Source organism: unidentified bacterial endosymbiont (genome assembly GCF_918797525.1).
In the GTDB taxonomy this organism is placed as follows: domain Bacteria; phylum Pseudomonadota; class Gammaproteobacteria; order Enterobacterales; family Enterobacteriaceae; genus Enterobacter.
Window position 1 is genome coordinate 743,325 of record NZ_OU963893.1, and the last position, 56,427, is coordinate 799,751.

At 54.7% G+C, this 56,427-nt stretch carries 56 protein-coding genes and 2 pseudogenes (2 of these 58 running past the window's edge); 31 read left to right on the forward strand and 27 right to left on the reverse strand.

Features of this window, described 5'->3' with window-relative positions; translation table 11 throughout:
- From NL510_RS03540 to NL510_RS03570, 7 genes are all read left to right on the forward strand, one after another.
- A protein-coding gene (locus NL510_RS03540) for an SLC13 family permease (protein WP_253381626.1) crosses the window boundary here: on the forward strand, positions 1–594 show its end. It extends 675 nt beyond the left edge of the window; only the last 594 of its 1,269 coding nucleotides appear in the window; its start codon lies off the left edge, out of view; its stop codon occupies positions 592–594.
- Between the two features lie 32 nt (positions 595–626).
- On the forward strand, positions 627–1,526 hold the full coding sequence (gene ttdA, locus NL510_RS03545; RefSeq protein ID WP_253381628.1) for a L(+)-tartrate dehydratase subunit alpha: 900 nt from the start codon (positions 627–629) through the stop codon (positions 1,524–1,526).
- Positions 1,526–2,143, forward strand: a complete 618-nt coding sequence (ttdB, locus tag NL510_RS03550) for a L(+)-tartrate dehydratase subunit beta (RefSeq protein WP_253381630.1) — start codon at positions 1,526–1,528, stop codon at positions 2,141–2,143. The genes ttdA and ttdB overlap by 1 nt, the downstream gene beginning before the upstream one ends.
- A 156-nt stretch (positions 2,144–2,299) precedes the next feature.
- Positions 2,300–2,551 (forward strand): oxaloacetate decarboxylase subunit gamma, encoded by a 252-nt coding sequence (locus NL510_RS03555; RefSeq protein ID WP_253381632.1) that lies wholly within the window; start codon positions 2,300–2,302, stop codon positions 2,549–2,551.
- Between the two features lie 15 nt (positions 2,552–2,566).
- On the forward strand, positions 2,567–4,336 hold the full coding sequence (gene oadA, locus NL510_RS03560; RefSeq protein WP_253381634.1) for a sodium-extruding oxaloacetate decarboxylase subunit alpha: 1,770 nt from the start codon (positions 2,567–2,569) through the stop codon (positions 4,334–4,336).
- Between the two features lie 12 nt (positions 4,337–4,348).
- Entirely contained in the window at positions 4,349–5,650 is a 1,302-nt protein-coding gene (locus NL510_RS03565; protein WP_253381636.1) for an oxaloacetate decarboxylase subunit beta, read from the forward strand.
- A gap of 39 nt (positions 5,651–5,689) precedes the next feature.
- Positions 5,690–6,388 carry a triphosphoribosyl-dephospho-CoA synthase gene (locus tag NL510_RS03570; protein ID WP_253381638.1) on the forward strand — a complete coding sequence of 233 codons (699 nt, stop codon included), beginning with the start codon at positions 5,690–5,692 and terminating at the stop codon, positions 6,386–6,388.
- Positions 6,389–6,414: 26 nt separating this feature from the next.
- Here NL510_RS03570 and degS read toward each other — a convergent pair whose 3' ends face one another.
- The 3 genes from degS to zapG form a co-directional block, all read right to left on the reverse strand.
- On the reverse strand, positions 6,415–7,482 hold the full coding sequence (degS, locus tag NL510_RS03575; protein ID WP_253381640.1) for an outer membrane-stress sensor serine endopeptidase DegS: 1,068 nt from the start codon (positions 7,480–7,482) through the stop codon (positions 6,415–6,417).
- Positions 7,483–7,573: 91 nt separating this feature from the next.
- A complete protein-coding gene (gene degQ, locus NL510_RS03580; RefSeq protein WP_253381643.1) occupies positions 7,574–8,941 on the reverse strand; it encodes a serine endoprotease DegQ in 1,368 nt (455 codons plus the stop codon).
- 171 nt (positions 8,942–9,112) lie between these two features.
- Complete coding sequence (gene zapG / locus NL510_RS03585) at positions 9,113–9,511, reverse strand: Z-ring associated protein ZapG (protein WP_008502832.1); 399 nt, start codon at positions 9,509–9,511, stop codon at positions 9,113–9,115.
- Positions 9,512–9,700: 189 nt separating this feature from the next.
- On the opposite strand from zapG, the gene zapE reads away from it, so the two are divergent.
- The 5 genes and pseudogenes from zapE (at position 9,701) to sspB (ending at position 13,404) form a co-directional block, all read left to right on the forward strand.
- Complete coding sequence (gene zapE, locus NL510_RS03590) at positions 9,701–10,825, forward strand: cell division protein ZapE (RefSeq protein ID WP_253381645.1); 1,125 nt, start codon at positions 9,701–9,703, stop codon at positions 10,823–10,825.
- Positions 10,826–11,118: 293 nt separating this feature from the next.
- Positions 11,119–11,547, forward strand: coding sequence for a 50S ribosomal protein L13 (rplM, locus tag NL510_RS03595; protein WP_131635278.1), 429 nt, complete (start codon positions 11,119–11,121; stop codon positions 11,545–11,547).
- Between the two features lie 15 nt (positions 11,548–11,562).
- Entirely contained in the window at positions 11,563–11,955 is a 393-nt protein-coding gene (gene rpsI / locus NL510_RS03600) for a 30S ribosomal protein S9 (protein ID WP_003860436.1), read from the forward strand.
- Between the two features lie 306 nt (positions 11,956–12,261).
- Positions 12,262–12,901: pseudogene (gene sspA / locus NL510_RS03605) on the forward strand (stringent starvation protein SspA).
- Between the two features lie 5 nt (positions 12,902–12,906).
- On the forward strand, positions 12,907–13,404 hold the full coding sequence (sspB, locus tag NL510_RS03610) for a ClpXP protease specificity-enhancing factor (protein WP_253381647.1): 498 nt from the start codon (positions 12,907–12,909) through the stop codon (positions 13,402–13,404).
- A 119-nt stretch (positions 13,405–13,523) separates the two neighbouring features.
- Here sspB and NL510_RS03615 read toward each other — a convergent pair whose 3' ends face one another.
- Together NL510_RS03615 and gltB are read right to left on the reverse strand one after the other, a co-directional pair.
- Positions 13,524–14,942: a glutamate synthase small subunit gene (locus tag NL510_RS03615; protein ID WP_253381649.1), complete on the reverse strand. Its 1,419-nt coding sequence runs from the start codon at positions 14,940–14,942 to the stop codon at positions 13,524–13,526.
- 9 nt (positions 14,943–14,951) lie between these two features.
- Complete coding sequence (gene gltB / locus NL510_RS03620; protein ID WP_253381651.1) at positions 14,952–19,412, reverse strand: glutamate synthase large subunit; 4,461 nt, start codon at positions 19,410–19,412, stop codon at positions 14,952–14,954.
- Positions 19,413–20,097: 685 nt separating this feature from the next.
- Between gltB and mnmL the strand changes: the two genes are divergently transcribed.
- Both mnmL and NL510_RS03630 read left to right on the forward strand, forming a co-directional pair.
- Entirely contained in the window at positions 20,098–21,039 is a 942-nt protein-coding gene (gene mnmL, locus NL510_RS03625; protein ID WP_253384736.1) for a tRNA modification radical SAM protein MnmL/YtqA, read from the forward strand.
- 26 nt (positions 21,040–21,065) lie between these two features.
- A pseudogene (locus tag NL510_RS03630) lies at positions 21,066–21,323 on the forward strand (dihydroxyacetone kinase subunit DhaK); the annotation flags it as partial.
- A 152-nt stretch (positions 21,324–21,475) separates the two neighbouring features.
- Here the strand turns inward: NL510_RS03630 and ahr are convergent.
- From ahr to pepA, 5 genes are all read right to left on the reverse strand, one after another.
- The gene (ahr, locus tag NL510_RS03635) at positions 21,476–22,495 is read right to left on the reverse strand and encodes an NADPH-dependent aldehyde reductase Ahr (protein ID WP_253381653.1); all 1,020 of its coding nucleotides are present in this window, start codon (positions 22,493–22,495) and stop codon (positions 21,476–21,478) included.
- An 82-nt stretch (positions 22,496–22,577) separates the two neighbouring features.
- Positions 22,578–23,081 (reverse strand): GNAT family N-acetyltransferase, encoded by a 504-nt coding sequence (locus tag NL510_RS03640; RefSeq protein ID WP_253381655.1) that lies wholly within the window; start codon positions 23,079–23,081, stop codon positions 22,578–22,580.
- Between the two features lie 122 nt (positions 23,082–23,203).
- The gene (locus tag NL510_RS03645; protein ID WP_253381657.1) at positions 23,204–26,059 is read right to left on the reverse strand and encodes a valine--tRNA ligase; all 2,856 of its coding nucleotides are present in this window, start codon (positions 26,057–26,059) and stop codon (positions 23,204–23,206) included.
- A complete protein-coding gene (gene holC, locus NL510_RS03650) occupies positions 26,059–26,502 on the reverse strand; it encodes a DNA polymerase III subunit chi (RefSeq protein ID WP_253381659.1) in 444 nt (147 codons plus the stop codon). Before holC ends, NL510_RS03645 begins: the two co-directional genes overlap by 1 nt.
- Positions 26,503–26,575: 73 nt before the next feature.
- Entirely contained in the window at positions 26,576–28,087 is a 1,512-nt protein-coding gene (gene pepA / locus NL510_RS03655; protein WP_253381661.1) for a leucyl aminopeptidase, read from the reverse strand.
- A 266-nt stretch (positions 28,088–28,353) separates the two neighbouring features.
- Here pepA and lptF point away from each other — a divergent pair, with 266 nt between their 5' ends.
- The 5 genes from lptF to mtgA all read left to right on the forward strand — a co-directional run bounded on the left by lptF (position 28,354) and on the right by mtgA (position 34,613).
- A complete protein-coding gene (gene lptF / locus NL510_RS03660; protein WP_253381662.1) occupies positions 28,354–29,454 on the forward strand; it encodes an LPS export ABC transporter permease LptF in 1,101 nt (366 codons plus the stop codon).
- A complete protein-coding gene (lptG, locus tag NL510_RS03665) occupies positions 29,454–30,536 on the forward strand; it encodes an LPS export ABC transporter permease LptG (protein ID WP_253381664.1) in 1,083 nt (360 codons plus the stop codon). The genes lptF and lptG overlap by 1 nt, the downstream gene beginning before the upstream one ends.
- Positions 30,537–30,671: 135 nt before the next feature.
- Positions 30,672–33,005 (forward strand): aerobic respiration two-component sensor histidine kinase ArcB, encoded by a 2,334-nt coding sequence (gene arcB / locus NL510_RS03670; RefSeq protein ID WP_253381666.1) that lies wholly within the window; start codon positions 30,672–30,674, stop codon positions 33,003–33,005.
- Positions 33,006–33,237: 232 nt separating this feature from the next.
- A complete protein-coding gene (gene elbB / locus NL510_RS03675) occupies positions 33,238–33,891 on the forward strand; it encodes an isoprenoid biosynthesis glyoxalase ElbB (protein WP_253384738.1) in 654 nt (217 codons plus the stop codon).
- Positions 33,888–34,613, forward strand: coding sequence for a monofunctional biosynthetic peptidoglycan transglycosylase (gene mtgA / locus NL510_RS03680; protein WP_253381668.1), 726 nt, complete (start codon positions 33,888–33,890; stop codon positions 34,611–34,613). The genes elbB and mtgA overlap by 4 nt, the downstream gene beginning before the upstream one ends.
- A gap of 38 nt (positions 34,614–34,651) precedes the next feature.
- Here the strand turns inward: mtgA and npr are convergent, their stop codons facing one another.
- The 11 genes from npr to NL510_RS03735 form a co-directional block, all read right to left on the reverse strand.
- Positions 34,652–34,924, reverse strand: a complete 273-nt coding sequence (npr, locus tag NL510_RS03685) for a PTS phosphocarrier protein NPr (protein WP_253381670.1) — start codon at positions 34,922–34,924, stop codon at positions 34,652–34,654.
- Positions 34,921–35,775, reverse strand: a complete 855-nt coding sequence (gene rapZ / locus NL510_RS03690; RefSeq protein WP_253381672.1) for an RNase adapter RapZ — start codon at positions 35,773–35,775, stop codon at positions 34,921–34,923. Before rapZ ends, npr begins: the two co-directional genes overlap by 4 nt.
- Positions 35,776–35,820: 45 nt before the next feature.
- Positions 35,821–36,312, reverse strand: coding sequence for a PTS IIA-like nitrogen regulatory protein PtsN (gene ptsN, locus NL510_RS03695; protein WP_253381674.1), 492 nt, complete (start codon positions 36,310–36,312; stop codon positions 35,821–35,823).
- Positions 36,313–36,394: 82 nt separating this feature from the next.
- Positions 36,395–36,682 carry a ribosome hibernation promoting factor gene (gene hpf / locus NL510_RS03700; RefSeq protein WP_119936816.1) on the reverse strand — a complete coding sequence of 96 codons (288 nt, stop codon included), beginning with the start codon at positions 36,680–36,682 and terminating at the stop codon, positions 36,395–36,397.
- Positions 36,683–36,704: 22 nt separating this feature from the next.
- Complete coding sequence (gene rpoN, locus NL510_RS03705) at positions 36,705–38,138, reverse strand: RNA polymerase factor sigma-54 (protein ID WP_253381676.1); 1,434 nt, start codon at positions 38,136–38,138, stop codon at positions 36,705–36,707.
- A gap of 47 nt (positions 38,139–38,185) precedes the next feature.
- The gene (lptB, locus tag NL510_RS03710) at positions 38,186–38,911 is read right to left on the reverse strand and encodes an LPS export ABC transporter ATP-binding protein (protein WP_253381678.1); all 726 of its coding nucleotides are present in this window, start codon (positions 38,909–38,911) and stop codon (positions 38,186–38,188) included.
- A 6-nt stretch (positions 38,912–38,917) separates the two neighbouring features.
- Entirely contained in the window at positions 38,918–39,466 is a 549-nt protein-coding gene (lptA, locus tag NL510_RS03715) for a lipopolysaccharide ABC transporter substrate-binding protein LptA (RefSeq protein WP_253381680.1), read from the reverse strand.
- Positions 39,435–40,010 (reverse strand): LPS export ABC transporter periplasmic protein LptC, encoded by a 576-nt coding sequence (lptC, locus tag NL510_RS03720; RefSeq protein ID WP_253381682.1) that lies wholly within the window; start codon positions 40,008–40,010, stop codon positions 39,435–39,437. The genes lptA and lptC overlap by 32 nt, the downstream gene beginning before the upstream one ends.
- Positions 40,007–40,573, reverse strand: coding sequence for a 3-deoxy-manno-octulosonate-8-phosphatase KdsC (gene kdsC, locus NL510_RS03725; protein ID WP_253384741.1), 567 nt, complete (start codon positions 40,571–40,573; stop codon positions 40,007–40,009). The genes lptC and kdsC overlap by 4 nt, the downstream gene beginning before the upstream one ends.
- Positions 40,574–40,587: 14 nt before the next feature.
- A complete protein-coding gene (kdsD, locus tag NL510_RS03730; RefSeq protein ID WP_253381684.1) occupies positions 40,588–41,574 on the reverse strand; it encodes an arabinose-5-phosphate isomerase KdsD in 987 nt (328 codons plus the stop codon).
- 13 nt (positions 41,575–41,587) lie between these two features.
- Positions 41,588–42,565, reverse strand: a complete 978-nt coding sequence (locus tag NL510_RS03735; RefSeq protein WP_253381686.1) for a calcium/sodium antiporter — start codon at positions 42,563–42,565, stop codon at positions 41,588–41,590.
- A 228-nt stretch (positions 42,566–42,793) separates the two neighbouring features.
- Between NL510_RS03735 and mlaF the strand changes: the two genes are divergently transcribed.
- The 7 genes from mlaF (at position 42,794) to murA (ending at position 47,588) form a co-directional block, all read left to right on the forward strand.
- A complete protein-coding gene (gene mlaF, locus NL510_RS03740; RefSeq protein ID WP_253381688.1) occupies positions 42,794–43,606 on the forward strand; it encodes a phospholipid ABC transporter ATP-binding protein MlaF in 813 nt (270 codons plus the stop codon).
- Between the two features lie 7 nt (positions 43,607–43,613).
- Complete coding sequence (gene mlaE / locus NL510_RS03745; RefSeq protein ID WP_253381690.1) at positions 43,614–44,396, forward strand: lipid asymmetry maintenance ABC transporter permease subunit MlaE; 783 nt, start codon at positions 43,614–43,616, stop codon at positions 44,394–44,396.
- A 4-nt stretch (positions 44,397–44,400) separates the two neighbouring features.
- Positions 44,401–44,949 (forward strand): outer membrane lipid asymmetry maintenance protein MlaD, encoded by a 549-nt coding sequence (mlaD, locus tag NL510_RS03750; RefSeq protein WP_253381692.1) that lies wholly within the window; start codon positions 44,401–44,403, stop codon positions 44,947–44,949.
- 18 nt (positions 44,950–44,967) lie between these two features.
- Positions 44,968–45,603, forward strand: a complete 636-nt coding sequence (gene mlaC, locus NL510_RS03755) for a phospholipid-binding protein MlaC (RefSeq protein WP_253381693.1) — start codon at positions 44,968–44,970, stop codon at positions 45,601–45,603.
- Entirely contained in the window at positions 45,603–45,896 is a 294-nt protein-coding gene (gene mlaB / locus NL510_RS03760; RefSeq protein WP_253381696.1) for a lipid asymmetry maintenance protein MlaB, read from the forward strand. Before mlaC ends, mlaB begins: the two co-directional genes overlap by 1 nt.
- A gap of 126 nt (positions 45,897–46,022) precedes the next feature.
- Entirely contained in the window at positions 46,023–46,277 is a 255-nt protein-coding gene (gene ibaG, locus NL510_RS03765) for a BolA family iron metabolism protein IbaG (RefSeq protein ID WP_253381698.1), read from the forward strand.
- A gap of 51 nt (positions 46,278–46,328) precedes the next feature.
- The gene (gene murA, locus NL510_RS03770) at positions 46,329–47,588 is read left to right on the forward strand and encodes a UDP-N-acetylglucosamine 1-carboxyvinyltransferase (protein ID WP_253381700.1); all 1,260 of its coding nucleotides are present in this window, start codon (positions 46,329–46,331) and stop codon (positions 47,586–47,588) included.
- Positions 47,589–47,651: 63 nt separating this feature from the next.
- Here murA and sfsB read toward each other — a convergent pair whose 3' ends face one another.
- Together sfsB and ispB are read right to left on the reverse strand one after the other, a co-directional pair.
- Positions 47,652–47,939 carry a DNA-binding transcriptional regulator SfsB gene (gene sfsB / locus NL510_RS03775; RefSeq protein ID WP_253381702.1) on the reverse strand — a complete coding sequence of 96 codons (288 nt, stop codon included), beginning with the start codon at positions 47,937–47,939 and terminating at the stop codon, positions 47,652–47,654.
- 228 nt (positions 47,940–48,167) lie between these two features.
- A complete protein-coding gene (gene ispB / locus NL510_RS03780; protein ID WP_253381704.1) occupies positions 48,168–49,139 on the reverse strand; it encodes an octaprenyl diphosphate synthase in 972 nt (323 codons plus the stop codon).
- 257 nt (positions 49,140–49,396) lie between these two features.
- On the opposite strand from ispB, the gene rplU reads away from it, so the two are divergent.
- The 4 genes from rplU (at position 49,397) to cgtA (ending at position 52,237) form a co-directional block, all read left to right on the forward strand.
- Positions 49,397–49,708: a 50S ribosomal protein L21 gene (rplU, locus tag NL510_RS03785; protein WP_095284390.1), complete on the forward strand. Its 312-nt coding sequence runs from the start codon at positions 49,397–49,399 to the stop codon at positions 49,706–49,708.
- 19 nt (positions 49,709–49,727) lie between these two features.
- On the forward strand, positions 49,728–49,985 hold the full coding sequence (rpmA, locus tag NL510_RS03790) for a 50S ribosomal protein L27 (RefSeq protein ID WP_004385076.1): 258 nt from the start codon (positions 49,728–49,730) through the stop codon (positions 49,983–49,985).
- 95 nt (positions 49,986–50,080) lie between these two features.
- Positions 50,081–51,049 carry a DMT family transporter gene (locus NL510_RS03795; protein ID WP_253381706.1) on the forward strand — a complete coding sequence of 323 codons (969 nt, stop codon included), beginning with the start codon at positions 50,081–50,083 and terminating at the stop codon, positions 51,047–51,049.
- Between the two features lie 15 nt (positions 51,050–51,064).
- Positions 51,065–52,237: an Obg family GTPase CgtA gene (gene cgtA, locus NL510_RS03800; RefSeq protein WP_253381708.1), complete on the forward strand. Its 1,173-nt coding sequence runs from the start codon at positions 51,065–51,067 to the stop codon at positions 52,235–52,237.
- Positions 52,238–52,271: 34 nt separating this feature from the next.
- Here cgtA and pmrB read toward each other — a convergent pair whose 3' ends face one another.
- From pmrB to dacB, 3 genes are read right to left on the reverse strand one after another with little or no spacing between them, the layout of a single operon-like run.
- Complete coding sequence (pmrB, locus tag NL510_RS03805) at positions 52,272–53,315, reverse strand: two-component system sensor histidine kinase PmrB (RefSeq protein ID WP_253381710.1); 1,044 nt, start codon at positions 53,313–53,315, stop codon at positions 52,272–52,274.
- Entirely contained in the window at positions 53,312–53,974 is a 663-nt protein-coding gene (pmrA, locus tag NL510_RS03810) for a two-component system response regulator PmrA (RefSeq protein WP_253381712.1), read from the reverse strand. The genes pmrB and pmrA overlap by 4 nt, the downstream gene beginning before the upstream one ends.
- 2 nt (positions 53,975–53,976) lie before the next feature.
- Positions 53,977–55,410: a serine-type D-Ala-D-Ala carboxypeptidase gene (gene dacB, locus NL510_RS03815; protein ID WP_253381714.1), complete on the reverse strand. Its 1,434-nt coding sequence runs from the start codon at positions 55,408–55,410 to the stop codon at positions 53,977–53,979.
- 246 nt (positions 55,411–55,656) lie between these two features.
- Between dacB and greA the strand changes: the two genes are divergently transcribed.
- Positions 55,657–56,133 carry a transcription elongation factor GreA gene (greA, locus tag NL510_RS03820; protein WP_253381716.1) on the forward strand — a complete coding sequence of 159 codons (477 nt, stop codon included), beginning with the start codon at positions 55,657–55,659 and terminating at the stop codon, positions 56,131–56,133.
- Positions 56,134–56,284: 151 nt separating this feature from the next.
- Here greA and yhbY read toward each other — a convergent pair whose 3' ends face one another.
- Positions 56,285–56,427 carry the final stretch of a ribosome assembly RNA-binding protein YhbY gene (gene yhbY, locus NL510_RS03825; protein ID WP_003861814.1) on the reverse strand. The gene runs 151 nt beyond the window's last position, so the window shows 143 of its 294 coding nt (coding positions 152–294); its start codon lies off the right edge, out of view; its stop codon occupies positions 56,285–56,287.

Here is a 56,427-nt window from a genome sequence, read left to right on the forward strand (position 1 = left end):
CTGTCACTGGTTGTCCTGATCGCCACAATCCTCGGCATGATTTTCGAAAAACAGACCGGTATTAACATTGCGGTAGCGGGTTGTATTGGCGCGCTGGTGCTGATTGTGACCTCAGTGCTGACTGAAAAACAGGCTTACAAGGCAATTGATTCACAGACTATTTTTATCTTCGGCGGCACCCTGGCGCTGGCGAAGGCGCTGGAAATGACCGGCGCGGGGAAACGGGTAGCCGATCAGGTTATCGGTCTGCTGGGGCAGAACTCTTCGCCATTCATGCTGTTGATTGTGGTCTTCGCGCTGTCCGTCATTATGACCAACTTTATGTCTAACACCGCGACCGTTGCGCTACTGGTGCCGGTGAGCCTGTCTATCGCTGCAGGAATGGGCGCCGATCCTCAGGCGGTACTGATGGCGACGGTTATCGGCAGCTCCTGCGCTTACGCGACGCCAATTGGTATGCCAGCCAACATGATGGTGCTATCGGCTGGCGGCTATAAGTTTGTTGACTACGCCAAAGCCGGTATCCCACTGATTCTAGTTTCAACCCTTGTCAGCCTGATTCTGCTGCCAATCCTTTTCCCTTTTCATCCGTAATTAACGGACGCTGTTCTGACTAAGGAGCATTTATGAGTACACGTGAACAGATATGCCATATGAGCAACATTATGGCCAAATTCGTGGGATATACCGGCAAAGTCTTACCTGATGATGTCATCGCAAAACTGGAAGATTTACATAAGCAGGAGACCAGTAAACTGGCTGATGTCATCTTTACTACCATGATTGAGAACCAGCGTCTGGCAAAAGAGTTGGATCGTCCTTCTTGCCAGGATACGGGAGTGATTCAGTTTCTGGTGGAGTGCGGGACGAACTTCCCGTTGATCGGCGAGCTGGAAGCGCTGCTGCGTGAAGCGGTGATCAAAGCAACCGTGGACACTCCGCTGCGCCACAACAGCGTTGAGACCTTTGATGAATACAATACTGGAAAAAACGTGGGTAAAGGTACGCCGACGGTGTTCTGGGAGATCGTTCCCCATTCTGACCAGTGCAGCATTTACACCTATATGGCGGGTGGCGGCTGTTCTCTGCCGGGGAAAGCGATGGTGCTGATGCCGGGCGCAGGTTATGAAGGCGTAACCCGCTTTGTACTGGATGTGATGACCAGCTACGGCCTTAACGCCTGTCCTCCGTTGCTGGTTGGCGTGGGCGTGGCGACCTCTGTTGAAACGGCGGCGCTGCTATCGAAAAAAGCGCTGATGCGTCCGATCGGTTCACATAATGAGAATGAGCGTGCGGCTTCGCTGGAAAAAATGCTTGAAGACGGCATTAACAAAATTGGCCTTGGGCCGCAGGGAATGTCCGGTAACACGTCCGTAATGGGCGTGAATATTGAAAACACCGCGCGTCATCCTTCCACTATTGGGGTGGCGGTGAACGTAGGCTGCTGGTCGCACCGTAAAGGACATATCGTTTTCGATAAAGATTTGAACTACACCATTACGTCTCACAGCGGAGTGAATTTCTGATGAGTAAAAAAATTCTTACCACGCCCATTAAAGATGAAGATTTAGCGGATATTAAGGCTGGCGATATTATTTACCTCAATGGTCATATTGTTACCTGTCGTGATGTGGCCCATCGTCGGTTAATTGAAGGCGGGCGAAAATTACCCGTAGATGTTCGCGGCGGCGCTATTTTACACGCTGGCCCAATCGTCCGTCCAATTAAAGGTGAGGATGATAAGTTTGAAATGGTCTCCGTTGGCCCAACCACCAGTATGCGCATGGAAAAATTCGAAAAAGAATTTATTGCACAGACCGGCGTGAAATTAATTGTTGGTAAAGGCGGTATGGGTAAAGGCACCGAAGAGGGCTGCGCGGAGCATAAAGCGCTGCACTGCGTATTCCCGGCAGGCTGTGCGGTAGTGGCTGCGGTGTGCGTCGAAGAAATTGAAGATGCCCAATGGCGCGATCTGGGGATGCCGGAAACGCTGTGGGTTTGTCGGGTAAAAGAATTTGGCCCGTTAATTGTTTCTATCGATATCCATGGCAATAACCTGTTTGAGCAGAACAAAGTTATTTTCAATCAGCGTAAAGAGCTCGTCGCTGATGAAATATGCCAGAACGTAAGTTTTATCAAATAATCCTGATTAGGTAAATTGCACGGTAATGAAGGAAATACGTTTTGACGATAATAATATACAGGGGTTCTGGCCGGGGGCGGCTCAGGGAGATCCCTCCTGATTATTGTTACGTCATCAATAACATCATTATCGTGCCTCCTGTTCGAAGGCTATTTTATGACTGATGCAGCATTGCTATTAGATGAAGGCTTCACCCTGATGTTCCTCGGCATGGGATTTGTGCTGGCGTTTCTGTTTGTGCTGATTTACGCCATTCAGGGCATGTCCACCGCCATCAACAGCATCTTCCCTGAACCGGCTCTGGCGCCGAAAGCCGTACCCGTTGCCGCCGCGCCCGCTGACAACTTCGCCCGCTTAAAGCCGGTGATTGCCGCCGCCATCCACCACCATCGCCGCCTTAACCCTTAATTCACGGAGGAATCCATGACCGTTGCTATTACCGATGTCGTCCTGCGCGACGCCCACCAGTCCCTTTTCGCCACCCGTCTGCGCCTTGACGATATGCTTCCCGTCGCCGCGCAGCTCGACGATGTGGGCTACGGATCCCTCGAATGCTGGGGCGGCGCCACCTTCGACGCCTGCATCCGCTTCCTCGGCGAAGATCCGTGGGTCCGCCTGCGCGAACTGAAAAAGGCCATGCCGAAGACCCCGTTACAGATGTTGCTCCGCGGCCAGAACCTCCTCGGCTACCGCCACTACGCCGATGACGTGGTGGAACGCTTCGTCGAGCGCGCCGTCAAAAACGGCATGGACGTCTTCCGCGTGTTCGACGCCATGAACGACCCGCGCAACATGAAGGCCGCCCTGCGGGCAGTGCGCAGTCACGGGGCTCACGCCCAGGGCACGCTCTCGTACGCCACTAGCCCGGCCCACACTCTGCAGACCTGGCTCGATTTAACCGAACAGCTGCTGGAAACCGGCGTCGACTCCATCGCCATCAAGGACATGTCCGGTATCCTCACCCCGAAGGCGGCGTATGAGCTGGTCAGCGAAATCAAAAAGCGCCATGACGTGCGCCTGCACCTGCACTGCCACGCCACCACCGGGATGGCGGAGATGGCCCTGCTGAATGCCATTGAGGCGGGCGTGGACGGTGTGGACACGGCGATTTCTTCCATGAGCGCCACCTACGGCCACCCGGCCACCGAGGCGCTGGTCGCTACCCTCGCAGGCACCCAATACGACACCGGGCTGGATATCCTGAAGCTGGAGAGCATCGCGGCGTACTTCCGCGAGGTGCGCAAAAAATACCATGCCTTTGAAGGCCAACTGAAGGGCACCGACAGCCGCATTCTGGTGGCCCAGGTGCCGGGCGGGATGCTCACCAATCTCGAGGGCCAGTTAAAGCAGCAGAACGCCGCCCACCGTCTGGATGAGGTGCTGGCGGAAATCCCCCGCGTGCGCGAGGACCTCGGCTTTATTCCGCTGGTCACCCCGACCTCGCAGATTGTCGGCACCCAGGCGGTGCTTAACGTCCTGACCGGGGAGCGCTACAGAACCATTGCCAAAGAAACCGCCGGGATTCTGAAAGGGGAATACGGCCACACCCCGATGCCGGTCAATGCCGCCCTGCAGGCGCGCGTGCTGGAGGGGACCGCCCCGGTGACCTGCCGTCCGGCGGATTTACTCAAATCGGAAATGGCGCAGCTGGAAGCGGACGTGAAGCGCCAGGCGCAGGAGAAGGGCATTCAGCTTGCCGATAACGCCATCGACGATGTGCTGACCGTGGCCCTGTTCCCGCAAATCGGTCTGAAGTTCCTTGAGAACCGCAATAACCCGACGGCCTTTGAACCGGTCCCGCAGGCGGAAGAAGCAAAACCTGCCGCTGCCCCGGTAAAACCCGCTGCCTCCGGCGTCTACACCGTGGAATTGGAAGGCAAAGCTTTTGTGGTGAAGGTCAGCGACGGCGGCGATATCAGCCAGCTCACTTCGGCGGCGCCCGTTCAGGCCTCTGCTCCGTCAACTACCCCAGCAGGCGTCGGCACTCCGGTGACCGCCCCGCTGGCGGGTAATATCTGGAAGGTGACTGCCACCGAGGGCCAGACGGTCGCCGAAGGCGACGTACTCCTCATTCTCGAAGCCATGAAGATGGAAACCGAAATCCGCGCCGCCCAGGCCGGGACCGTGCGCGGTATCGCGGTGAAATCCGGCGACGCGGTCTCCGTGGGCGACACCCTGATGCAACTGGCGTAAGGAACAGGAACCATGGAAAGTCTTAACGCCCTGATTCAGGGCATGGGCCTGATGCACCTCGGCGTCGGCCAGGCCATCATGCTGCTGGTGAGCCTGCTGCTGCTGTGGCTGGCGATTGCGAAGAAGTTCGAGCCGTTACTGCTGCTGCCGATTGGCTTCGGCGGCCTGCTGTCGAATATCCCGGAGGCCGGGCTGGCGCTGACCGCCCTGGAGAGCCTGCTGGCGCACCACGACGCCGGACAACTGGCGGTGATTGCCGCGAAGCTGAACTGCCTGCCGGATGTGCATGCCATCACGGAAGCGCTGGCCCTGGCCCTGCCGTCGGTGCAGAGCCAGATGGAGCAGCAGGCGGTGGAAATGGGCTACTCCGCCGGGGTGCTGGCGCTGTTCTATAAGGTCGCCATCGGGTCAGGTATTGCCCCGCTGGTGATTTTTATGGGCGTGGGGGCGATGACCGACTTCGGCCCGCTGTTGGCCAACCCGCGCACCCTGTTGCTGGGGGCGGCGGCGCAATTCGGCATCTTCGCCACGGTGCTCGGGGCGCTGGCGCTGAACTACTTCAGCATCATCAGCTTCACCCTGCCGCAGGCGGCGGCGATAGGCATCATCGGCGGGGCGGACGGCCCGACGGCGATTTATCTGTCGGGCAAGCTGGCACCGGAGCTGCTGGGGGCCATCGCGGTGGCGGCGTACTCGTATATGGCGCTGGTGCCGTTAATCCAGCCGCCGATTATGAAGGCGCTGACCACGGATAAGGAGCGGAAAATCCGCATGGTGCAGCTGCGCACGGTGAGCAAGCGGGAGAAGATCTTGTTCCCGGCGGTGCTGTTGCTACTGGTGGCGCTGCTGCTGCCGGACGCGGCCCCGCTGCTGGGGATGTTCTGCTTCGGCAACCTGATGCGCGAAAGCGGGGTGGTGGAACGCCTGAGCGACACGGTGCAGAACGCGCTGATAAACATCGTGACCATCTTCCTGGGGCTGTCGGTGGGCGCGAAGCTGGTGGCGGACAAGTTCCTGCAGCCGCAGACGCTGGGGATTCTGGTGCTGGGGGTGATGGCGTTCTGTATCGGGACGGCGGCGGGGGTGCTGATGGCGAAGCTGCTGAACCTGTTCAGTAAGAACAAAATCAACCCGCTGATTGGCTCGGCCGGGGTATCGGCGGTGCCGATGGCGGCGCGGGTGTCGAACAAGGTGGGTCTGGCGTCGGATGCGCAGAACTTCCTGCTGATGCACGCGATGGGCCCGAACGTGGCGGGAGTGATTGGCTCGGCGATTGCCGCCGGGGTGATGCTCAGGTACGTGCTGGCGATGTAGTGCCGTATCTTCCCGGAGAGTTTCGATAAGGAGACTTTGATGAATGAAACCATAGCATCACGCTCATGCTGCAGGGCGTCGACACATGACATGGTCGTGGATTACGCGCTGGCGTCGCTAAACGAGCTTGAGCACCTGCATCCTGCGCTGAATCTGCTGTCGTACCCGTTAATCGCGCCGGGCAGCCATAATTTCTTTGTCCGTTGTTATGATGCAGGCGTACAGCATGCGCAGGCTAAGGCGGCTGAAACGGTACCGGCTCTGCCTGATTCGCGCTCACCGTGGCTGCAAAGAAGCGGGCTGCTGTGTGCCGCTGCCGGTCGCCTGGATGCTCTGGGTCTGCCGCTGACGCACAATCGTTTATGCGATCAGGCCGATCACTATTGTGCCGGCATGGCGGATGCCGATGCCGAAGTCCGCAGCGGTTTTTATACCGTGCGCAGCATATCGCTGCCGGTTTACCGGCGGCTGTTGCGGGATAAGCATCCTCATGGCGTCTGCCTGCAGCAGGCGCTGCTGCATCTGCTGGCGTGGAAAAGCGATTCATCCTGGGCGCGACAGCAGGCCCAGCGGTTGCTCTGGCTGGGCGGCGTTCTGGGTGACAAAGGCGTGTTTGCGCTTATGGGGCTGGATGACGAACTACGGGAACGGCAGTTTGCGTGGCCGGGGCTGTGGCCGCTGCTGGCGGTGACCGGATTTCTGGCGAAATGTCCGGCCGGGCCGATATTTGCGGATTAAATAACGCTCCCCATCCGGGGAGCCTGTTAATTCGTCGCCGGATATTCCTGAATGGTCACCTGAATCGTTAGCTTCTTATCATTGCGCATAACTTCGACAGGGATAATGGAGCCGGGACGGATCTCCGCCACCTGGTCCATGGTCTCCAGTGCCGAAATTGCCGGCGTGTTGTTGACGGACACAATGACATCATTAACCTTAATTCCCGCATTGGCCGCCGGGCCGCCAGGAGCCACTTCGTTGACCACGATGCCCTGAATTTGATCGAACCCCCCACCCTGGGAATGCATTGGCGCATTTTCACGTCCGCCAATGCCGATATAACCACGGATCACCCGGCCGTCTCGGATCAGCTTATCCATGATTTTAGTGGCTAACTGGAATGGAATAGCAAAGCCAATCCCTTCTGGCGTCTCGCCATCGTTGCTTTTATCAAATGAGAGAGTGTTGATGCCCATCAGCTCGCCCACCGAGTTGACCAGCGCGCCGCCGGAGTTGCCGTGGTTGATAGATGCATCGGTTTGCAGAAAGTTTTGCCGACCCGATGGATTCAGACCGATTCTACCGGTCGCGCTGATAATCCCCTGCGTAATGGTCTGCCCCAGGTTATACGGGTTGCCGATAGCCAGTACCACATCGCCGATATGGGGCGTACGTTTGCTGTTAATCGGGATGGTAGGCAGGCCGCCGGTGGCGTTAATTTTCAGTACCGCCAGGTCGGTTAGGGTGTCTGAACCGACCAGTAAGGCCTCAAATACGCGACCATCCTGCAGCGCCACGATTATCTGGTCGGCATCGTTAATCACGTGTTTGTTGGTAATAATATAGCCACGTTCGTCCATAATTACGCCGGAGCCGAGCGTGCGGATCTCCAGCTGGTTATGGCTCGAACTATTAAGACCGCGGTTATAGACGTTAACCACAGCAGGCGCGGCACGGCGAACAGCCTGATTATAAGTGGCAGGCGTCTCATCCGTGCTGTCAAACTGGGGGGCCGTCAATTTATTAAACTGACGTAAAGACGGCATGGCCACTAACAGCAGGCCCGCAACGATCAAACCGATAACAATGGAACGTAAAAGCTTTAAAAGCATGATGCGCGTGTCGTTAAAAAGGAACGGTTTGCAGCATAGCATGAGTTATCCGGACATCACATGCAGCGCAGATGTCCGGAGTCGCAAATGGTTAGCGCAATAATATATAGATAGACTCATTGCCGCGCATAACCTGCAGGGCAATGACCGTCGGTTTACTTTCCAGCACTTTGCGCATATCGGCGATTGATTGCACGCGATTGCGGTTTACGCCGATGATAACATCCTCCTGATGTAGACCGGCCTGCGCGGCGGGGCTGCTCTTCTCGACGCTGCTAACGGCAATGCCTTTCGTCCCGTCTTTGAGCTGACCATCATTAAGCGTCGCGCCCTGCAGTGCCGGGGCAATAAGCTCCGCGCTGGCGGAAGAGGAGGTGCTCTTGTCCAGCGTCACTTCCACGTCCAGCGGCTTGCCGTTGCGAATCAGGCCCAGCTTCACTTTGGCGCCCGGCTCTGTGGTGGCAATCCGTGAACGTAGTTCCGCGAAGCTGCTCAGCGGCTTACCGTTCAGGCTCACGATAACATCTCCGGATTTCACGCCCGCTTTTGCCGAGCCAGAATTTGGCAGCACTTCGCTGATAAACGCACCGCGCTGCACATCCAGCCTGAAGGCTTTGGCGATATCCGCACTCATCTCCATGCCCTTAATGCCCAGCAAACCACGTTTGACTTCGCCAAACTGAATGAGCTGCTGCGCCAGGGTTTTGGCCATATTGCCCGGAATGGCAAAGCCAATCCCGATGCTGCCGCCGCCGGGCGCCAGAATGGCGGTGTTGATTCCGATAAGCTCACCGTTGAGGTTAAGCAGCGCACCGCCGGAATTGCCGCGGTTAATTGAGGCGTCAGTCTGTATAAAGTTTTCCAGCCCTTCCAGGTTCAGCCCGCTACGCCCCAGCGCCGAGATAATGCCGGAGGTCGCGGTCTGGCCCAGGCCGAACGGGTTCCCGACGGCGACGGCAAAATCACCGACCCGAAGGGCATCGGAATCGGCAATCGCGATCTGCTTCAGGTTGCTGGGGTTTTGTACTTGCAGCAACGCAATATCGCTTTGGTCATCGCCGCCAATCAGTTTGGCGTCAAATTCTCGTCCGTCATTTAACTGAATGCTGATCTTATCCGCCTGGCTGATGACATGGTTATTGGTCAGAATATAGCCTTTAGCCGCATCGATGATCACCCCTGAGCCAAGGCCTTCAAAAGGCTGGGACTGCTGTCCGGGGGGCGCATCGCCAAAAAATTTCTTGAGTTCTTCCGGTACGCGCTGGTTTTGCAGCGCAGTGCCTTCTACTTTCACGCTGACCACAGCGGGCAACACTTTTTCCAGCATTGGTGCGAGGCTGGGGAGGGCTGTCTGCCCGGGAACCTGCGCGGGCAGCGAGGCCGAAGCAGGGAAGGATGCCGAGAGTGATAACCCGACACTTAACGCGATAGCGCTCAACAGCTGGTTTTTTTTCTTCATCGATGCTGACTCTCGTAACCTGGAATGAAGGAAGAACGGCCCCAAAAACATCTTGATATTATTGAATTTTAACCTGCTGAACAATGAGGTGTTTGACTAAATAATAGCTGGGGACGGGAAGAAAGGACGGGCGCAATCACTGCGCCCGTAAAATAAATTCAGCTTGTGCGATTAATCGCGTTTTACACCACCGCGCAGCAGGCCGGATGCGCCGTCAGAATAGTCGCGCGGCATCTGCACCGGAGCCTGATCGTTACCGGCCTCAGAGTCGGCCAGACGGTTGCGGAACGGGTTGGTTTCCGCCGTCATTTCTGGCAGCAGACTGCTGGAGCTTTTCGCCATGTGTTGATACAGCTGGCGATAGTCGGTCGCCATATTGTCCAGCAGCTCGGCGCTCCGGGCAAAGTGGCTCACCAGCTCTTCACGATACTCTTCCAGCTCGGCTTTGTTCTTTTCCAGTTCGTACTGCAGTGACTGCTGCTGACGCAATTTGCGGTTACCGAAACGCATGGCCACCGCACCGATGACGATGCCGACGACTAAACCGATTAGCGCATATTCCCAGGTCATGAACTTCTCCCGTTGTCTTGTTGTTCCGTAGGGTGTTGGCTCGGCTCCTGCCTGTGCCTGATATTGCCACTATAACCGCTATTTCCGCAGAAGTGGAATCCTGACGTATCATCGCGTAGTGTAGAACGGCCTTTTTTTCATCAGTCACGCCCGCTGGTGAGGTTTAATTGAAGGAATAACAACAAGATTATGCAAAGCCTGTCCCCCCTGTCGCGATACCAACATGCCCTGAATGAGGGTTCACACCAGCCGGATGACGTTCAGCGTGAAGCGGTTAACCGTCTGGAGACGATTTATCAAGCGCTCACGGCGACGTCCGCAGAGCGTGAGCAACGTGGCGGGTTGAAAGCGGTATTTGGCCGTTTACTCGGGAAAAAAGATCCGCAATCCAATGCGCCGGTGCGTGGCCTTTATATGTGGGGCGGTGTCGGGCGCGGCAAAACATGGCTGATGGATCTGTTCTACCAGAGCCTGCCAGGGACGCGTAAACAGCGCCTGCACTTTCACCGTTTTATGCTGCGGGTTCACGAAGAACTGACGGCTCTGCAGGGCAACAGCGATCCGCTGGAGAGGGTGGCCGACAAGTTTAAGGCCGAAACGGACGTGCTCTGCTTCGACGAATTTTTCGTTTCTGATATCACGGACGCGATGCTGCTAGGCGGCCTGATGAAAGCGCTGTTTGCCCGTGGGATTACGCTGGTCGCCACCTCAAACATTCCGCCAGATGAACTGTATCGCAACGGCCTTCAGCGCGCGCGTTTCATACCTGCGATTGAGGCCATTAAGCAGCACTGCGACATTATGAACGTCGACGCGGGCGTTGATTACCGTTTGCGTACGTTGACGCAGGCGCACCTGTGGCTGTCGCCCTTAAATGCGCAGACCACCAGCCAGATGGACAAACTCTGGCTCGCGCTGGCAGGGACAAAACGTGATAACGCCCCGGTGCTTGAGGTAAATCATCGTCCGCTGCAAACACTGGGGGTTGAGAAACAAAACCTGGCGGTCTCCTTTGAGACGCTTTGCGTGGATGCCCGCAGTCAGCATGATTACATCGCGCTTTCGCGCTTATTCCATACGGTGATGGTGCTGGATGTTCCGCTGATGACGCCGCTGATGGAGAGCGAAGCACGGCGCTTCATCGCGCTGGTAGATGAGTTTTACGAACGCCACGTCAAGCTGGTAGTGAGCGCCGAGGTACCTTTATATGCGATCTACCGGGGTGAACGCCTGAAGTTTGAGTTCCAGCGCTGCCTGTCGCGTCTGCAGGAGATGCAGAGCGAAGAGTATCTTAAGCGTGAGCATATGCCCTAATAAATGCCCCCCTCTGCCCGTGGGAGAGGGATTGGGGGGAAGGGTGCCAGACCGCACTAACGTCAGCCTCGAAAAACCCACTTTGAATCACATTTAAGGGTCGATCTTTAACCTCAACTTCTCTATAATCTTGCGACCCCACGTTACGAGAAGGTTTTTTTCCCGAAACTTTCATGTGTCGGCATTAGCTATTCGAAGGGGTAGGTTTGCCGGACTCTGTCGTGTGAACCTCAACTGACTAAAACGTTTGGGTGTTCACCAACGTGTAACTTATTTATTTGGGTAAGCTTTTAATGAAAACTTTTACAGCTAAACCAGAAACCGTACAGCGCGACTGGTATGTTGTTGACGCGACCGGTAAAACTCTGGGCCGTCTGGCTTCCGAACTGGCTCGTCGCCTGCGCGGTAAGCATAAAGCGGAATACACTCCGCACGTTGATACTGGTGACTACATCATCGTTCTGAACGCAGAAAAAGTTGCTGTAACCGGTAACAAGCGCGAAGATAAAATGTATTACCATCACACCGGCCACATCGGTGGTATCAAAGAAGCGACCTTTGAAGAGATGATTGCTCGCCGTCCTGAGCGTGTGATTGAAATCGCGGTTAAAGGCATGCTGCCAAAAGGCCCGCTGGGTCGTGCTATGTTCCGTAAACTGAAAGTTTACGCAGGTAACGAGCACAACCACGCGGCACAGCAACCGCAAGTTCTTGACATCTAATCGGGATTATAGGCAATGGCTGAAAATCAATACTACGGCACTGGTCGCCGCAAAAGTTCCGCAGCTCGCGTGTTCATCAAACCGGGCAGCGGTAAAATCGTCATCAACCAACGTTCTCTGGAACAGTACTTCGGTCGCGAAACTGCCCGCATGGTAGTTCGCCAGCCGCTGGAACTGGTTGATATGGTAGAAAAACTGGATCTGTACATCACCGTTAAAGGTGGTGGTATCTCCGGTCAGGCAGGTGCGATCCGTCACGGTATCACCCGCGCTCTGATGGAGTACGACGAATCCCTGCGTTCTGAACTGCGTAAAGCTGGCTTCGTCACCCGTGACGCGCGTCAGGTTGAACGTAAGAAAGTGGGTCTGCGTAAAGCACGTCGTCGTCCACAGTTCTCCAAACGTTAATCATTTCTGCTTACGCAGAACGATTGGCGAAAAACCCGCTTCGGCGGGTTTTTTATGGATAATGTGCAGGTTATCCACAATATCGGTTCATCTCTCTCCTCTTTTTCCACATTTCCAGAAACGCACACCACAAAGTCATCAAAATCTGGTAAACTATCATCCAATTTTCTGCCCAAATATCAGTGGATACACGATTTTTGTTCAAGTTTTGAACAATGTGTTTTCCCTGGGGTGGGCAATACATCATCTGGCTGGCCTCTGTTGGGCCGGTAGCAGTAAAAATTCTGAATATACCTGGAGGTTTTCATGGCTGTCGCTGCCAACAAACGTTCGGTAATGACGCTGTTTTCTGGTCCTACTGACATTTATAGCCATCAGGTTCGTATCGTGCTGGCCGAGAAGGGTGTCAGTTTTGAGATCGAGCATGTGGAAAAGGATAACCCGCCTCAGGATCTGATCGATCTCAATCCAAACCAGAGTGTACCGACGCTGGTTGATCGTGAGCTGACCCTGTGGGAATCCCGCATCATTATGGAATACCTGGATGAGCGTTTCCCGCATCCGCCGCTGATGCCTGTTTACCCTGTTGCGCGTGGTGAAAGCCGCCTGTACATGCAGCGTATCGAGAAAGACTGGTATACGCTGATGAACGTTATCGTTAACGGCTCCTCATCTCAAGCCGATGCGGCACGTAAGCAACTGCGTGAAGAGCTGCTGGCAATCGCGCCTGTGTTTGGTCAGAAAACCGTTCTTCCTGAGCGATGAATTCAGCCTGGTCGATTGCTACCTGGCGCCGCTGCTGTGGCGTCTGCCTACGCTGGGTGTTGAGTTCAGCGGCCCGGGCGCGAAAGAGCTGAAGGGCTACATGACCCGCGTCTTTGAACGCGACTCCTTCCTGGCATCCTTAACTGAACCGGAACGTGAAATGCGTCTCGGCCGAGGCTAATGACTGTGGAAATGTCACAACTCTCCCCACGCCGTCCGTATCTGCTGCGCGCATTCTATGAATGGCTGCTGGATAATCAGCTCACGCCGCACCTGGTTGTGGATGTGACGTTGCCGGACGTGCAGGTTCCAATGGAATACGCACGTGACGGACAAATCGTGTTGAACATTGCTCCGCGTGCGGTAGGTAATCTGGAGCTGGCCAATGACGAAGTGCGTTTTAATGCGCGTTTCGGCGGCGTGCCGCGTCAGGTTTCCGTGCCTCTGGCTGCGGTACTGGCTATTTACGCCCGTGAAAACGGGGCGGGGACCATGTTTGAGCCGGAAGCGGCTTACGACGAAGAGGTTGCCAGCCTGAATGATGACGATACAACCGATGAACGCGAAAGCGACACGGTGATGTCGCTTATCGATGGCGATAAACCCGATCATCACGACGATAACGACCCTGATGACGATCCGCCGCCGCGCGGTGGGCGTCCGGCGCTGCGCGTTGTGAAATAATCAAACAGGCCCATCGGGCCTGTTTTGCTTTATAGTGATATCCACCTGCTGTACGCCGGGGATGTTTGCGGTATTTATGCCTGAAAAGCCGGAGGGTAGTCACCCATCCGGCCTAATTCTTACACTTCCAGGTAGTTCATGATCCCGTCAGCCGCTTTACGGCCTTCGGCAATCGCCGTCACCACCAGGTCGGAACCGCGAACGATATCGCCACCGGCGAAGATTTTCGGGTTGCTGGTCTGGAACGCGTTGTCGCTGCCTTCCGGTGCGATGATACGGCCCTGCGGATCCAGTTCGACGCTATGTTTTGCCAGCCACTCCATGCTATGGGGACGGAAACCAAACGCCATCACCACCGCATCGGCCGGGATCACATACTCAGAGCCCGCAACGATTTCTGCGCGACGACGGCCTTTCGCATCCGGCGCACCCATCTCCGTGCGCGCCATCTTCACACCGCTCACTTTCCCGTTGGCATTAACCTCCACGCCCAGAGGCTGGATGTTGAACTGGAACTCGACGCCCTCTTCACGCGCATTTTTCACTTCGCGTTTTGAACCCGGCATGTTCTCTTCATCGCGACGATAGGCGCAGATCACATGCGCCGCATTCTGACGAATGGAGGTACGCACGCAATCCATCGCGGTATCACCGCCGCCCAGCACCACCACGCGTTTGCCTTCCATGCTGACGAAAGGTTCTTCGGCAGTTTCACCGTAGCCCATCATCTGTTTGGTATTGGCGATCAGGAACGGCAGCGCATCAAACACGCCTGGCGCATCTTCATTCTCCAGCCCGCCGCGCATCGACTGATAGGTGCCGACGCCGAGGAACACGGCATCGTAATCCTTCAGTAGATCGTCGAGCTGCACGTCGCGGCCCACTTCCACATTCAGTTTGAACTCAATGCCCATGCCGGTGAAAATTTCTCGGCGGCGGGTCATGACCTCTTTTTCCAGCTTGAAGGCCGGAATACCGAAGGTCAGTAGACCGCCGATTTCAGGATGGCGATCAAAAACCACCGCCTTAATGCCGTTGCGGGTCAGCACGTCCGCACAGGCCAGGCCCGCGGGCCCTGCGCCGACGATTGCCACGCGTTTGTCGGTTTGGCGCACGCCGGTCATATCCGGACGCCAGCCCATTTCAAACGCCTTATCGTTAATGTAGCGTTCGATGTTACCGATGGTTACCGCGCCGAACTCATCGTTCAAGGTACAGGAGCCTTCGCACAGACGATCCTGCGGGCATACGCGACCACACACTTCCGGCAGGGTGTTCGTCTGGTGAGACAACTCGGCGGCTTCAAAAATACGTCCCTCATTGGCCAGCTTCAGCCAGTTCGGGATGTAATTATGCACCGGGCATTTCCATTCGCAGTAAGGGTTACCGCAGGACAGGCAGCGGTCTGCCTGTGCTTTGGCCTGGCCTTCTGAAAACGGCTCATAGATTTCAACAAATTCAATTTTGCGGATCTTCAGCGGTTTCTTTGGCGGATCAACACGCTGCAGGTCGATAAACTGGTAAACGTTCTGGCTCATCTGAATTCCTTACTGCGCCTGCACACGCAGCTCTGCTGCGCTACGACTACGGTGACCCAGGAGGGCTTTAACATCGCTGGACTTTGGTTTAACCAGCGCGAACTTTGAGGAGAACGCCGGCCAGTTCGCCAGGATCTCTTCGCCGCGCGAAGAACCGGTATGCTGCACGTGTTCGGTAATCAAACCGCGCAGATGTTCTTCGTGGATAGCCAGGGACTCCACGTCCAGCACTTCAACCAGTTCCGGGTTCACGCGTTTGCGGAAATCGCCGCTTTCATCCAGTACGTAGGCGAAGCCGCCCGTCATACCGGCGCCGAAGTTCACCCCGGTTTTGCCCAGTACGCAGACAATACCGCCCGTCATGTATTCACAGCCGTTATCGCCGATACCTTCCACCACGGTGATAGCTCCGGAGTTACGCACCGCAAAACGTTCCCCCGCACGGCCTGCCGCAAACAGACGGCCGCCGGTGGCGCCGTACAGACAGGTGTTACCGATGATGCTGGCATCACAGCTGCGAAAAGCAGAACCGACCGGTGGACGCACCGCCAGCAGACCGCCTGCCATGCCTTTGCCGACGTAGTCATTGGCATCGCCGGTAAGGATAAGCTCCACGCCGCCCGCGTTCCAGACGCCGAAGCTCTGGCCCGCAGTACCGCTGAAGTGCGCGGTAATCGGATCGGCTGCCAGACCCTGGTCACCGTGCGTCTGGGCAATGTAACCGGAGAGCGATGCGCCGACGGAGCGATCGGTGTTGCGGATATCAAACCAGAATGTTTTGCTCTGCTTAGCATCCACGTACGATTTTGCCTGCTGCAATAGCTGCGCGTTCAGGACACCGTTATCAAACGGCGGGTTCTTCTCAGTGCAGAACACCGCTTTGCCAGGATGCGGCTCTGCCGTTTCCAGCAGTTTCGACAGCTCAAGCTTCTGCTGTTTGGCAGTGAAACCGTCCAGCTCTTTGAGCAGGTCGGTACGGCCAATCAGGTCTACCAGGCGTTTAACACCCAGCTGCGCCATCAGTTCGCGGGTCTCGCGGGCGATGAAGTCAAAGTAGTTGGTCACTTTAAACGGCAGGCCGTGGTAGTGGTTCTTACGCAGTTTTTCGTCCTGGGTTGCCACACCGGTTGCGCAGTTGTTCAGGTGGCAAATACGCAGGTATTTACAGCCGAGCGCAACCATTGGGCCGGTACCAAAGCCGAAGCTCTCTGCGCCCAGGATCGCGGCTTTAATGATATCAAGACCGGTTTTCAGACCGCCGTCCACCTGCAGACGGATCTTATGACGCAGACCGTTCGCCACCAGCGCCTGCTGGGTTTCCACCAGGCCGAGCTCCCACGGGCAACCCGCGTATTTCACAGAAGAGAGCGGGCTTGCGCCGGTCCCCCCGTCGTAACCGGCAATGGTGATTAGGTCGGCGTAGGCTTTTGCCACCCCGGTGGCAATGGTGCCGACGCCCGGTTCGGAAACCAGCTTCACGGAGATCATCGCTTTCGGGTTGACCTGTTTCAGGTCGAAAATTAGCTGCGCCAAATCCTCGATAGAGTAGATATCGTGGTGCGGCGGCGGGGAGATCAGCGTCACGCCCGGCACCGAGTAGCGCAGTTTGGCGATGTACGGGGTGACTTTATCACCCGGCAACTGACCGCCTTCGCCCGGTTTAGCACCCTGAGCGACTTTAATCTGAATCACGTCGGCGCTGACCAGATACGCTGGCGTCACGCCAAAGCGACCGGACGCCACCTGCTTAATACGGGACACTTTGTTGGTACCATAACGGGCAGGATCTTCACCGCCTTCACCGGAGTTGGAGTTTCCGCCGATGCTGTTCATCGCCTCAGCCAGCGCTTCGTGCGCCTCCGGGCTCAGCGCGCCGATAGACATCGCCGCCGTATCGAAGCGTTTGAACAGCTCAGACGCCGGCTCTACGTCGTCGATGCTGACGGCTTCATCGCCCGGGTTGATCGCTAACAGATCGCGTAGTGTCGCCGCCGGACGGTTATTCACCAGCTCCGCATACTGCTGATAATCGTGGTACTCGCCGCTCTGCACCGCCTGTTGCAGCGTGCGTACGACGTCCGGGTTGTAGGCGTGGTATTCACCGCCGTGAACGTATTTCAGCAGACCGCCCTGGTCCAGCGGCTTGCGTGCCAGCCAGGCGCGTTTCGACAGGTTCATCAGATCCTGCTGGAAGTCAGCAAAACTCGCGCCGCCGATACGGCTTATCACGCCCTGGAAGCACAGGTTCGCCACATCATCATGCAGACCGACCGCTTCAAACAGCTTCGAGCAGCGGTAAGAGGCGATGGTCGAGATGCCCATTTTGGACATGATCTTGTACAGACCTTTATTGATGCCGTTACGGTAGTTCAGCATCACTGCGCGATACGCTTTGTCGATCGCGCGGGTATCCACCAGGCGCGCCAGCGTTTCGTAGGCCAGATACGGATAGATCGCCGTCGCGCCAAAGCCTAACAGCACGGCAAAGTGGTGCGGGTCGCGGGCGCTTGCGGTTTCTACAATGATGTTGGCGTCGCAGCGCAGGCTCTTATCTACCAGACGGGTCTGAATAGCCCCCACCGCCATTGGCGCAGGTACCGGCAGACGGTTTTTCGCAATATTACGATCAGACAACACCAGCAGAACCGTACCGTTACGCACCATCTGTTCGGCCTGGTCACACAGCGCATTCACCGTCTCTTCGAGGGTCGATTCGGTCACGTCGAAGGTAATGTCGAGCGTGTCGGCGCGGTAGTGCTCCTCTTGCATGGTGGTGAGCTGCTTGAAATCGGAGTAGAGCAGGATCGGCGACTTAAAGGTCAGACGATGCGCCTGGCCTTCTGCCTCGCAGAAGACGTTCATCTCGCGACCGATGCTGGTCGCCAGCGACATGACGTGGGCTTCACGCAGTGGATCGATTGGCGGGTTGGTCACCTGTGCAAACTGCTGACGGAAGTAGTCGTAAATAATGCGCGGCTGGCTGGAGAGCACGGCAAACGGGGTATCGTCACCCATTGAACCGACCGCTTCCTGACCGTTTTCACCGAGCACGCGGATTACCGAGTCCAGCTCTTCCGCACTGTAATTAAACTGTTTCTGGAAGCTCGCGAGGGTATCGTCGTCCAGTTCGCGGCTGCCGACCTCTTCGTCCGGCAGATCTTCGAATGGCACCAGACGGCGAACGTTTTTCTCCATCCACTCTTTGTACGGATGGCGGCTTTTCAGATCATCATCGGTTTCGGCAGAGTGCAGAATACGCCCGCCGCGAGTGTCGATAACCATCAGTTCGCCCGGTCCTACGCGGCCTTTTTCGACCACTTCATCAGGCTGGTAATCCCAAATACCCACTTCAGAGGCGCAGGTAATGAGCTTGTCTTTGGTGATGACGTAGCGCGCCGGACGCAGACCGTTACGATCCAGGTTACAGGCGGCAAAACGACCGTCGGACATGACGATGCCCGCCGGGCCATCCCACGGCTCCATGTGCATGGAGTTGAAGTCAAAGAACGCACGCAGCTCCGGATCCATATCCGGGTTGTTCTGCCAGGCCGGTGGCACCAGCAGACGCATGGCGCGAACGATATCCATCCCGCCCGCCAGCAGCAGTTCCAGCATGTTGTCCATTGAGCTGGAGTCAGAGCCGGTTTCGTTCACAAACGGCGCGGCATCGTGCAGGTCAGGGATCAGTGGCGTCTGGAATTTATAGGTACGGGCGCGTGCCCACTGACGGTTCCCGGTGATGGTGTTAATTTCGCCGTTGTGCGCCAGATAGCGGAACGGCTGAGCCAGCGGCCAGCGTGGAACGGTATTGGTGGAGAAGCGCTGATGGAACAGGCAAATAGCCGATTCCAGACGCAGGTCTGCGAGGTCCAGGTAGAAGCGTGGCAGGTCAGCCGGCATACACAGACCTTTATAGATGTTCACCAGGTTGGAAAGGCTACAAACGTAGAACTCTTTATCGTCCTGGAGACGTTTTTCAATGCGGCGACGGGCGATAAACAAGCGACGTTCCATATCGCGCGGACGCCAGCCCGCAGGCGCATTAACAAAAATCTGTTCAATACGAGGCAGCGAGGAGAGGGCGATTTCACCGAGCACCCCTTCATTGGTTGGTACATCGCGCCAGCCAACAATAGACAGGGTTTCACGCTGAAGTTCTTCTTCGACGATGCGGCGTGAGGCGGCAGCTTTTTCAGGATCCTGGTTCAGGAACAGCATACCGACAGCGTAGTTTTTGGCTAAACGCCAGCCGCGCTCTTCCGCCACGATGCGGAAGAAACGATCCGGTTTTTGCAGCAGCAGACCGCAACCGTCGCCGGTTTTACCATCAGCCAGGATGGCGCCACGGTGCTGCATACGGGCCAGTGCGTGAATAGCAGTACGCACTACCTTGTGGCTAGGTTCGCCTTCTATGTGGGCGATCAGGCCGAAACCACAGTTATCCTTCTCAAGGGATTTATCGTACAACATATCAGTGAACCTCCCCAGGCTCGTCGGGCTTCCTACTGAACTTAACCGTGGCGCACAGGCACAGAAAGAGCATGGCGACGGGGTTTGCGTGTCATACGCGTACCTCGCATTCGCCCTCTTTTCATCCTTTCGCGCAGGTAAACAAGTTTGAGGACTTGCTTCAGAGGGAATCTCAATTACTGCATAAATATGATGAGCAGGCCGCTCATCCAGAAAGCTTCCAGCGGATTTCCAACTTATCGGGAATTAGTACCCAGGTCAAATGGCCAACTTATTTATACAAAAATGTGCTAAAGTGCTTTTATGTTATTGTAATATAATGATATTTAACTATATTTACATCCGCGGAGCCACCCGGAAAGGGATAGGGGAGTGTGATCTTACTCACTATAGGTAAGCGGTATTATCAATGCAGCATGCTGAATAGCTGATTCATGGCAGAATAATAATCTGGTGGTAGGGTGAAACCCGCATAAAGTTACTGTTTTTCAGTGTTGGCGCTATAAATGAAAAATACCCTCAGAACATAAGGAAAAGTAATCACGTTTAGCGTGAATGAAATTGCGGTAATCTTGATTATTTATTCAAAAGGTAAAGGCCATCCAGGGCGATTGATCCAGGTCATCGCCGACAGAGGCTAAAAGTGGCAGGCTTGTCCCCTTTCTTCGGGACGGTCTATCAGGTTATGCAGTTACAGAAATTAGTCAATATGTTTGGTGGGGATCTTTTGCAGCGTTACGGGCAAAAGGTGCATAAGCTGACGCTGCATGGCGGATTTAGCTGCCCGAATCGCGATGGCACCATCGGGCGCGGCGGCTGTACTTTCTGTAACGTGGCTTCATTTGCCGACGAAGCGCAGCAGCAACATTCGATTGCGGAGCAACTGGCGTATCAGGCGAGGCTGGTGAACCGGGCTAAGCGGTACCTGGCTTATTTTCAGGCCTACACCAGCACATGGGCGGAAGTACAGGTCCTGCGCTCGATGTATCAGCAGGCGGTGAGCCAGGCGAATATCGTGGGGCTGTGCGTCGGGACGCGCCCGGACTGCGTGCCGGATGCGGTGCTGGATCTGCTCTGCGAGTATAAAGAGCAGGGATACGAGGTCTGGCTGGAGCTGGGGTTACAGACCGCTCATGACAAAACGCTGCACCGGATCAATCGCGGACATGATTTCGCCTGCTACCAGCGCACCACGCGTCTTGCCCGTCAGCGCGGGCTAAAGGTCTGCTCACATCTGATTGTGGGTCTGCCTGGCGAAGGGCAGCGGCACGGTCTGCAGACGCTGGAACAAGTGGTTGAAACAGGCGTTGACGGTATCAAGCTGCATCCGTTGCACATTGTAAAGGGCAGCATTATGGCGAAAGCCTGGGAAGCCGGGAGGTTATGCGGGATTGAGCTCGACGACTATACGGTGACCGCAGGGGAGATGATTCGCCACACACCGGCGGACGTTATCTACCACCGCATTTCCGCCAGCGCACGGCGTCCCACGCTTCTCGCGCCGCTCTGGTGTGAGAATCGCTGGACGGGGATGGTAGCGCTTGACTGCTATCTGCACCAGCACGGCGTACAGGGGTCGGCCTTGGGGCGTCCGTGGGTGCCTCGCTTACCGACGACGACCGCCTAGCAAACGGCCCAGTATGGGGGTATCCTGGAATGCTGACGGCGGCGGTATGTGGCGAACTGTTTGCCTCACCGAGCGTCGACGCGGTGCTCAATGCGATTGTGGCCGTGACGGGTGATCGGGGCTGCCTGCTGGTGGTGAAAAATTACACCGGCGACCGGCTGAACTTCGGCCTGGCGGCAGAGAAGGCTAAGCGCTACGGGCTGAAGGTCGAGATGGTGATTGTGGCGGACGATATTGCCCTGCCGGACAACAAACAGGCGCTGAGGCAACGGCGAAAATGGTGAAAGCCGGGGCGGGGCGTTCATCATATGTGAATAAAGAGAATCTGGACGGGGTGATGGATCCGGGGGTGGTTGCGGTGGCGGAAGTATTTACTATATTGGCGCAGTAGAAAAGTAGGCCGGGTAAGGCGAAGCCGCCACCCGGCACATTCACGTTAAAAATCCGCTTTTAGCACCACGCGGTAACGGGCTTTGCCGTCTCGCACGTGCTGGAGCGCTTCGTTGATTTTCGACATCGGATACAGCTCGGTGGTTGGCGTTACTTTAGTGCGTCCGGCAAACTTCATCAGCTTGCGCAACTCGAATGGCGTACCGGTTGCAGAGCCGGATACGCTGCGATCGCCGCCGATCAGGGTAAACGCCGGAACCGGCAGCGGCTTCAGTACCGCACCCACGGTGTGGAAATTACCGCCATAGGCCAGCGCTTCAAAGTACGGCTGCCAGTCGAGATCGACGTTGACGGTGTTGATGATCAGATCGAACTGACCCGCAAGAGCGTTCAGGGCCTGCGGATCGCGGCTGTTCACCACTTTATCTGCACCCATCGCCAGCACTTCTTGCTCTTTCGCCGGGTTCGAACTGAACGCGGTAACTTCGCAGCCCATGGCGTGGAGCAGTTTGATGGCAATATGTCCCAGACCGCCAATACCAATCACGCCCACGCGGCTGGTGGCGGTGACATGGTGCATCAGCAGCGGTTTAAAGACGGTGATCCCACCGCAAAGCAGCGGGCCTGCGGATTCAATACCAATGCTGTCCGGCAGCGGGATAACCCATTGCCAGTCGGCACGCAGTTTATCGGCGAAACCACCCTTGTTCAGGATGGTGGGGACGGAGCCTTCAAGGCAGTTGATCTGGTTGCCGCTGATACAGGCATCGCAATGACCACAGCTACGCGCCGTCCAGCCAATGCCCACACGCTGGCCGATCTTCAGCCCTTTATCCTGCGCGGCGCTACCGAGCGCCACAACGTGACCGATAACTTCGTGTCCGGCAACCAACGGATACTGTGAGAAACCCCATTCGTTGTCGATCATCGACAGATCGGAGTGGCAAATTCCGCAGTAATCGACCTTTACTTCGACGTCTTCTGCTTTTAAATCGCCTGCATCGTACTCGTACAGTTCAAGTTCTGCACCCGCCTGCGGTGCGGCGTAGCTTTTTATCTTCGACATCGTATTTCCCCGTTATGGTGTGAACAGAAAGTGTAGAGCATTCAGTTTACAGACGCTTAACAGAAGACGGCAGGAACACGTTTTATAGACTTTTCAGCATCCTGATTTCACAGTCAACGTGGCCGGTACAGCCCAGCGGCGTATCGATATGCGTAAAGCCCAGGTGTTCATACAGGCCAATAGCCTCTTTAAGGAAGGCGGTGGTTTCGAGGTAACAGCGTTTAAAGCCCTGGGTGCGGGCATGTTCAAGGGCGATCAGCGCCAGCTTTTTTGCCAGCCCTTGCCCACGTACGGAAGGCAGGAAATACATTTTTTGCAATTCGCAAATGTCTGGTTCACTGCAGCTCAAGGGCGCGATGCCGCCTCCACCGACAACCTTACCGCCCTGCTCAATAATCCAGTAAGCATGGTCAGGCTGGCTGTAGAGCTGATAAAGCTCATCCAGATTCGGGTCGGCCACGGTGTAGCCCTTATCAGCGGTCAGGCCGTATTCGGCTGAGACGGTGCGGATAACGGCCGCGATAGCCGGGTTGTCTTGCTCAGTGATCCGACGCATCGTCGTCGCGACGGGGGTAATCACGCTCATAGCATTACTCATCAAAAGATAGACACACCATTGCTGTTAATAGCAACGCAAAAAAGGGAGTGCAAGCAAGGCATTTTCAGGAAGATAACCCCTTACGCCCTGAAGCGTAAGGAGTAAAAGCATTACAGCGCGGCAATAACCGCCTGCTGCTCAATCAGCTTGCTCTTCGCATCGGCGAAGGCAACCAGACGTTCACGCTCTTTCGCAATGACCGCTTCCGGCGCGCGGGCCACAAAGCCTTCGTTCGCCAGTTTGCCTTCGATTTTGCCAATTTCCACATCGACTTTCGCCACTTCTTTCGCCAGACGAGCCAGCTCAGCGTCTTTGTCGATAAGGCCCGCCATTGGGATCAGCAACTCAGCGCCGTCGATGATTTTGGTCACGGAAACCGGACCTTTTTCATCCGCAGGCAGCACGGTGATGCTTTCCAGACGCGCCATGGTTTTCAGGAAGGTGTTGTTCTCGCTGACGCGACGAACGGCAGCTTCGCTGCAGCCGCGCAGCAGCAGCTCAAGCGGTTTGCCCGGGGCAATGTTCATTTCAGCACGAATGTTACGTACCGCCACGATCGCCTGTTTCAGCCACTCGGTATCCGCTGACGCGGCTTCATCAACCTTAGCGGCGTCGAATTCCGGGAATGGCTCCAGCATGATGGTATCCGCATTGATGCCTGCAATGACCTTCACGCGCTGCCAGATGGTTTCGGTGATGAAGGGAATGATCGGATGCGCAAGACGCAGCAGACCTTCCAGTACGGTAATTAACGTGTTACGCGTGCCGCGCAATTCTGCCTCATTTCCTCCGTTCATCACCGGCTTCGCCAGCTCCAGATACCAGTCGCAGAACTGGTTCCAGGTGAATTCATACAGAATGCCTGCCGCGATATCGAAGCGGTAGCTGTCCAGCGCCTCGCGGAACGCTTTCACCGTCTGGTTGAATTCAGCCAGGATCCAGCGGTCAGCCAGCGATAGCGTCATCTCGCCACCGTTGAAGCCGCAATCCTGATCTTCGGTGTTCATCAGCACGAAGCGGCTGGCGTTCCACAGTTTGTTACAGAAGTTACGATAACCTTCCAGACGCTTCATGTCCCAGTTGATGTCGCGGCCGGTAGAAGCCAGTGCCGCCAGGGTGAAACGCAGGGCGTCGGTACCATGCGGCTCAATGCCGTCCGGGAACTGCTTCGCGGTGCGCTTAGCTATTTTTTCTGCCAACTGCGGCTGCATCATATTGCCGGTACGTTTCTCCAGTAGATCTTCCAGCGAGATACCATCGACCATATCCAGCGGGTCAATGACGTTCCCCTTGGATTTTGACATCTTCTGGCCTTCGTCATCACGGATCAGACCAGTCATGTAGATAGTCTTGAACGGGATCTGCGGCTTGCCGTCTTCGTCTTTGATGAAGTGCATGGTCATCATGATCATGCGCGCAATCCAGAAGAAGATGATGTCGAAGCCGGAAACCATCACGCTGGTTGGATGGAACTGACGCAGCGCGTCGGTGTTTTCCGGCCAGCCGAGGGTGGAGAATGTCCACAGCGCGGAAGAGAACCAGGTGTCGAGAACGTCCTCGTCCTGACGCAGGGCAACGTCGGCACTCAGATTGTTTTCCTGGCGCACTTCGTCTTCGGTGCGACCGACAAACACGTTACCGTCGTTGTCGTACCACGCCGGGATGCGGTGACCCCACCATAGCTGACGGGAGATACACCAGTCCTGAATATCACGCATCCAGGAGAAATACATGTTCTCATACTGCTTCGGCACAAACTGAATGTCGCCATTCTCAACCGCTTCAACAGCCGGTTTCGCCAGCACGTCGGCACGCACGTACCACTGATCGGTCAGCATGGGTTCGATTACCACACCGCCACGGTCGCCGTACGGTACGGTCAGATCGTGAGGTTTGATATCGCTCAGCAGGCCGAGCGCGTCCACGGCAGCGACAATCGCTTTACGCGCGGCAAAACGTTCCATCTTCTGGAACTCTGCCGGAATAGCGCTGGAGTAAACATCAGTTTCTTCGCCTTTAGTGTCGTAGACTTCCGCGCTTTCGCGAATGTCGCCATCAAAGGTCAGAATGTTGATCATCGGCAGGGCGTGACGACGCCCGACTTCATAGTCGTTAAAGTCGTGCGCTGGGGTGATTTTCACACAACCGGTACCTTTTTCCATGTCGGCGTGTTCGTCGCCAACAATCGGAATACGGCGGTTAACCAGCGGCAGCACTACGAATTTACCGATCAGATCCTTGTAACGCGGATCTTCCGGGTTAACGGCCACGCCGGTATCGCCCAGCAGGGTTTCCGGACGGGTAGTCGCTACCACCAGATAATCTTTACCGTCTGCGGTTTTTGCACCGTCGGCCAGCGGGTAGCGGATGTGCCACATGGAGCCTTTTGACTCACGGTTTTCCACTTCCAGGTCAGAGATGGCGGTACGCAGTTTCGGATCCCAGTTTACCAGGCGTTTGCCACGGTAAATCAGATCTTCTTTGTACAGACGGACGAACACTTCTTTCACGGCATTGGACAGGCCTTCATCCATGGTGAAGCGCTCGCGCTCCCAATCCACGGAGTTGCCGAGACGGCGCATCTGACGGGTAATGGTTCCGCCCGATTCTGCTTTCCACTGCCAAATTTTGTCGATGAACGCGTCGCGACCGTAATCGTGGCGGGTTTTACCTTCTTCAGCGGCAATTTTACGCTCAACCACCATTTGGGTCGCGATACCCGCGTGGTCAGTCCCCGCCTGCCACAGGGTATTTTTGCCCTGCATGCGCTGGTAGCGGATCATGGTGTCCATGATGGTCTGCTGGAAAGCATGACCCATATGCAAACTGCCGGTGACGTTCGGCGGCGGGATCATGATGCAGAAGGACTCTTTGCTTTCATCACCGTTAGGCTTGAAATAGCCCTGCTGTTCCCAGTGCTCGTAAAGCGGCTGTTCGATATCGCGTGGGTTATATGTTTTTTCCATTATGTCCAGGTTGCCGTATTCAGGTTAAAACCAGCCAGGCGGTACGCTTTATAGCGTTCGCGCGCCAGTTGTTTCAAAGATTCTTCGTAAGGGACAAAGTCTACCACTTCTGTGAAAGCGGTGGCAAAATCTGCAAACCCTATCCGCAGGCTAATCAGAATATCGCGGGCGCTGCTGTTGCGCTTTTGCGGCCAGGCGATTTCTACCGGTGCGCCGCCGCGCGGGCCTTCCCCGGACAAATTATGCGGGACAAAACTTTCCGCCGGGCGCGCCCATAGCGCTTCATCCAGGCGGATAGCCTGCTGTTCATCTTCGCAGGCGATAAGAACGCGTTTACCTGCGCGCCAACGTTCTGCGGCAATTTCACACACCAGTTGTTCAACGGCGCTAAGGCCATCCTGATGCGTGTCGTTGTCCAGAAGGTAGAACGTTGCATTCTTCATATATGGGGCTTCTTGTTGTGGATGTAAATGTAAAGCCGGGAGGCGCTTTGCTTACCCGGCCTACAGACGGCAATTACTCTTCGCCATTGAACCCGGCGCGGTTCAGCAGGAACTGCGACAACAGCGCAACCGGACGACCGGTCGCACCTTTGGCTTTACCGGAGCGCCATGCGGTGCCCGCGATATCAAGGTGTGCCCAGTTATACTTGCGGGTGAAGCGCGACAGGAAGCAGCCCGCGGTAATCGCACCACCGGGACGGCCGCCGATGTTCGCCATATCCGCGAAGTTGGACTCCAGCTGGTCCTGGAACTCATCGCCCAGCGGCAGGCGCCACGCGCGGTCACCGGCCTGTTCGGATGCGCCGATAAGCTCGTGGGCCAGCGGGTTGTGGTTCGACATCAGCCCGGTGATGTGGTGGCCCAGCGCAATGACGCAGGCGCCGGTTAACGTTGCCACGTCGATTACCGCTTCCGGTTCGAAACGCTCGACGTAGGTCAGCACGTCACACAGTACCAGGCGGCCTTCGGCGTCGGTGTTCAGCACTTCAACCGTCTGCCCGGACATGGTGGTCAGCACGTCGCCGGGACGGTATGCTCGTCCGCCAGGCATGTTTTCACAGCCCGCCAGCACGCCGATAACGTTGATCGGCAGTTGAAGTTCAGCGACCATTCGCATCACGCCATAGACGGCCGCCGCACCGCACATGTCGTATTTCATCTCATCCATGCCTTCGGCTGGCTTGATGGAAATACCGCCAGAGTCGAAGGTCAGGCCTTTACCCACCAGCACGACAGGACGTGCGTCTTCAGACGGATTGCCCTTGTACTCAATGACCGACATCAGCGATTCGTTCTGAGAGCCGTTGCCGACCGCGAGATAAGCGTGCATACCCAGCTCTTTCATTTGCTGTTCGCCGATGACGCGGGTAATGACGTTCTTGCTGTACGAGTCCGCCAACTGACGCGCCTGTGAAGCCAGGTAGGCGGCGTTGCAGATATTTGGCGGCATGTTGCCAAGATCTTTGGCGGCTTTGATGCCCGAAGCAATAGCCAGGCCGTGCTGAATCGCGCGCTCACCGCTGGTTAACTCGCGGCGGGTCGGCACGTTAAAGACCATCTTGCGCAGCGGACGACGCGGCTCGCTCTTGTTGGTTTTTAACTGATCAAAGCTGTACAGGCTCTCTTTTGCCGTTTCAACAGCCTGACGGACCTTCCAGTAGGTGTTACGGCCTTTAACGTGCAGTTCGGTCAGGAAGCACACTGCTTCCATTGAGCCAGTATCATTCAGCGTATTAATGGTTTTCTGAATAACTTGCTTATATTGACGTTCATCCAGCTCGCGCTCTTTACCACAGCCAATCAGCAAAATGCGCTCGGACAAGACGTTTGGAACATGGTGCAGCAACAGCGTCTGCCCAGGTTTGCCCTCCAGTTCGCCACGGCGCAGCAGGGCGCTGATATAGCCGTCACTGATTTTATCGAGTTGTTCGGCGATAGGGGAGAGTCGACGTGGTTCAAAGACGCCCACAACGATGCAGGCACTCCGCTGTTTCTCCGGGCTACCGCTTTTTACACTGAACTCCATGCACTACGCTCCTGAATCTTAAAGACAACGGCGGCGGCTACGGATAGAATTGAAACCTTTCGTAACTCATGTCCGCGGTTGTGGTGACTTCATGTTAATCTTACGTTATTACAGTTTCGACACGTCAGAAAATGTCCTGAAGCGTGAATCCGCTGGGTGTTTTAATCTTAGCGATGATTTCGACGATTCAAGAGAATAAATGACCTTTAAGCCATGAAACAAGCAATATTCCAGCAACGAGACGGGTTTTTACGGGCGTATTTAAAGTGATAATCATAAGATATCTGGTGCGAGAGACGCTCAAAAGCCAGCTGGCGATCCTCTTTATCCTGCTGCTGATTTTCTTCTGTCAGAAGCTGGTCAGGATCCTTGGTGCGGCCGTTGACGGCGAAATTCCAACAAATCTGGTGCTTTCCCTGCTTGGATTAGGGATCCCGGAAATGGCACAGCTTATTCTGCCGCTGAGCCTTTTCCTCGGCCTGCTCATGACGCTGGGAAGGCTTTATACCGAAAGTGAAATCACGGTGATGCACGCCTGCGGCTTGAGCAAAGCCGTGCTGCTGAAAGCGGCGATGGTGCTGGCGCTGTTTACCGGTATTGTGGCTGCGGTGAATGTGATGTGGGCTGGCCCAATGTCTTCCCGACATCAGGATGAAGTGTTGGCTGAAGCCAAAGCAAACCCCGGCCTGGCGGCGTTAGCGCAAGGTCAATTCCAGCAGGCCACCGACGGCAACTCCGTGCTGTTTATCGAGAGCGTCGACGGCAGCAGATTTAACGATGTCTTCCTTGCGCAGTTGCGCACCAAAGGGAATGCTCGCCCGTCGGTGGTAGTGGCAGACTCCGGCCAGCTTGCCCAGCGTAAAGATGGTTCCCAGATAGTGACGCTGAATAAAGGGACCCGCTTTGAAGGCACCGCGATGCTGCGCGACTTCCGTATTACCGATTTCCAGAATTATCAGGCCATTATTGGTCATCAGACCGTCGCGCTGGATCCCACGGATACCGAGCAGATGGACATGCGCACCCTGTGGAATACCGATACCGACAGAGCGCGGGCCGAGTTCCACTGGCGCCTCACGCTTGTATTCACCGTATTTATGATGGCACTGATTGTTGTTCCGCTGAGCGTGGTCAACCCGCGTCAGGGGCGCGTACTGTCAATGCTGCCAGCGATGCTGCTTTACCTGGTGTATTTCCTGCTGCAAACCTCGATTCGCTCTAACGGCGGCAAAGGCAAGCTGGATCCGATGATCTGGACGTGGTCAGTCAACTTTTTGTACATCCTGCTGGCGCTGGGATTAAACCTGTGGGATACGGTGCTAGTACGTCGCATTCGTGCCAGATTATCGCGTAAAGGAGCGTTGTAATGCAGGCGTTTGGCGTTCTTGACCGCTACATCGGTAAAACTATTTTCTCCACTATCATGATGACGCTGTTCATGCTGGTGTCACTCTCGGGCATTATCAAATTTGTCGATCAGCTGAAAAAGGCCGGGCAGGGGAGTTACGACGCGCTGGGTGCAGGCATGTATACCCTGCTCAGCGTGCCGAAAGATGTACAGATCTTCTTCCCTATGGCGGCCCTGCTGGGCGCGTTGCTTGGGCTGGGGATGCTGGCACAGCGCAGTGAACTGGTGGTCATGCAGGCATCGGGCTTTACCCGTGTGCAGGTTGCGCTCTCGGTGATGAAAACGGCAATTCCGCTGGTGTTGCTGACTATGGCGATTGGCGAGTGGGTGGCTCCGCAAGGCGAGCAGATGGCGCGTAACTATCGTGCCCAGGCCATGTTCGGCGGCTCATTGCTCTCTACCCAGCAAGGGTTATGGGCAAAGGATGGTAACAGTTTCGTCTACATTGAGCGTGTAAAAGGTGACGATGAGCTGGGCGGCATCAGTATCTATACCTTTAATGACGAACGGCGTTTACTGTCTGTCCGTCATGCTTCCTCGGCGAAGTTCGATGCCGATAACCGACAGTGGCGTCTGTCGCAGGTTGATGAATCTGTCCTGAAAGACCCGAAACAAATTACGGGTTCCCAGACCGTTTCAGGCACATGGAAGACTAACCTTACGCCGGACAAACTGGGCGTAGTGGCGCTGGATCCGGATGCGCTCTCCATCACCGGCTTGCACAGCTATGTGAAATACCTCAAGTCGAGCGGGCAGGATGCCGGGCGTTATCAGCTCAATATGTGGAGCAAGATTTTCCAGCCCTTATCCGTAGCGGTAATGATGCTAATGGCCCTGTCATTTATCTTCGGCCCGTTGCGTAGCGTGCCGATGGGGGTACGCGTTGTCACCGGTATCAGCTTCGGCTTTGTGTTCTACGTCCTCGATCAGATTTTCGGACCGCTGACGCTGGTGTACGGCATTCCGCCATTTATCGGTGCGTTGCTGCCGAGCGCCACCTTCTTCCTGATCAGCCTCTGGCTGCTTCTGAAACGCTCCTGATTGCCCTCTCCTCGCTACCGGTTCGCCGGGAGCGAGGCTAATCTCCTGTTTCACCCCGCACTTTTTCTCACAACCTTCAACGCCTCGCCACGATTTTGAGTATTATTGAGCGATAACGTCGTGAAGGGATCCTCTATGAAGCAAATTCGAATGCTGGCCCAGTATTACGTCGACCTGATGATGAAGCTCGGGCTGGTACGTTTCTCTCTGCTGCTGGCGCTGGCGCTGGTGGTGTTGGCCATTGTGGTACAAATGGCCGTGACCATGGTTCTGCACGGCCAGGTCGAGAGTATCGACGTGATCCGCTCCATCTTCTTTGGCCTGCTGATCACGCCGTGGGCGGTCTATTTCCTCTCTGTAGTGGTTGAACAACTGGAGGAGTCTCGTCAGCGTCTATCAAAGCTGGTGGATAAACTGGAGGAGATGCGCGAGCGTGATTTAAAACTCAACGTGCAGCTAAAAGACAATATTGCCCAGCTTAACCAGGAGATCGCCGACCGCGAAAAGGCTGAGGCTGAGCGTCAGGCGACCCTTGAACAGCTGAAAATTGAGATGAAAGAGCGCGAGGTAACGCAGATCCAGCTCGAACAACAATCCTCATTTCTGCGCTCTTTCCTCGACGCCTCGCCGGACCTGGTGTTCTATCGCAACGAAGATAAAGAGTTCTCAGGCTGTAACCGGGCGATGGAGCTGCTGACCGGCAAAAGCGAAAAGCAGCTGGTGAACCTCAAGCCGCAGGATGTTTACTCCGATGAAGCGGCCGCTAAGGTGATGGAAACCGATGAAAAAGTGTTTCGTCACAATGTCTCCCTGACCTACGAACAGTGGCTGGATTATCCGGACGGGCGTAAAGCGTGCTTTGAAATCCGTAAGGTGCCGTACTATGACCGCGTGGGTAAGCGCCACGGCCTGATGGGCTTTGGACGTGATATCACCGAGCGTAAGCGCTACCAGGATGCGCTTGAGCGCGCCAGCCGGGATAAAACTACCTTTATCTCCACTATCAGCCACGAACTGCGCACGCCGCTGAACGGCATTGTGGGTCTAAGCCGGATCCTGCTGGATACCGACCTGACCCACGAGCAGGAGAAATACCTCAAGACGATCCATGTCTCGGCGGTGACGTTGGGTAATATCTTCAACGATATTATCGATATGGATAAGATGGAGCGACGTAAAGTTCAGCTTGATAACCAGCCGGTTGATTTTACCGGTTTCCTCGCGGACCTGGAGAACCTCTCTGGCCTGCAGGCGCAGCAAAAAGGACTGAGCTTTGTACTTGAGCCAACGCTGCCGCTGCCGCATAAAGTGGTCACTGACGGTACTCGCCTGCGTCAGATCCTGTGGAACCTTATCAGCAACGCCGTGAAATTTACCCAGAAGGGGCGGGTTGTGGTGCGCATCCGTTATGACGAAGGGGATATGCTGCACTTTGAAGTGGAAGATTCCGGGATTGGTATTCCACAGGAAGAATATGACAAAATCTTCGCCATGTATTATCAGGTGAAGGACAGCAACGGCGGTAAACCCGCAACCGGTACGGGGATTGGTCTTGCGGTGTCTAAACGTCTGGCGAAGAGTATGGGCGGCGATATCCTCGTGACAAGCCAGGCGGGCAAAGGCTCGACATTTACCCTGACGGTGCATGCGCCAGCCGTGGCTGAAGAGGTTGAAGACACATTTGAAAACGATGAGATGCCGTTACCCGCGCTGCACGTTCTGCTGGTAGAAGACATTGAGCTGAACGTGATTGTGGCGCGCTCGGTGCTGGAGAAACTGGGCTGCAGCGTAGACGTGGCAATGACCGGCAAAGCGGCGCTGGAGATGTTCACCCCGGGGGAATATGACCTGGTGCTGCTGGATATCCAACTGCCGGACATGACCGGGCTGGATATCTCGCGTGAACTGACAAACCACTATCCCGCTGAAGACCTACCGCCGCTGGTGGCACTGACGGCGAACGTGTTAAAAGACAAGAAAGAGTACCTTGATGCCGGTATGGATGATGTGCTCAGTAAGCCGCTCGCGGTGCCAGCCCTGACCGCCATGATCAAGAAGTTTTGGGATACCAGTGATGAAGAGGAGAGCACCATGACGTCTGTTGATAGCGCAAAAGCCCAGGCCATACTTGATACAGCGATGCTGGAGCAGTATATCGATCTGGTTGGTCCGAAACTGATAACCGACGGTCTGGATGTGTTTGAAAAAATGATGCCGGGCTACCTGAATGTGCTGGAGTCGAACCTGACCGCGCGTGACCAGAAAGGTATTGTTGAGGAAGGGCACAAAATTAAAGGGGCGGCCGGTTCGATCGGGTTACGTCACCTGCAGCAACTGGGTCAACAGATCCAGTCACCTGATTTACCCGCATGGGAGGATAACGTTGGTGATTGGGTTGAAGAGATGAAACAGGAGTGGCAGAGCGATGTGGCGGTACTGAAAGCCTGGGTGAACGGGAGAAAAAAATGACCCCGGCTAAACCGGGGTGCGCGAAATACTGCGCCAACACCAGGGAAATCGTGGCTGCGCCTGATTTTTTGTGTTGTTTTCGCATGGACGCTGCCTGAAAATTTAGGCCGCACGCAGATAAGATAGCAAATCTTAAATGATTTGTTACATGAATCAGTGAAATGTGTGAAGCATAGCGTTTTAATCAAAATTTTTAATGGGCTTCAGCGGGTTGCCAGAAAGGATCGTGATGATGAAAAAGATTGGTGTCGTGTTGAGCGGTTGCGGAGTGTATGACGGCTCAGAAATACATGAAGCCGTTTTAACGCTGCTGGCGCTGGCCCGGCATGGGGCAGAGGCTGTCTGCTTCGCGCCGGATAAACATCAGGGGGAGGTCATTAATCATCTTACCGGTGAACCGATGGCGGAAAACCGTAACGTTCTGATTGAAGCGGCACGCATTGTGCGAGGAGATATTCACCCTCTCGTTCAGGCAGACGCCGCTATGCTGGATGCGTTAATCGTGCCGGGCGGTTTTGGCGCGGCCAAAAATCTCAGCACCTTTGCAAGCCAGGGCGCGCAATGTCAGATCGATCCAGATTTAAACGCGCTTTCTCAGGCGATGCATACGGCGGGTAAACCGCAGGGCTTTATCTGTATCGCCCCTGCGATGCTGCCGAAAATCTTTGATTTTCCGTTGCGCCTGACCATCGGTACGGATATTGATATTGCAGAGATTGTGGAAGATATGGGCGGGGAACATGTACCTTGTCCGGTCGATGACATCGTGGTGGATGAAGATAATAAAATTGTCACTACCCCGGCGTACATGCTGGCCCAGAATATTGCGCAAGCGGCCACGGGCATTGAAAAGCTGGTGGAGAGAGTGCTGGTGCTGACTGAATGAGCCGTAAAACAGGAGCCGGTGCATGGGTAAAACGGATCCTGCTGCGCACAATTCTGGCGCTGGCCATTTTCTGGGGCGGCGGTATCGCCCTGTTCAGCATTCTGCCGGTGCCGTTTTCAGCCGTTATGGTTGAGCGTCAGGTCGGGGCGTGGTTCCGCGGTGATTTTAGCTATGTTGCCCATTCAGACTGGGTCAGCATGGATGCGATCTCACCGCTTATGGGACTTGCGGTGATTGCGGCAGAAGACCAGAAATTCCCGCAGCACTGGGGTTTTGACGTGGCGGCTATCGAGAAGGCACTGGCGCATAATGAACGTAATGAAAATCGCGTGCGTGGGGCATCGACGTTATCGCAACAAACGGCGAAAAATCTGTTTTTATGGGATGGACGAAGCTGGGTGCGAAAAGGGCTGGAAGCGGGCCTGACGCTGGGAATTGAAACGGTCTGGAGCAAGAAGCGCATTCTAACCGTTTATCTGAATATCGCCGAGTTTGGTGATGGGGTGTTTGGCGTCGAAGCCGCCGCGCAGCGTTATTTCAATAAGCCTGCCAGCCGTCTCACGCTGTCTGAAGCCGCGCTGTTAGCCGCCGTCTTACCCAATCCCATAACGTTTAAAGCCAACGCCCCGTCAGGATATGTGCGCAGCCGTCAGGCGTGGATTATGCGCCAGATGCGCCAGTTGGGTGGGGAGGCGTTTATGCAAAAAAATGCGTTAATGTAAGGCGGGTAAGCCCTGCGCCACCCGCCAGAAAGCAGGCGTTAATCTTCGTCAAAGCCTGCATTGAACAGTGCAACTACCGCCGCCAGCGCTTGTGCTTCTTCCGGGCCAGTGGCTTCGACTTCAATCTGGCGGCCCTTGGCGGAGTCCAGCATCAGCAGCGCAATAACACTGTTGGCTTCGGCTTCGGTACCTTCATCGTTACGTAGCAGCACTTCGGCGTCGAAGCCTTGCATCAGCTCAAAAAGCTTCATTGCCGGGCGTGCATGCATGCCCAGCTTGTTGGTGATCTCAACGGTCTGTTTTACGGTCATGTTTTACGTTTTTCCAGCGTGCGATGACGGGACTGAACGTTCTTTCCTCGTGAGCGGAAGTAGTCGGCCAGCTGTTCAGCAATATAAACCGAACGATGTTTACCGCCGGTACAGCCAATCGCCACCGTCAGGTAGCTACGATTGTTGGTTTCCAGCATAGGTAACCATAGCTCAAGGTAGCTTCGCGTCTGGTAGATAAAATTGTGTACTTCTGTGTGCCGGTCGAGGAAAGCCGCGACGGGTTTGTCCAGGCCGGTCATTGGACGCAGTTTAGGATCCCAGTGCGGGTTAGGCAGGAAACGCACGTCGAAAACATAATCGGCATCAATAGGGATACCGTGCTTGAAGCCGAATGACTCGAATACCATCGTCAGCTCGCGTTCGCGTTTGCCCAGCAGTCGGGTACGCAGCATCTCCGCCAGCTCGTGAACGGACATTTCCGAGGTATCGACAATCAAATCCGCGCGAGAGCGTAGCGGCTCCAGCAGATCGCTCTCTTCGTCAATGGCGCTCTCCAGAGAGAGGTTCTTAGTGGAAAGCGGATGCAGGCGACGGGTGTCGCTGTAACGACGGATAAGCGTGTTGCGATCGGCATCAAGGAACAGCAACTGAGGCGAGAAGGATTCAGGCAGGTTATTCATTGCCTGTTCAAATATTTCAGGTGATTCAGGCATGTTACGAACGTCGATACTCACTGCCGCCGAGATTTGTCTGTCGGCAAGCGTTCGCGCCAGTTCGGGCAATAGCACCACCGGCAGGTTATCCACGCAGTAAAAACCCATATCTTCCAGCGCACGCAGGGCGACGGATTTACCCGACCCCGAGCGGCCACTGACGATCATCAGCACCATGTTCCGTTTCTCCTCAGGACAACAGATGTGAAGGCCCTCTCCCGGTTATGCATCATCCTGAATGCCTTCTGCTTCAGTGATAATTTGCCAGAGCTCCTCATCACTTTGCGCGGAACGCAGTCGGCGGCAAATGGTTTTATCGGCCAGACGTTTAGCGACCAGCGAAAGCGTGTGCAGATGCGTTTTCGTCTGATCGGCGGGGACCAGCAGCGCAAAGAGGAGGTCGACAGGCTGATTATCGATGGCGTCGAATGCGATAGGCGTTTCCAGTTGCACAAACACACCAACGGCACGCAAGGTGTCTTCTTCCAGTTTGCCATGCGGGATCGCGATGCCGTTGCCGATGCCAGTACTGCCCATTTTTTCACGGGTCAGGATAGCTTCGAACACCACCTGCGGCGGCAGGCCCAGCTGTTTGGCGGCCAGTTCACTGATTATCTCCAGCGCACGTTTTTTGCTCTGGCAGTGAACGCCACTGCGGGTACATTCCTGGTTAAGGACATTGCTCAGTTGAAGAGCGGAATCGTTGTTCATCATAATTTCACCTAAGCGCTAACTGTACAAATGGCCCGTTGTGTTCCACAACAGGCCTTCCTGCACCCGTTAACTGCCCGGACAATTAGTGTTGTTTCAGTTTATCTTTATGTTTATTAAGCTGTCGTGCCAGCTTATCAATCAAGCCGTCGATAGCCGCGTACATGTCTTGCCCTTCCGCACTGGCATGGAGTTCACCCCCATTCACGTGCAGGGTTGCATCCGAGATATGAGTCACTTTTTCCACTTTCAACACAATATAGACCTGATTGATCCTCTCGAAATACTGCTCGAGTTTCGCGAACTTGGTGTTCAGGAAATCGCGTAAAGCTTCAGTAATCTCGACGTTGTGTCCAGTGATGTTGAGCTGCATAGTGTCTTCCTTATCGGTTGTATCAGACCAGTTGTTTACGCTGGTTTGATGGCGGAATGGATAAAGACTCTCGATACTTCGCAACAGTACGACGTGCCACCATAATACCCTGATCGGACAGTATGGTGGTTAACTTACTGTCACTCAGTGGCTTCGCGGGGTTCTCCGCGGCGATCAACTTCCTCACCAGTGCGCGGATCGCCGTTGACGAGGCTTCGCCGCCGCCTTCGGTGTTCACATGGCTGGAGAAGAAATATTTAAGCTCAAAAATACCGCGCGGGCTGTGCAGATACTTCTGCGTAGTTACACGGGAAATGGTTGATTCATGCATCTCGACGGCCTGGGCGATGTCCGCCAGCACCATCGGTTTCATGTACTCTTCACCCTGCTCGAAGAATGCCTGCTGCTGTTCGACGATACAGCGGCTTACGCGTAAAAGCGTATCATTTCGGCTCTCCAGGCTTTTGATCAACCACCGCGCTTCCTGCAAATTACTGCGAATGTATTGATTGTCGGCGTCGTTACGCACGCTGGTACACATGGAGGCATAGTGCTGGTTAATTTGCAGGCGAGGAATACTGTCTGAATTCAGTTCAACGACCCAGCGGTCATTGTGTTTTCTAACCAGCACATCAGGAATAACATACTCAGGTTCGCTAGTCTGGATCGACTGGCCGGGGCGAGGATCGAGCGACTGGATTAGGTTAACCGCCTCTTTCAGCACCTCTTCTTTAAAACGGGTAATGCGCATCAACGTGCGGAAATCATGGTTAGCCAACAGCTCAAGATGATCGCTGATAATGACGCGGGCTTCGTTAACCCACGGTGTCGCGTTATCGAATTGCGAAAGCTGGATCAACAGGCAGTCACGCAGATCTTTTGCGGCAACGCCCACCGGGTCGAAACGCTGAATACGCTTCAACACGGCTTCAATCTCTTCAATTTCGATCTCTTCGTCGCCGATGCTTTCCAGAATATCGTCCAGCGTTACGGTCAAATAGCCGGTCTCATCCACTGCATCGACGATGGACGTCGCAATCGCGCGGTCGGTATCGGAAAACGGCGTCAGTTCAACCTGCCACATCAGATAATCCTGGAGCGACTGAGTGGTTTCACCCTGATAGACCGGTAGCTCGTCGTCCTGGTAGTCTGCTCGCGTTCCGGAAGGGGTTCCGGCGGTGTAGATTTCATCCCAGCTGGCATCCAGAGGCAGTTCGTCCGGCATCTCTTTTTGTTCAAGAGCATCTGCGGTGTCGAGCGTTTCGGTGTCTTGCGTTTGCTGAGTGTCTACCTCGTCATGAAGATCGGTTTGCTCCAGCAGCGGATTGCTGTCCAGCGCTTGCTGGAGCTCTTGTTGGAGTTCCAGCGTGGACAGTTGCAACAGGCGAATGGCCTGTTGTAACTGCGGCGTCATTGCCAGCTGTTGGCTGAGCCTTAATTGCAAACCTTGCTTCATGTTCAGAGCAGTTTTCTCCGGATCGGCGTTACATAACCTCTACCCTATCAGAGTCTGAAGTCTTCCCCAAGGTACACGCGCTTAACATGTTCATCATCGAGGATTTGCTGCGGCGTACCGTGGGCAATCAGATGGCCCTGGCTGACAATATAGGCGCGCTCACATACGGCCAGCGTTTCACGGACGTTGTGGTCTGTGATCAGTACGCCAAGCCCGCTGTCGCGCAAGTGTTCAATGATACGTTTGATGTCGATAACGGAAATCGGGTCAACGCCTGCAAAGGGTTCATCCAGAAGGATAAATTTTGGATTTGCCGCCAGCGCGCGCGCAATCTCAACGCGACGGCGTTCACCGCCGGACAACGCCTGCCCGAGGCTGTCGCGCAGGTGTTCAATGTGAAACTCTTCCATCAACTCATTAGCGCGGTCGGTGCGCTGTTCGTGGGTCAGGTCGTCCCGAATTTGCAGTACCGCCATCAGGTTATCGTACACACTCAGGCGGCGGAAAATGGAGGCTTCCTGAGGCAGATAGCCAATACCACGACGCGCGCGCGCATGCAGCGGCAGCAGGCTGATGTCTTCATCATCAATGATAATGTTGCCGGCATCGCGCGCCACAATACCCACGACCATGTAGAAGGTTGTGGTTTTGCCCGCACCGTTAGGGCCAAGCAGGCCCACGATTTCGCCGGAGTTGACGGTCAGACTGACATCTTCTACCACACGGCGACCCTTGTAGGCTTTCGCGAGATTTTTTGCGGTTAATGTTGCCATAACGGATTAGTTACTCTTCTTCTGTGCCGGGGCCTGGCCTTTGTCCTGCAGTTGCGATGGAACAAGCACGGTGGTGACGCGTCTGCCTTTCTCGCTGGTGGCCTTCATTTTTTGCTCTTTCACCAGATAGGTGATCTGATCGCCGGTAATATTACTGTCCAGTTGCTCCAGATAAGCGTTACCGGTCAGGATAACCAGATCCTTCGCCAGTTCGTAATGCATATGTGAGGCGCGACCTTTCACCGGCTTGCCGTTGTCCTGCATCTGGAAGAAGGTCGCAGGGTTGCCATAGCCATCGATAATCTCTTTGCCCTGCTCGCCACCCGGACGGGTAACGACCACTTTATCGGCGTTGATTTTGATGGTGCCCTGGGTCATCACGACGTTACCGGTAAAGGTCACCACGTTACCCTGCATATCCAGAGACTGGGCGTCCGATTCAATATGAATCGGCTGTTCGGTATCGCCAGTGACAGCAAGCGCGGGGAGGCTGGCTGCAAGCATCGCGCTGGCGATAAGAACGTTAAGGCTGAGTTTGTTTGTTTTGAATTTCATAGGAGGTTCTAACCTTTTCAATCAGCTCGGCGTTTTTGCTGCGTAAGTTCCCGCGCATTCTTAGACCGCTGGAATTAAATGTTGTGCCATACAGTGTAACCAGATCCTGGGATGTGACATCCTGTGTTACCAGGTTTATCTGGGCATTATCTGTCGTAATTTTGCGCAGCTGCGAGTCAGCGCTCAGGGCGTTGACTTCAACGTTTCCATACAGATAAAGCATACGGTCATTCGTCAGTTTCGCCCTGTCGGACTTGATCGACCACGTTGGGGCTTTGTTGGTATCGAACGTGGTCATCACCGGCTGGGTAAACCATGAAATGCCATCATCTGAAAAGTATTCTACGTGTTGGGCAATCAGGCGATAGTTCAGTGCGCCTTCCGGGCTGTAGACCACGGTGTCGCTATGATCGCTTTTATAAGTTGGCTCGCTTGTGTTGACCGCTTGCGTTTGCGTATCGTCACGGTCGGCAAGGTTCACGCCAATCAACACCAGGGCGATAAGCGTAAGCAGAATGATTACCCAACGTCTGGTTTTACTCATATTGATTGCCCTTTGGCCTCATCAAGCTTGCCCTGCGCCAGCAGAAGCAGATCGCAGACTTCACGTACAGCACCGCGGCCACCGTTGATATAGGTTACGTAATCCGCTCGCGGGGTAAGCAGCGGATGTGCATCGGCAACCGCAATGCTGAGGCCCACCTCTGCCATGACCGGCCAGTCAATCAAATCGTCCCCAACGTAGGCTACGTTTTCCGGTGCGATAGACAGTTTACCCAGTAGATCGTTGAAGGCGACCCGCTTATCGGATTGCCCCTGATACAGGTGGGTAATGCCCAGCGTTTCGCAGCGGTCTTCTACGAGTTTAGCTTTCCGTCCGGTGATGATAGCAACTTCAATACCTGATGTAATCGCACAACGAATACCGTAGCCGTCGCGAACGTTAAATGCTTTCAGCTCTTCGCCATTGTTGCCCATATAAATCAGACCATCGGAGAGTACGCCATCCACATCCAGAATCAGCAGGCGGATGTTTTCCGCTTTCGCCATCATGTGGGTACTGACCGGGCCATAACAGGTTGCAAGGGATGCACCCGCATTACTCATTGTCTTATCCTTCATTACACTACGCCTGCGCGTAGCAGATCATGCATATGTACCACACCCAGCAATTGGTCGCCATCTGCAACCATCACTGAGGTGATATGACGGGACTGCATCAGGTTCAGCACATCCACAGCCAGCGTGCCCGGACGCACGCGGATGCCGCCTGGGGTCATAACATCGGCAATCCCAAGCGTACGGACATCTACACCCATATCGAACACGCGGCGTAGGTCGCCATCGGTAAAAATCCCCTCAATCTTCATCAGGCCGTTGCAAACCACCGTCATACCCAGATTTTTACGGGTTATCTCCAGCAGCGCATCGCGCAGCGAGGCCTCTTTACTGACATGAGGTATCTCATCGCCCGTGTGCATAATGTCGTTCACCCTCAACAGCAGTTTGCGCCCAAGCGCACCGCCGGGATGGGAGAGCGCGAAATCTTCGGGCGTAAAACCACGCGCTTTTAGCAGCGCAACCGCCAGGGCATCGCCCATCACCAGCGCAGCCGTGGTGCTGGATGTCGGCGCAAGACCCAGCGGACAGGCCTCTTTAGGCACTTTCACGCACAGGTGAATATCCGCCGCCCGCGCCATGCTGCTTTCGGGTCGGCTGGTCATGCAGATAAGCGGAACCTGCAGGCGCTTTAGCACCGGGATCAGCGCCAGGATCTCATTGGATTCGCCCGAATTTGACAGGGCAATGACCACATCCTGCGGCGTGACCATACCCAGATCGCCGTGCGCGGCCTCTCCGGGGTGAACAAAGAAAGAGGAGGTGCCCGTGCTGGCAAAGGTCGCCGCCATTTTGCGCCCAATGTGGCCGGATTTTCCCATCCCCATCACCACGACTTTACCGGCACAATAGGATATCTTCTCACATGCCTGACTAAAATCCTGATTAATGTACTGATCTAACTGCGCCAGACCTTCACGTTCAATCTCCAGAACCTCTTTTCCTGCTTTCTGAAAGTCAAAACCCGGCTGCAATTCTATGTGCGACATAATGCGTTTCCATTTACCCAGAGAGAAGAGGCGAGAGCCAGTACAGCATCGCCAGCCATACGATAAATCCACCTGTCAGCAGCGCGCCTGCGCCTTTGCCGATCTGCCGTTGCCGACGCCAGCAGAGCAGGGCGAAAATGACGCTGACCAGCAGCATCACGCCGTAATCGCGCGTGAAGGCCAGGGGGTTAAATGGCCCTGGCGATATCAGGGCGGGGATGCCCATCACGATGGCGATATTAAAAATGTTCGAGCCGATGATGTTGCCAATCGCGATATCATCCTCACCTTTTCGCGCGCCTGCTATCGCCGTAGCCAGCTCCGGCAGGCTGGTGCCAATGGCAATCACCGTCAGGCCTATCGTTAATTCGCTTAGGGTGAAATAGTTAGCCAGCACCGTAGCGTTATCCACCACCATACGCGTTGCCATCGGCATGATGATCAGCGCGACGCCAAGCCAAAGCAGTGCAACGGGCAGATTGCCATCGCGAGGGAGTTCGGCAACCTGCTCGCGCGTGAGGCTGTCATGACCCTGCTTTTCGGCCTGGCGGGCAATTTTAACGCTATAAAGCAGCCATATCACCGCCAGCGCCAGCAGGAAAAGGCCATCGCTGTAGCTCAGTACGCCATCATAAAAAACACAGCCCACCAGCAAACTTACGATCAACATTAGCGGCAATTCACGGCGTAGAACATCAGAATGCACGCGAAAGGGATGCAGTAGCGCCGCTAAGCCTAAAATAAGCAGTATATTAACGATGTTAGAGCCAATTGCCGTGCCGATCGCAAGGTCTACCTGGCCGTGTAGCGACGCCGTGACGGAGACGATGATTTCTGGAAGTGAAGTACCCACGCTGACAACGGTCATCCCGATGACGATGGGCGGTACGTTCATCAGTCGGCACAAGATTGAGGCAGCAAACACCAAACGGTCAGCACTGTAGACCACCAAAAGTAATCCAATTATTAACAGTGCTGTTGCTAAAAGCATCAAAAGTCCTTTCTTCAGGTATACTCACCGGTCCGCCGCGCAGGAGTTGCAGGCACTGCACGCAGTCTGAGATGTGTCAGATTCCTAATTTTGACTTTATGCGCCGGAAAAGTAAAACAAATGCCAGCTTTCGCTAACCGCTAAAATTAATATTCTGTAAAAATGTGGGGTTTAGGGCTGATTTAAGCTTTATGCTTGGCATGAAGCAGGGTAAGAAAGGAACCGTAAATGAGCCAAACGCTAGCGAATATAGTCGATGTCCGTGGTATGAGTTTTTCTCGCGCCAACAGATTGATATTTGATGATATTTCGTTGACCGTTCCGCGTGGCAAAATAACCGCCATCATGGGGCCGTCCGGGATTGGTAAAACGACGCTGTTACGACTCATTGGCGGACAGATCCCGCCGGACAGCGGTGAAATCCTCTTCGACGGCGAAAATGTGCCGGAGATGTCACGATCGCGGCTGTATACTGTGCGCAAACGCATGAGTATGTTATTCCAGTCTGGGGCGTTATTCACCGACATGAACGTCTTTGATAACGTCGCCTATCCGTTACGTGAACATACTGATTTGCCGTCGGAACTGCTCAAAAGCACGGTGATGATGAAGCTGGAAGCAGTGGGGTTACGCGGGGCAGCGAAACTGATGCCCTCAGAGCTTTCCGGCGGGATGGCGCGTCGTGCTGCGCTGGCGCGCGCCATTGCGTTAGAACCTGATTTAATTATGTTTGACGAGCCATTCGTTGGGCAAGATCCTATTACTATGGGCGTGCTGGTTAAGCTCATTTCTGAACTTAACAGCGCGCTTGGCGTTACCTGTATCGTGGTCTCTCACGACGTGCCGGAAGTATTGAGTATTGCTGATTACGCCTACATTGTGGCAGACAGAAAGATCGTCGCACACGGTAGCGCGCAGGCGTTGCAGGACAATTGCGATCCGCGAGTGCGGCAGTTCCTGGACGGTATTGCGGACGGCCCTGTGCCGTTCCGTTATCCCGCGGGCGATTATCGTGACGAATTACTGGGAATAGGGAGTTAAGCCACTCATGCTGTTAAATGCGTTGGCCGCGCTGGGACATGGTGGCATAAAAACCATCAGGACGTTCGGGCGTGCCGGATTAATGTTATTCAACGCGCTGGTCGGCAAACCGGAGTTTCGTAAGCATGCGCCTTTGCTGGTGCGTCAGCTCTATAATGTCGGCGTGCTGTCGATGCTGATCATCATTGTTTCCGGTCTGTTTATCGGCATGGTGCTGGGCCTGCAGGGCTATCTTGTTTTGACGACCTACAGCGCAGAAACCAGCCTCGGGATGTTGGTGTCTCTGTCACTTTTACGTGAACTGGGGCCGGTTGTGGCGGCGCTGCTGTTTGCCGGGCGCGCGGGTTCTGCGTTAACCGCTGAAATTGGCCTGATGCGCGCGACGGAGCAACTGTCCAGTATGGAGATGATGGCCGTCGATCCGCTGCGTCGCGTAATCTCTCCCCGTTTTTGGGCCGGCGTTATCTCTTTACCCTTGCTCACCATTCTGTTTGTCGCTGTGGGTATCTGGGGCGGTTCACTGGTTGGCGTGCACTGGAAAGGTATTGACGCTGGGTTCTTCTGGTCGGCTATGCAGGCTGCCATCGACCTGCGTATGGATCTGTTGAACTGTTTGATTAAGAGCCTGGTGTTTGCCATTACGGTCACCTGGATTGCGTTGTTTAATGGTTACGATGCTATTCCGACCTCGGCGGGCATTAGCCGTGCAACTACACGTACTGTCGTACATTCGTCGCTGGCCGTACTGGGTCTGGATTTTGTGCTCACCGCACTGATGTTTGGGAATTGAGTTAATGCAAACGAGAAAAAATGAAATTTGGGTTGGCGTGTTCCTGCTGTTGGCACTGCTGGCTGCGCTGTTTATCTGCCTCAGAGCGGCGAACATCACTTCTGTTCGCACCGAACCGACGTATCGCATCTATGCGACCTTCGATAATATCGGTGGTCTGAAGGCGCGCTCACCGGTACGCATTGGCGGTGTGGTAGTCGGGCGAGTGACGGACATTACGCTGGATGAGAAGACCTACCTGCCGCGCGTAGCGATGGATATCGAAGAGCGCTATAACCACATTCCTGATACCAGCTCGCTGTCTATTCGTACCTCCGGCCTGCTGGGCGAACAGTATCTGGCGCTTAACATCGGTTTCGAAGATCCCGAGCTAGGAACGTCTATCCTTAAAGACGGCGGCGTAATTCAGGATACGAAGTCCGCGATGGTGCTGGAAGATATGATTGGTCAGTTCCTTTATAACAGTAAAGGGAGTGATAATAAGTCTGATGCTGCCCCGGCGCAGAGCGAAGATCATACTAACGCCGTACCGGCCCCTGGTGCTGCGAATTAATCTCAGGAGAAGTCATTCATGTTTAAACGACTGTTAATGGTTGCCATGCTGGTCATTTCCCCCCTCACCGCAGTCCATGCGGCGGACCAGACTAACCCGTACAAACTAATGGATGAGGCTGCTAAGAGAACCTTCGACCGTCTTAAAAATGAACAGCCTAAAATCCGTTCCAATCCTGAGTATCTGCGCGAGGTGGTCGATCAGGAACTGCTGCCGTATGTTCAGATCAAATACGCGGGCGCGCTGGTACTGGGCCGTTATTACAAAGACGCTACGCCTGCGCAGCGTGACGCCTACTTTGCCGCCTTTCGTGAATACCTGAAACAGGCGTATGGACAGGCGCTGGCGATGTACCACGGCCAGACCATCCAGATTGCGCCTGAAAGGCCGCTGGGTGACGCGACCATTATTCCTATCCGCGTAACGATTGTTGATCCAAACGGCCGTCCGCCGGTTCGCCTGGATTTCCAGTGGCGTAAGAACAGCCAGACCGGAAACTGGCAGGCGTTTGACATGATCGCTGAAGGGGTGAGCATGATCACCACCAAACAGAACGAATGGAGCGATTTGCTGCGCACTAAAGGCATTGATGGCCTGACTGCGCAGCTGCAGTCCATCTCTCGTCAGAAAATTACGCTGGACGAGAAAAAGTAATGTCACAGCATTTTAGCTGGGCGCGTGAAGGCGAGACGCTAAAGCTGTCCGGTGAGCTGGATCAGGATCTGCTTAATCCGCTGTGGGATGAGCGTCATGAGGCCATGCAGGGCGTGACGGTGATAGACTTAAACGCGATTACGCGGGTCGATACGGCGGGAATTGCGCTGCTTACCCACCTTGTTGCCGTGGGGAAAAAGCGGGGCGCAAGCGTCACGCTTTCCGGCGCGAGCGATAATGTCATGACCCTGGCACAGCTCTACAATTTGCCTGAGGACGTCCTGCCTCGTTAATATTTTCAGTGCGTTACTTCTGAAAGCCCCGACAGTTTCATCGTCGGGGCTTTTTGCTTGTTTAAGACGACGGCACTTTGCTCTAAGATGTTGGCCTTGTTTTCACAATCAGACGATGTAGAACCCATGGAAAATAATGAAATCCAGACTGTGCTGATGAATGCACTCTCCCTTCAGGAAGCCCACGTCTCTGGCGATGGCAGTCACTTCCAGGTTATTGCTGTGGGTGAGATCTTCGACGGTATGAGCCGTGTGAAGCAGCAGCAGGCTGTTTACGCGCCGCTGATGGAATACATTGCGGATAACCGCATCCACGCCCTATCGATTAAAGCGTTCACCCCGCAAGAGTGGGCACGCGATCGCAAATTAAACGGTTTTTAAGCTGAGGGCGAAGCGCCCGCAGCACGGTTGAATTCATAAGAGAGCAATCACATGGACAAATTTCGTGTACAGGGGCCTACGCGTCTCCAGGGCGAAGTCACAATTTCTGGTGCAAAAAACGCCGCTCTGCCCATCCTCTTCGCTGCGCTGCTCGCGGAAGAGCCGGTAGAAATTCAGAACGTACCGAAACTGAAAGATATCGATACGACCATGAAGTTGCTCGGGCAGTTGGGTACCAAAGTCGAGCGTAACGGGTCCGTCTGGATTGATGCCAGTAACGTTAATAACTTCTCTGCGCCTTACGACCTGGTGAAAACCATGCGTGCGTCTATCTGGGCGCTTGGACCGCTGGTGGCGCGCTTTGGTCAGGGTCAGGTCTCTCTGCCTGGCGGCTGCGCCATTGGTGCACGTCCGGTTGATTTGCATATCTTTGGCCTGGAAAAACTGGGCGCGCAGATCAGGCTGGAAGAGGGTTACGTTAAGGCGTCCGTTAACGGTCGCCTGAAAGGCGCGCACATCGTGATGGACAAAGTGAGCGTAGGAGCAACGGTTACCATCATGTCTGCGGCGACGCTGGCAGAAGGCACGACCATTATTGAGAACGCCGCGCGTGAACCTGAGATTGTGGACACCGCAAACTTCCTCATGGCGCTGGGCGCGAAGATCGCCGGCCAGGGGACCGACCGTATCACCATCGAAGGCGTTGAACGTCTCGGCGGCGGCGTGTATCGCGTTCTGCCGGACCGTATCGAGACCGGTACTTTCCTGGTGGCAGCGGCCATTTCTGGCGGCAAAATTATGTGCCGTAACGCACAGCCTGACACCCTGGATGCCGTGCTGGCGAAACTGCGCGAAGCGGGTGCGGATATTGAGACCGGCGAAGACTGGATAAGCCTGGACATGCACGGCAAGCGTCCAAAAGCCGTGACCGTTCGTACCGCTCCGCATCCGGCATTCCCAACCGATATGCAGGCGCAGTTCACCCTGTTGAACCTGGTGGCGGAAGGGACCGGTGTGATCACCGAGACCATTTTCGAAAACCGCTTTATGCACGTTCCTGAACTGATCCGTATGGGCGCGCATGCCGAGATCGAAAGCAATACGGTCATCTGTCACGGCGTTGAAAAACTGTCTGGTGCTCAGGTGATGGCGACCGATCTTCGTGCGTCAGCGAGTCTGGTGCTAGCGGGATGTATAGCGGAAGGCACTACCGTTGTCGATCGTATCTACCACATCGATCGTGGTTATGAGCGTATTGAAGACAAACTGCGCGCGCTGGGTGCCAATATCGAGCGTGTGAAGGGCGAGTAATCGTTTCGGCAGCCCCCTGCCAGAAATGACCGGGGGGTTGCTATTCCAGTCTCTAAAAGAGCCTCAGTCCTGGTGCTTTTCTTTTGCTTTTCTCTGGCGCATCATGCGCGTTCTGTCAATAAATTCATGGGTAATAGGGTCATGATAGCGCGATGGCCAGATCACCCACGGATGCGTTTCGAGCACCCTTGCGATAATCAATTCACCTTTTGGCCAGGGGCGCGTCAGGGCGTTTGCCAGGGTTGAAGAGCTTAAACCGTTACGGCGCGATTCTGCCGCCAGTGATGTGCCTTTTTTACGCAATGCCGCAATGATATCTGCGGTGTGCCAGTCGATAAATTTCGTATCCATAAAGCTGTCCTTATGTTCGTATTCACCCACGCCATTTCTGTGGAAATGACGGTTGTACTATAACCTCTTAGAACATCTGTTCTAAAAAGTTCGCGTTACTGGAAGTGATATTCAGAATAAGGAAGGGCTTTATTCATACGGGATGTAAGCCGATGATTTAACGTGATTAGGGAATTTATAAACGCTTATTGGAGCCTCCCCGTGAGGCACGGGGAGAGTAGGATGAGATTAGCGGTCGCGCTGAACGGCAATGTGGGCAAGACCAATTAATGCTTCGCGCCATGGGCTGTCCGGTATCACCTGAAGGGCTTCAATAGCTTTGTCGGCCTCTTCCTCAGCACGCTGGCGCGTCCACTCCAGCGATCCGCAGATAGCCATCGTTTCCAGTACAGGTTCAAGAAGATGACGACCATTTCCCTGCTCAATAGCCTCTCGGATCATTTTCGCCTGATCGGGTGAACCATTGCGCATGGCATGGAGCAACGGCAGCGTGGGTTTACCTTCGTTCAGATCATCCCCAACGTTTTTACCGAGCGTTTCACCATCGGCGCTGTAATCCAGAAGATCATCAATCAGCTGGAAAGCGGTGCCAAGATAACGGCCATAGTCCTGCAGACCTTTTTCCTGCGTTGGGGTGCAGCCCGCCAGAATACCGGAGCACTGCGCTGCAGCCTCAAAAAGACGGGCTGTTTTGCTGTAGATGACGCGCATATAGTTTTCTTCAGTGATGTCCGGATCGTTGACGTTCATCAACTGCAGGACTTCGCCTTCAGCGATAACGTTAACGGCCTCTGACATCACCTCCAGCACTTTCAGCGAACCCAGGCTGGTCATCATCTGAAATGCGCGGGTATAGATAAAATCCCCCACCAGAACGCTGGCTGCATTACCGAAAGCGGCATTAGCCGTCGCTTTTCCACGACGCATATCTGACTCATCCACAACGTCGTCATGAAGTAGCGTTGCGGTGTGAATAAATTCGATCAATGCCGCAATGGAGACGTGGGCATTTCCCTGATAGCCAACGGCCCTGGCGGCCAGAATGGCAATCATCGGGCGAATGCGTTTGCCGCCGCCGCTGACAATGTAATAGCCCAACTGGTTTATCAGTTGAACGTCAGAGTTGAGTTGCTCCAGGATTGCTGCATTTACACCCGCCATATCTTGCGCGGTTAACTCGTTGATTTTATCTAAATTCATCGCAAAAGCCGGGCTTTTCATCCTGTTGATCCCATTTACAATGGGGTTACGAAGGGTTTCGGTTTATTAATAATAGCGCTGATTGTACTGAAAAAACGGCGCAGATAAACGTTACCGTACGCGTTGTGTTTTTTTTCTTCATGTATTGACGGTAGCACTTGTCAAAGGCTCGCGTTTTGCGTAATATTCGCGCCCTATTGTGAATATTTATAGCGCACTCTGATTATTACGAGGATGTGCGCGGAAGCGGAGTTTATATGTACGCGGTTTTCCAAAGTGGTGGTAAACAACACCGAGTAAGCGAAGGTCAGACCATTCGCCTGGAAAAGCTGGACATCGCAACTGGCGAAGCTGTTGAGTTCGCTGAAGTTCTGATGATCGCAAACGGTGAAGAAGTCAAAATCGGCGTTCCTTTCGTTGATGGCGGCGTTATCAAAGCTGAAGTTGTTGCTCACGGTCGTGGCGAGAAAGTTAAAATCGTTAAGTTTCGTCGTCGTAAGCACTACCGTAAGCAGCAGGGCCACCGTCAATGGTTCACTGATGTGAAAATTACTGGCATCAGCGCCTAAGACCTGAGGAGAGATTTAAATGGCACATAAAAAGGCTGGCGGCTCCACACGTAACGGTCGCGATTCAGAAGCTAAACGTCTGGGCGTTAAGCGTTTCGGTGGCGAATCCGTTCTGGCGGGTAGCATCATTGTTCGTCAACGTGGTACCAAATTCCACGCGGGCAACAACGTAGGTTGCGGTCGTGACCACACTCTGTTTGCTAAAGCAGACGGTAAAGTGAAATTTGAAGTTAAAGGTCCGAACAACCGTAAATATATCAGCATCGTTGCTGAGTAAGGTGTTCTCGGTCCGGTAACGGATTAAAGCCCCGCAACCTGTTGCGGGGCTTTTTACATTGGAAACCCGGCAATTTTTTCTGTAGGGAAACGGGCATGAAGCAGCAGGCCGGCATTGGTATTCTTTTGGCGCTCACGACCGCAATGTGCTGGGGTGCGCTGCCAATTGCAATGAAGCAGGTACTGGAAGTGATGGAGCCGCCTACGGTGGTGTTTTATCGCTTTCTGATGGCAAGTATTGGCCTTGGCGCCATTCTCGCTGTTAAAGGTAAGCTTCCACCGCTGCGCCTCTTCCGTAAACCGCGATGGTTAATATTGTTGGCAATCGCGACAGGAGGGTTGTTCGGTAACTTTATTCTGTTCAGCTCTTCACTGCAGTATCTTAGCCCTACGGCGTCGCAGGTGATTGGTCAACTTTCCCCGGTTGGCATGATGGTCGCCAGCGTCTTTATCCTCAAAGAGAAGATGCGTGGGACGCAAATTGTCGGGGCGAGCATGCTGATTTTCGGTCTGGTGATGTTCTTTAACACCAGCCTGATTGAAATTTTTACCCGCCTGACGGATTACACCTGGGGTGTGATTTTCGGCGTGGGGGCTGCAACGGTCTGGGTGAGTTATGGCGTCGCGCAAAAGGTGTTATTGCGTCGTCTGGCCTCACAGCAGATCCTCCTTTTATTGTACACTTTGTGTACAATGGCATTATTGCCATTAGCCAGGCCAGGTGTGATTACCCAGCTCAGCGACTGGCAACTGGCGTGCCTCATTTTTTGTGGGCTTAACACGCTGATCGGTTATGGCGCGCTGGCCGAAGCAATGGCGCGCTGGCAAGCAGCGCAGGTGAGCGCGTTAATCACGCTGACTCCGCTGTTCACGCTGTTATTTTCAGATTTGTTATCAATGGCCTGGCCCGATGTCTTCGTCAAGCCGATGCTCAACCTGTTGGGCTATCTCGGTGCGTTTGTCCTAGTTGCGGGTGCGATGTATTCCGCCATTGGTCATCGTCTCTGGGGGCGTTGGCGCAAAAATGAAGCGGTAGTAGTGGAAGTCACCCGCTCAGGCGAATGATTTACGGAGAGTAAAATGAAGTTTGTTGATGAAGCTACGATTCTGGTTGTAGCAGGTGATGGCGGTAACGGCTGTGTCAGCTTCCGCCGTGAAAAATATATTCCTCGTGGCGGCCCTGACGGCGGCGACGGTGGTGATGGTGGTGACGTGTGGCTGGAGGCGGATGAAAACCTCAATACGCTAATCGACTACCGTTTCGAAAAATCTTTTCGTGCTGAGCGTGGCCAGAACGGCCAGAGCCGTGACTGTACCGGCAAACGTGGTAAAGACGTCACCATTAAGGTTCCGGTCGGCACGCGAGTTATCGACCAGGGTACAGGCGAAACCATGGGTGATATGACCAAACATGGTCAGCGCCTGCTGGTCGCTAAAGGAGGCTGGCACGGTCTGGGTAACAGTCGCTTCAAATCTTCTGTCAACCGCGCACCGCGCCAAAAAACAATGGGTACGCCGGGTGATACGCGCGACCTGCAGCTGGAACTGATGCTGCTGGCTGACGTGGGTATGCTGGGTATGCCAAACGCGGGTAAATCGACGTTTATTCGTGCCGTTTCGGCGGCGAAGCCAAAGGTGGCGGATTATCCGTTCACCACGCTGGTGCCGAGCCTGGGCGTCGTCCGTATGGATCACGAAAAGAGCTTTGTCGTTGCCGATATTCCAGGCCTGATTGAAGGCGCAGCGGAAGGCGCGGGTCTGGGTATTCGCTTCCTGAAACACCTTGAGCGCTGCCGTGTGCTGTTGCACATTGTTGATATTAACCCTATAGATGAATCCGATCCGGTCGAAAATGCCCGTATCATTATCAGCGAGCTGGAAAAATACAGCGAAAAACTTGCTGGCAAGCCGCGCTGGTTAGTCTTCAACAAGATTGACCTGATGGATAAAGCCGAAGCGGAAGCAAAAGCGAAAGCCATTGCTGAAGCGATGGGCTGGGAAGAAAAATACTACCTGATCTCTGCAGCAAGCCAGCTTGGCGTGAAAGATCTCTGCTGGGATGTGATGGGCTTTATCATTGATAACCCAATTGTTCAGGCAGAAGAAGCAAAACAGCCTGAAAAAGTCGAGTTCATGTGGGATGACTACCACCGCCAGCAGCTCGAAGAAGCGGAAGCTGATGATGATGAAGAGTGGGACGATGACTGGGATGAAGACGACGAAGAAGGCGTTGAGTTCATTTACAAGCATTAATGCCCGCAATGAGCCCCTGTGAAGGGGCTTTTTTTTAACTTAGCCTTGAAGGTAACCAGCAACTGGCAATTAAACCGCCGGCGGCACCATTCTCAAGCGTTAACTCGCCGTGGTGTAGCTGGACGATACGTTGCACAATGCTTAATCCCAGCCCGCTGCCGCCGTAGCGCTGGTCCAGACGGTGGAAAGGTTCGATGATGGACTGACGATGTGCTTCGGCTATACCCGGACCCTGGTCAAGAACGCATACCCGGGTGCCACCCTCCTGCGCGGTTAACGTTATCTCGATAGTCGTCCCGGAGGGGCTATAGCGGACCGCATTTTCCAGCAGGTTCCTCAGCATCAGGCGCAACAATACCGCGTCTCCCTGGACCGTTAGCGAGCTTTGCGGCGGCCATATTACGCTGTGATCTTTGAATTCGTGTTCAAGGCCGAGCGGAACAATAATATTTTCGGTCCAGTACACCGTATCATAGTGCCCACTCGCCATCGCCTGGCTGGCACGCGCCAGCATCAGTAGCTGTTCGACGGTGTGCATCAGTTGATCGATACGGCTTACCAGCGCAGTCGCCTGGGGCGTGCCCGACAGCGCCATTAATTCCAGATGCAGTCTGATCCCGGCAAGAGGCGTTCGCAGTTCGTGCGCAGCATCTGCCGTAAAGAGACGCTCCTGCTTAATGGTGTGATCCAGACGCGCCAGCAACTGGTTGAGGGATGTTGTTACAGCTCTAATCTCTTCCATGTCGGAATACATCGGAAGCGGGGAGAGGTTATCCGCTGAACGGTTAGCCAGGCTGGCGCGCAGTTGATTCAGTGGTCGGGTTATCCAGGTGACCGCCCAGAATGAGAAAAGCAAAGTAAAACCCACCATCACCAGGGAAGGCACCAGCAGCGAGGCAATGGCTTCGCGAATCTCTTTCTCAACATGGCTGTTACGGGATTTGGCAGACAGCGTTTCACTGACCAGAAAACCAATCTGCTCCCGGCTTTCATGCCAAAGCCAGACCACGCTTATCAATTGAAAAAAAAGAAGAATAACTGCCAGCAAAACCATCAATCGCCGGCGCATGCTATTCATTTATGACTCTCCAGACGATAGCCAACGCCACGGACGGTTTTAATCCGATCTTTGCCGAGCTTACGACGCAGATTATGAATATGGACTTCAAGAGTATTGGACCCCGGATCGTCCTGCCAGGAGTAGATATCCTGTTGCAGCGTTTCACGGTGTACCGTTTGTCCGCTGCGCATAATCAGGCGCGTAAGCAGGGCGAACTCTTTTGGCGTCACCTCGACAGGCTGACACTGGCGCAGAACCTGTTGAGTTTGCAAATTGAGGGTAATATCGCCGTCACTCAGTAGGTTATCACTGTGTCCCTGATAGCGACGGATCAGGGCGCGGACGCGTGCCTTAAGCTCGGCCAGGGCAAAGGGCTTCACCATATAATCATCCGCGCCGGAATCCAGGCCGTTGATTCGATCTTCGATGGCATCGCGGGCCGTGAGGATCAACACCGGATTAGCAATGCTACGGCGTCGCCACTGGCTCAGTAGCGTCGCGCCGTCTTTGTCCGGTAGGCCTAAATCAAGGATAACCAGGCTGTATTCACCACGTTGAATGAGCGCATCAGCTTCGGCCGCCGTGGCGGCGCAGTCGAGGGCATAGCCTTCATTGGTCAACGCCAGCGCGAGTCCTTCCTGCAATAACAAATCGTCTTCAACTATGAGTAGTTTCATCGCTAGTTATTCTGGTAGATGTCCTTATAAAGCCTGCTTTCGAAACGCACCAGCGGGATACGGCGGTTGCGCTGGTCGGCCGGTTCGACGGCATAGCCGGATAGATACTGCACGAAGGCCATGCGTTGTCCGCTAGCTGTAGTGATAAAGCCAGCAAGGTTGTAAACCCCCTGCAGTGAGCCTGTTTTGGCTGAAACTTTACCATCTACCCCAGCCGCGTGAAGCCCGGCTCGGTACTGTAGTGAACCGTCGTGCCCTGCCAGGGGTAGCATCGAAATAAAGTTTAGCTCAGTGTCGTGTTGGGCAATGTACTGAAGGACTTGCATCATGGTGGCGGGGGAGATCAAATTATGTCGCGAGAGCCCGGAGCCATCGACGGCAATGGTGTTACCCAGATCAATTCCCGCCTGCTGGCGCAGGATCTGCCGAACCGCGTCTGAACCGGCGCGCCAGGTGCCAGGTACGCCGAAGCGAGCGTGACCAATCATACGGAACACCGTATCGGCAATCATGTTGTCCGATTTTTTCAGCATAATCCTAAGCAGATCGTGCAGCGGTGCGGACTGCTTGCTGGCAATGACGGTGCCAGGCTGATTGACCTGCGTCTGACGGAGCAGGGTTCCGGTATAGGTGATCCCCGCCTGCTTCAGTTCATTTTTCACAATGGCAGCCGCGTAGCCCGCCCCGTCCTGAATCGCGAAGGCCAGCGGCAGCGGATCGGCACGCTGCGTCAGACAGCCTGTAAGCGTAAAGCGGTTGAGATCGCCTGGTACCACGTCCAGCTCGCAATATTGCGCGTCCGGCGAGCCTTTTGCCAGGGTTCGGACCTGGCTAAACATCGTCACCGGGTAGTAGGAGGCCACGCGAATAAACGCAAAATCGTCTGGTTTGGCTGCGCTGTAAAGCGAAACAGAAAAGCAGTTGCGATCAACAATCGCGGCGGCAGGTGGAGCACTAAAGCACTGCGTCATGTCGTTCCATGGCCAGCCAGGCGCCTTATCATGGCTGGCGAAGACCGAGGTGTCGATCAACACGTTGCCATTAATTTTTTGCACGCCAGATTTTTTCAGCACCGCCACCATGTTGCGAATATCCTGGCGCTTGAAGGTGGGATCTCCCCCGAAACGGGCAATAAGGTCACCTTTCAGTTCGCCGCCGTCGACGTTTCCTTTCGTCTCCAGCGTGGTGGTGAAACGAAAGTCAGGGCCAAGCTGGAGCAGAGCCGCAAGCGCAGTGATCACCTTCAGGGTACTGGCAGGCAGCGCCATTTGTTGACTGTGATAGTCAATATCGGGTGTCTGCGCCCCAACCTTCTGCACCATCAGTGCAAGGTTAGCTCCCGCGGGGAGTTGATTAATGTACTCATCAACGTTCGACGCCTGGACGCTGAACGTTATACTGGTAGTCAATCCGATGATAAATCTGGAAAATCGCATAATCTCGCGCTAACAACCCGAAAACAAACCGTCATACTACGGTGCATAGCACTGCAAAGTAAACGATGACCCATAGTGAACTTCGCGGTAAAATGCATATCAAATTGAAAATTGCTGCTGACCTGGGGCGTTGCCCCCGGGTCGGTTTTCTTTTTGCTTCTGGCCCGCCCATGGCCGACGTTCATGGGGGCAGGGGCCGGGGCAGGTAACGCTGCTCCCAACAGGAATGTTTAAGAGGTATAACAAATGCAAGCTATTCCGATGACCTTACGTGGTGCCGAGAAACTGCGTGAAGAGCTGGATTTCCTGAAATCCGTTCGTCGCCCTGAAATTATCGCCGCTATCGCGGATGCACGTGAGCATGGCGACCTGAAAGAGAACGCTGAATACCACGCCGCGCGTGAGCAGCAGGGCTTCTGTGAAGGGCGTATCAAAGATATTGAAGCGAAACTGTCCAATGCGCAGGTAATCGATATCACCAAAATGCCAAACAACGGTCGCGTTATCTTTGGTTCGACCGTGAGCGTGCTGAATCTGGACAACGACGAAGAGCAGCAGTATCGCATCGTCGGTGACGATGAAGCTGACTTCAAGCAGAACCTGATTTCGGTGAACTCCCCAATTGCTCGCGGGTTGATTGGCAAAGAGCAGGACGATGTTGTCACCATTCGTACGCCAGGCGGCGAGGTGGAATACGAAATTATTAAGGTTGATTACCTGTAATTCGCATCTGCACCGGGATGTTGATACATTGTAAAGAAAGGAAAAAGGCCGCATAGCGGCCTTTTATCAACTCAAGGAGCGTGGCATTTTGCTCACCTGCTGACAGAAATCCCTCGTTTTACACAGAAAATGTGTTTAATTGAGGATATCCTTAGCGTGGCAGCGAGATTTTACGCTCTTTAGATGGGCGATAGAGCACCAGCGTTTTACCGATGACCTGTACATTACAGGCGCCGGTTTCGCGTACGATGGCTTCCACGATCAGGTTCTTCGTGTCTCTGTCTTCAGAGGCGA

Bases quoted from the DNA above. Each gene is read 5' to 3' on its own strand.
- murA (WP_253381700.1), top strand. From the start codon at position 46,329: ATGGACAAATTTCGTGTACAGGGGCCTACGCGTCTCCAGGGCGAAGTC.
- NL510_RS03645 (WP_253381657.1), bottom strand. From the start codon at position 26,059: ATGGAAAAAACATATAACCCACGCGATATCGAACAGCCGCTTTACGAG.
- ttdB (WP_253381630.1), top strand. From the start codon at position 1,526: ATGAGTAAAAAAATTCTTACCACGCCCATTAAAGATGAAGATTTAGCG.
- pmrB (WP_253381710.1), bottom strand. From the start codon at position 53,315: ATGAATAGCATGCGCCGGCGATTGATGGTTTTGCTGGCAGTTATTCTT.
- pepA (WP_253381661.1), bottom strand. From the start codon at position 28,087: ATGGAGTTCAGTGTAAAAAGCGGTAGCCCGGAGAAACAGCGGAGTGCC.
- oadA (WP_253381634.1), top strand. From the start codon at position 2,567: ATGACCGTTGCTATTACCGATGTCGTCCTGCGCGACGCCCACCAGTCC.
- kdsC (WP_253384741.1), bottom strand. From the start codon at position 40,573: ATGAGTAATGCGGGTGCATCCCTTGCAACCTGTTATGGCCCGGTCAGT.
- lptB (WP_253381678.1), bottom strand. From the start codon at position 38,911: ATGGCAACATTAACCGCAAAAAATCTCGCGAAAGCCTACAAGGGTCGC.
- zapG (WP_008502832.1), bottom strand. From the start codon at position 9,511: ATGACCTGGGAATATGCGCTAATCGGTTTAGTCGTCGGCATCGTCATC.
- rpsI (WP_003860436.1), top strand. From the start codon at position 11,563: ATGGCTGAAAATCAATACTACGGCACTGGTCGCCGCAAAAGTTCCGCA.
- ahr (WP_253381653.1), bottom strand. From the start codon at position 22,495: ATGTCGAAGATAAAAAGCTACGCCGCACCGCAGGCGGGTGCAGAACTT.
- elbB (WP_253384738.1), top strand. From the start codon at position 33,238: ATGAAAAAGATTGGTGTCGTGTTGAGCGGTTGCGGAGTGTATGACGGC.
- rplM (WP_131635278.1), top strand. From the start codon at position 11,119: ATGAAAACTTTTACAGCTAAACCAGAAACCGTACAGCGCGACTGGTAT.
- mlaB (WP_253381696.1), top strand. From the start codon at position 45,603: ATGTCACAGCATTTTAGCTGGGCGCGTGAAGGCGAGACGCTAAAGCTG.
- arcB (WP_253381666.1), top strand. From the start codon at position 30,672: ATGAAGCAAATTCGAATGCTGGCCCAGTATTACGTCGACCTGATGATG.
- NL510_RS03570 (WP_253381638.1), top strand. From the start codon at position 5,690: ATGAATGAAACCATAGCATCACGCTCATGCTGCAGGGCGTCGACACAT.
- mlaD (WP_253381692.1), top strand. From the start codon at position 44,401: ATGCAAACGAGAAAAAATGAAATTTGGGTTGGCGTGTTCCTGCTGTTG.
- lptC (WP_253381682.1), bottom strand. From the start codon at position 40,010: ATGAGTAAAACCAGACGTTGGGTAATCATTCTGCTTACGCTTATCGCC.
- degQ (WP_253381643.1), bottom strand. From the start codon at position 8,941: ATGAAGAAAAAAAACCAGCTGTTGAGCGCTATCGCGTTAAGTGTCGGG.
- NL510_RS03615 (WP_253381649.1), bottom strand. From the start codon at position 14,942: ATGAGCCAGAACGTTTACCAGTTTATCGACCTGCAGCGTGTTGATCCG.
- greA (WP_253381716.1), top strand. From the start codon at position 55,657: ATGCAAGCTATTCCGATGACCTTACGTGGTGCCGAGAAACTGCGTGAA.
- mlaE (WP_253381690.1), top strand. From the start codon at position 43,614: ATGCTGTTAAATGCGTTGGCCGCGCTGGGACATGGTGGCATAAAAACC.
- lptG (WP_253381664.1), top strand. From the start codon at position 29,454: ATGCAGGCGTTTGGCGTTCTTGACCGCTACATCGGTAAAACTATTTTC.
- mnmL (WP_253384736.1), top strand. From the start codon at position 20,098: ATGCAGTTACAGAAATTAGTCAATATGTTTGGTGGGGATCTTTTGCAG.
- cgtA (WP_253381708.1), top strand. From the start codon at position 51,065: ATGAAGTTTGTTGATGAAGCTACGATTCTGGTTGTAGCAGGTGATGGC.
- holC (WP_253381659.1), bottom strand. From the start codon at position 26,502: ATGAAGAATGCAACGTTCTACCTTCTGGACAACGACACGCATCAGGAT.
- NL510_RS03735 (WP_253381686.1), bottom strand. From the start codon at position 42,565: ATGCTTTTAGCAACAGCACTGTTAATAATTGGATTACTTTTGGTGGTC.
- rpmA (WP_004385076.1), top strand. From the start codon at position 49,728: ATGGCACATAAAAAGGCTGGCGGCTCCACACGTAACGGTCGCGATTCA.
- ptsN (WP_253381674.1), bottom strand. From the start codon at position 36,312: ATGATGAACAACGATTCCGCTCTTCAACTGAGCAATGTCCTTAACCAG.
- NL510_RS03640 (WP_253381655.1), bottom strand. From the start codon at position 23,081: ATGAGCGTGATTACCCCCGTCGCGACGACGATGCGTCGGATCACTGAG.
- NL510_RS03565 (WP_253381636.1), top strand. From the start codon at position 4,349: ATGGAAAGTCTTAACGCCCTGATTCAGGGCATGGGCCTGATGCACCTC.
- hpf (WP_119936816.1), bottom strand. From the start codon at position 36,682: ATGCAGCTCAACATCACTGGACACAACGTCGAGATTACTGAAGCTTTA.
- gltB (WP_253381651.1), bottom strand. From the start codon at position 19,412: ATGTTGTACGATAAATCCCTTGAGAAGGATAACTGTGGTTTCGGCCTG.
- ttdA (WP_253381628.1), top strand. From the start codon at position 627: ATGAGTACACGTGAACAGATATGCCATATGAGCAACATTATGGCCAAA.
- rpoN (WP_253381676.1), bottom strand. From the start codon at position 38,138: ATGAAGCAAGGTTTGCAATTAAGGCTCAGCCAACAGCTGGCAATGACG.
- dacB (WP_253381714.1), bottom strand. From the start codon at position 55,410: ATGCGATTTTCCAGATTTATCATCGGATTGACTACCAGTATAACGTTC.
- rapZ (WP_253381672.1), bottom strand. From the start codon at position 35,775: ATGGTGCTGATGATCGTCAGTGGCCGCTCGGGGTCGGGTAAATCCGTC.
- rplU (WP_095284390.1), top strand. From the start codon at position 49,397: ATGTACGCGGTTTTCCAAAGTGGTGGTAAACAACACCGAGTAAGCGAA.
- npr (WP_253381670.1), bottom strand. From the start codon at position 34,924: ATGACCGTAAAACAGACCGTTGAGATCACCAACAAGCTGGGCATGCAT.
- lptA (WP_253381680.1), bottom strand. From the start codon at position 39,466: ATGAAATTCAAAACAAACAAACTCAGCCTTAACGTTCTTATCGCCAGC.
- ibaG (WP_253381698.1), top strand. From the start codon at position 46,023: ATGGAAAATAATGAAATCCAGACTGTGCTGATGAATGCACTCTCCCTT.
- mlaC (WP_253381693.1), top strand. From the start codon at position 44,968: ATGTTTAAACGACTGTTAATGGTTGCCATGCTGGTCATTTCCCCCCTC.
- mlaF (WP_253381688.1), top strand. From the start codon at position 42,794: ATGAGCCAAACGCTAGCGAATATAGTCGATGTCCGTGGTATGAGTTTT.
- mtgA (WP_253381668.1), top strand. From the start codon at position 33,888: ATGAGCCGTAAAACAGGAGCCGGTGCATGGGTAAAACGGATCCTGCTG.
- NL510_RS03795 (WP_253381706.1), top strand. From the start codon at position 50,081: ATGAAGCAGCAGGCCGGCATTGGTATTCTTTTGGCGCTCACGACCGCA.
- ispB (WP_253381704.1), bottom strand. From the start codon at position 49,139: ATGAATTTAGATAAAATCAACGAGTTAACCGCGCAAGATATGGCGGGT.
- NL510_RS03555 (WP_253381632.1), top strand. From the start codon at position 2,300: ATGACTGATGCAGCATTGCTATTAGATGAAGGCTTCACCCTGATGTTC.
- pmrA (WP_253381712.1), bottom strand. From the start codon at position 53,974: ATGAAACTACTCATAGTTGAAGACGATTTGTTATTGCAGGAAGGACTC.
- sfsB (WP_253381702.1), bottom strand. From the start codon at position 47,939: ATGGATACGAAATTTATCGACTGGCACACCGCAGATATCATTGCGGCA.
- degS (WP_253381640.1), bottom strand. From the start codon at position 7,482: ATGCTTTTAAAGCTTTTACGTTCCATTGTTATCGGTTTGATCGTTGCG.
- zapE (WP_253381645.1), top strand. From the start codon at position 9,701: ATGCAAAGCCTGTCCCCCCTGTCGCGATACCAACATGCCCTGAATGAG.
- kdsD (WP_253381684.1), bottom strand. From the start codon at position 41,574: ATGTCGCACATAGAATTGCAGCCGGGTTTTGACTTTCAGAAAGCAGGA.